The sequence below is a fragment of the Streptomyces sp. OR43 genome, assembly GCF_008042275.1.
Lineage (GTDB): Bacteria > Actinomycetota > Actinomycetes > Streptomycetales > Streptomycetaceae > Streptomyces.
Window position 1 is genome coordinate 1133701 of sequence record NZ_RDBK01000043.1, and the last position, 54634, is coordinate 1188334.

Consider the following 54634-nt stretch of genomic DNA (forward strand, 5'->3'; position numbering starts at 1 on the left):
GGCTGATCTCCCGCGCGTACCCCGTCGAGTGGTAGCCGCTCGCCTCGATCCCCCGGGCCAGGGCCTGCGCCGTCGGCAGGATCCCGTCCATCGAGCCCCGGTGGACGATCGTCGCCGCCTCGAACGGCGGCAGCTCGACCACCGTGACCCCGGTGTCACCCAGCGGCCCGTTCACGCCACGGTGCCGGGCCCCGCCCACAGCCCGTCGTCGGTCAGCCCGAGCAGGTCGATCGCGTTGCGGCGCACGATGCGGTCCACGACGTCGGCGTCCAGGTGCCCCATCTGCGCCTCGCCGACCTCGCGGGACTTGGGCCAGGTCGAGTCGGAGTGCGGGTAGTCCGTCTCGTACAGGACGTTGCCCACCCCGATCGAGTCCAGGTTCTTCAGCCCGAACGCGTCGTCGAAGAAGCAGCCGTAGACGTGCTCGGCGAACAGCTCCGACGGCGGGCGGTGGACCTTGTCGGCCACACCGCCCCAGGCGCGGTTCTCCTCCCAGACAACGTCGGCGCGTTCCAGGATGTATGGAATCCAGCCGATCTGTCCCTCCGCGTACATGATCCGCAGGTTCGGGAAGCGTTCGAACTTGCCGCTCATCAGCCAGTCGACCATCGAAAAGCAGCAGTTGGCGAAGGTGATGGTGGAGCCGACGGCCGGCGGGGCGTCGGCCGAGGTCGAGGGCATCTTCGAGGACGAGCCGATGTGCATGGCGATCACCGTCCCCGTCTCGTCGCAGGCCCGCAGGAACGGGTCCCAGTCGTCCGCGTGGATGGACGGCAGCCCGAGATGCGGCGGTATCTCGGAGAACGCCACGGCCCGCACCCCGCGCGCGGCGTTGCGCCGGACCTCGTCGGCGGCCAGTCGGGCGTCCCAGAGCGGGACCAGGGTGAGCGGGATGAGCCGGCCGTGCGCGTCCGGCCCGCACCACTCCTCGACCATCCAGTCGTTGTACGCGCGCACCCCGAGCAGCCCCAGTTCGCGGTCCCTCGCCTCGGTGAAGGTCTGGCCGCAGAAGCGGGGGAAGGTCGGGAAGCAGAGGGCGGACTGGACGTGGTTGACGTCCATGTCGGCGAGCCGCTCGGGCACCGAGAACGAACCCGGGCGCATCTGCTCGTACGTGATGACTTCGAGCTTGATCTCGTCCCGGTCGTAGCCGACGGCCGTGTCGAGCCGGGTGAGCGGGCGGTGCAGGTCCTCGTAGACCCACCAGTCGCCGATCGGCCCGTCGTCCCCCTTCTCACCCATCACGGGCGCGAACTTGCCGCCCATGAAGGTCATTTCCTTGAGCGGCGCCCGGACGATGCGCGGCCCTGAGTCCGCGTACTTGGACGGGAGCCGGTCCCGCCAGACATGAGCGGGCTCCACCGTGTGGTCGTCCACCGAGATGATCTTCGGGAAGGTCTCCATGCGTACCAAGGTAGCGCCGATCTGACGAACCGTCAGCTACTACGGAGCGCCCGGAACTCCGGACGGGCCCCGGAACGGGGCCCCGTTCCACAATCGTTGTCGAGGGCTTGTGCAGAGAGTCACCCACTGCTGACGCGCGCCCCGTTCGCAAGGCAGACTGTTGACGGCGATACCAACGGTATGGAGCAATCCGGATGGTCCAGGTGAATCCGGATATATGCCAGGTGCCGGGCAGCGCACAGAGCAGGACAAGGAGACAGCAATGGGCCGTGACGACGGGCCACGGGCACGTGTTCCGGAGCAACGTGCCCCGGAACGGGCGACGGTGGAGGAGGCCGAGCTGCACTTTTCGCTGCTCGGCCCGGTGAGGGCCCGGCGGGGCGAGGAGACGCTGCCCTCCGGCTCACCCCAGCAGCGCGCCCTGCTGACGGCCCTGCTGCTCCGGGGCGGCCGCACCGCGACGGCCGCCGAACTCATCGACGCCATCTGGGGCGAGGACCCGCCCTCGCAGGCCCTGGCCGCGGTACGCACCTACGCCTCGCGCCTCCGCAAGACCCTGGGGCCGCTGACCCTGGCGAGCGATTCCGGCGGGTACGCGATGCGGATCGGGCCCGAGGCGCTCGACCTGACCGTGGCCCAGGACCGGGCGGCCGAAGCGGAGAAGGCCCGGGCGTCGGGCGACCGCTGCCGCGCCCGGACCCTGCTGAACGAGGCGCTCGGCCTCTGGGACGGCGAGGCCCTGGCCTCCGTGCCCGGCCCGTACGCGGAGTACCAGCGCTCCCGGCTGGAGGAGTGGCGGCTCCAGCTCACCGAGACCCGCCTCGATCTGGACCTGGAGGTCGGCTGCCACGCGGAGGCGGTCTCCGAACTGACCGCGCTCACCGCCGCGCACCCGCTGCGCGAACGGCTGCGGGAACTCCTGATGGTGGCCCTGTACCGCAGCGGCCGCCAGGCGGAGGCGCTCGCCGTCTACGCCGACACCCGGCGGCTGCTCGCCGAGGAACTGGGCGTCGACCCGCGCCCCGAACTCGCCACGCTCCAGCAGCGCATCCTCCAGGCGGACGAGGACCTGGCCCGCCCGGCCGACGAACCCGTACCGGCCTCGGCACCGGTCCGCCCGGCGCAGTTGCCCGCCACGGTCCCGGACTTCACCGGCCGTACGTCCTTCGTCCGTGAACTGGGCGACCGCCTGGCCACCGCGGAGGGCTCCGTCATGGCCGTCTCCGCCCTCGCCGGCATCGGCGGCGTCGGCAAGACGACCCTCGCCGTGCACGTCGCCCACCAGGCCCGCCGGCACTTCCCGGACGGCCAGCTCTACGTCGACCTCCAGGGCGCTGGCGCCCGCGCGGCCGAGCCGGAGACGGTGCTCGGCGCGTTCCTGCGCGCCCTGGGCACGGCGGACTCCGCGATCCCCGACTCCCTGGACGAACGCGCCGCGCTCTACCGCTCCACGCTGGACGGCCGCCGCATCCTCGTCCTCCTGGACAACGCCCACGACGCGGCCCAGATCCGCCCCCTGCTCCCCGGCACGGCGGGCTGCGCGGCACTGGTCACCAGCCGGGTCCGGATGGTCGACCTGGCGGGCGCGCACCTCGTCGACCTCGACGTGATGTCGCCCGAGGAGGCGCTCCAGCTCTTCACCCGGATCGTGGGCGAGGAGCGCATCAACTCCGAACGCGAGGCGGCCCTGGACGTGGTGGCCGCCTGCGGCTTCCTCCCCCTCGCCATCCGCATCGCGGCCTCCCGCCTGGCGGCCCGCCGCACCTGGACGGTCTCCGTCCTGGCCGGGAAGCTCGCGGACGAACGCCGCCGGCTGGACGAGCTCCAGGCGGGCGACCTCGCGGTGAAGGCCACCTTCGAACTCGGCTACGGCCAGCTGGAACCCGCCCAGGCCCGCGCCTTCCGCCTCCTGGGCCTCGCGGACGGCCCGGACATCTCCCTGGCCGCCGCGGCGGCCCTGCTGAACCTGGAGATCCACGCGGCGGAGGACCTCCTGGAGGCCCTGGTCGACACGAGCCTCGTGGAGTCGGCCGCGCCGGGCCGCTACCGCTACCACGACCTGGTGCGCCTCTACGCGCGTGCGTGCGCGGAGCGGGACGAGGAGGTACCGGAGGAGCGGGAGTCGGCGTTGTCGCGGCTGCTGGACTTCTATCTGGCGACGGCTGCGGGGGTGTATGCGCTGGAGCGGCCGGGGGATCGGTTGGTGGATCACCTGGAGCGCACGCAGCATGCGGGATTGTCGTTCGGCAATCGGCATGACGCCCAGGACTGGCTCTATGCAGAGGCCAGCACATTGCTGGCGTGTGTATGCCAGTCCTCCGGCCCTGGGACGCTCCGCCGCGCTATTGACCTTCTTTGGGCCGCACTGGATCTCGCCGAGTCCGGTGCCAACTCGAAGCAGTACGAGGCAGCCGCCTCATTCATGTTGTCCGCCGCGCGTGCAGGCGACGACCGCCGGGCCGAGCGGCGGGCTTTGGTCACATTGAGCAATGCTCATCTGGTCGCGGGCCGATTCACACTGGCCGATCAAGAAGCCGTACAAGTCCTGGAGTTGTCGCGCCTCACGTGTGATCCACTTCCTGACTGCTGGGCGTTCAATCACCGCGGGGTCATCGCCATTTATCAGAGTCGCCACGAGGATGGAGAGAAGTACCTGACCCAGGCGATCGAGGACTTCCGTGCGGGCGAGAACCTCCCCGGTGAGGCTTCCTCCCTGTGCAATCTGTCCCGGGTCCACCTGGCCATGGGTCGGACAACAAGTGCTGTCGCACTGGCCCGGAAGGGGATCGACATCTACGACAGCATGGGTCATTCCCTTCGGGGTGCGAACGCCCGGTACGCACTTGGGATCGCGTTGACCCGAAGCGGCGAGCTCACCGAGGCGACCAGTAGCTTCCTGGAAGCCTTGGACGTCTTCCGCGACAGCCGTCAACGGCTCTGGGAAGGCATGACCATGTTCCGTCTCGCAGAGACGGACCTGGCCGGAGACAACCCGGCCCAGGCGGCCTCCAAGGCCGAGACGGCACTGACCGTCCTGCGCGGTATTGGCGGCGAGTGGCGCCGCGGGAATGTACTCACCGTCCTCGGTCATGCTCTCACCCGAATCGGCCAGTCCGGACGAGCCGCAGCCTGCTGGCGCGAGGCCCTTTCGATCTACGATGCTCTCGACTCCGACGAGGCGGCCGAAATCCGCACCCTCCTGATGCGTGTACCCACCGACCAGGCGTAAGGACCGGTCGGCTCGGGCGTTCATCGTTCGTTTATCGCCGGGCGGCAAGCTCATGCATGTCGATCCGTCGCGTCGGGGGGCAGACGGGGCGACGAGCGGCCGAACCACTAAGGTGAACGGCCCTGACAGGGCCCGCCCGGCAGTCCACGGGGGAACAGCCGGACGGGCCCTCCTTACGCAACATGCCAGCTACAACGGAGATGACCATCATGGGCGAACTGAAGAAGACCGACCCGATCGTCAAGCCGCAGGACACCCACGCGACCGGCGAGGAAACTGGCACGGCGACGACCCAGGACACACACGCGACGGGCGGCGACATCAAGACCCTTGACACCCACGCCACCGGCGGCGGCATAAAGCCGCTGGACACCCACGCCACGAGCGAGCCGGCCAACTAGAGCTGCAATTCGACGGGGTACGGGGGAGCGGCCGCGGCGGCGCGGAGGGGGAGCCGTCGCGGCCGCTGCATGTCCACGTACGGGACCGGTCAACGCGATCGCGTCAACGTTCGGCTGCTTCCCGCCAGAGGGGTACCGCCTTCGCCCCCCCCTGTCATTAGCGTCACTTCACGTCCGGAAGCTCGATCCCATCACAGGAGTTGGAATGACCCGTACGAAGAAGACGCTCGTCGCCGCCGCGTTCGCCGTGGCCCTCGGCATCGGCGGCGCCTCGCCGGCCCTGGCAGAGAACCACGCAGGCGACACCCCCGTCAGCACGCACGAGAACCACGCCGGCGTGGTGACCCCGCAGGAGAACCACGCCGGCTGAGCCAGAGAGCGTGCGACCAGTGGGGCCCGAGCCACCCGGCTCGGGCCCCTCCGGCGTACCCCCTACAAAGCCCGCCCCCGCTGCCGCCCCGCGATCACCGCGAGAACCGCAGCGAAGGCGTACGGGTCGCCGTGCAGTCCGGTGGACCTGAGCAGGCGAGTCGCCTCCTCGGCGACGCTCCGGCTGACGGGCTCGACCGCGACGCCCGAGATGGCTTAGTCCCAGAAGGGCTGGCTGATCTTGCTGCGGTAAGCCTCGACCAGGGGCATCGCGCTCGTCACCACGCGAATGCCCGAACGGTGGGCGTCCTTCAGGAGGGCCTTCATACCCGGGTCTCCGAGTGCGGCCCGGGCGAGGCCTTCGGCGTCCAGGACGTACGCGAGGTCGGACATCAGGCCGCCTGCCCGTGCCGCGCCGAGCCCGAGATCCGGCGCGCACTGCACGCCGCCGACGCCGGGCCCGATGTCGCCGCCGAAGCCGAGGCATGGCTCGACGAGAGCGCGCTCGTCCGAATGCCGTCGCTCCTCTTCGACCGCGCGGGACAGCTGTCGCCCGGCAACCGGCTCCACTCCCTGGACGCCCTGCACCTGGCCGCCGCACAGGGGCTCGGCAAGGCGCTCATCTCGTTCGTCGTGTACGACAAACCGCTGGTCGAGTCCGCACGGGAACTGGGCCTGCCCGTCGCCTGCCCCGGGGCGGGCTGAGCGCGTCAGCGCCCCCGCAGCTCCCCCTTCACCACCTTGCCGCTCGCATTGCGCGGGAGCTCGCTGACGAACTCCACCGCCCTCGGCACCTTGTAGTTCGCCATCTCCCGCCGCGACCACGCGATCAGGTCGTCCGCCGTCACCGTCGCGCCCGGCCGGCGCACCGCGTACGCCTTGCCGACCTCTCCCAGGCGCGGGTCGGGGACGCCGATCACCGCGACATCGGCGACGTCCGGGTGGAGGCCCAGGAGCTGTTCGATCTCCGCGGGGTAGGCGTTGAAGCCGCCGACGATGAACATGTCCTTGATCCGGTCCGTGATGCGCAGGTTGCCGGCCTCGTCCAGGATGCCGACGTCGCCCGTGTGCAGCCAGCCGTCCGAGGTGATCGTGGCGGCCGTGGTCTCCGGGTCCTCGAAGTAGCCGCTCATCACGTGGAAGCCGCGGACCAGGATCTCGCCGGGGGTGCCGGGGGCGGCCAGGACGCGGAGTTCCGTGCCGGGGATCGCCCGGCCCGAGGTCGAGGCTATGACCTCCGCCGGGTCGCCGCGGCGGCACATCGTGACGATGCCGCTCGCCTCGGAGAGACCGTAGGCGGTCAGGACCGTGTCGATGTGCAGCTCCGTGCGGAGCCGTTCGACCAGCTGGAGAGGGACCACGGCCGCTCCCGTCACCACCAGGCGCAGGGCCGAGAGGTCGTGCGAGGAACGGGCCGGGTGGTCCAGCAGGGACTGGTGGAGCGTGGGCGGGCCGGGCAGGACCGAGATGCGTTCGGCGGCGATGTTGGCGAGGACCGTGTCCACGTTGAAGACCGGCTGCGGGATCATCGTCGCGCCCCGCATCAGGCAGGCGATGATGCCCGCCTTGTAGCCGAAGGTGTGGAAGAACGGGTTCACGATCAGATAGCGGTCGCCCTCGCGCAGCCCCGCCAGCTCGCTCCAGATCGCGTAGCAGCGCAGGGTCTGGGCGTGACTGATGACCGCGCCCTTGGGGCGGCCCGTCGTGCCCGAGGTGTAGATGATGTCGGAGGGCGCGGAGGCCGGGATCGTGTCGGCCCGTGCACGTACCTGCTCGGCGGATATCCGCTCCCCCGACGCCAGGAAGTCCTTCCAGGTCAGGTAGTCGTCAGCCTCGGGGGCAGTGTCGGCCAGCACCACCACCCGCTCCAGGTGCGGGAGTTCGGTCTCGGAGCGGCGCAGGGATGCCACGTACGACGTACCGAGGAAGGTGCCCGTGACGAAGAGCAGCTTCGCGCGGCTCCGCTCCAGGACGTACGCCGCCTCCGTGCCCTTGAAGCGGGTGTTCAGCGGGACCAGGACCGCGCCTGCGGTCACCGCGCCGAGCGCGGAGACGATCCAGTCCAGCGTGTTCGGCGCCCAGACCGCGACCCGGTCGCCCGGCTCCACGCCGGAGGCCATGCACGCGGCGGCGGCCCGCTCCACGCGGTCGCCGAGTTCCGTGTACGTGATCCGGGTGCGGCCCTCGACGACCGCCTCCCGGTCGCCGTAGCGCCTCGCCGCCTCCCGTACCAGGTTCGGGACGGTGGACCATTCCTCGTCGCCGCGCATCTCGTGCCCTCCCGTCGTCGAACCGGAACGCCGTAGCCGCCCCGTAGCTGACTATCCGTCAGATTAGCTGTAGCCTCCTCCGCTGTCAGCAGTCATGACGGCCTCGGAGGTGGCGGGTGGCGACGCTCAAGGACAAGGCAGCGATAGCCGGTATCGGGCAGACGGAGTTCGCGAAACACCTGCCCGAGTCAGAGAAGACCCTGGCGTGCCGGGCGATCGTCGCGGCGCTGGACGACGCGGGCATCGCCGCGTCGGAGGTGGACGCGTTCGCCTCGTACACGATGGAGGAGACCGACGAGGTCGAGGTCGCCAAGGCGATCGGGGCCGGTGACGTCACCTTCTTCAGCAAGGTGGGGTACGGGGGCGGCGGCTCCTGCGCGACGCTCGCGCATCTGGCGGCCGGCGTCGCCACCGGGCAGGCGAGCGTCGGCGTCGCCTGGCGGTCACGCAAGCGCGGGTCGGGGCCCCGGCCCTGGAAGAACACCGCCGTGCAGCTGCCCACCCCCGCCCAGTGGACCCGGCCCTACGGACTGCTGCGGCCCGCCGACGAGATCGGGATGCTGGCCCGGCGGTACATGCACGAGTACGGGGCGACCCGCGACCACCTCTTCAACGTCGCGCTCGCCTGCCGCAACCGGGCCAACCAGAACCCGGACGCGGTGATGTACGAACGGCCGCTGACCCGCGAGATGTACATGACCTCGCGCTGGATCAGCGAACCGCTCTGCCTCTTCGACAACTGCCTGGAGACGGACGGCGCCCTGGCCTGCGTCATCGTCTCCGCCGAACGCGCCCGCGACTGCCGGCAGAAGCCCGTCTACCTCCACTCCGTCGCCCAGGGGCTGCCCGCCCAGCACCACGGGATGGTCAACTACTGGAACGACGACCCGCTCACCGGGCCCGCCTGGACGGCGGCCCGACAGCTCTGGAAGCAGGCCGACTTCGGGCCGGGCGATGTCGATGTGGCGCAGATCTACGACGCGTTCACGCCGCTCATCCCGCTCTCGCTGGAGGGGTACGGGTTCTGCGGGCGCGGCGAGGGCGCCGCGTTCACCGAGGGCGGGGCGCTGGAGAGCGGCGGGCGGCTGCCGATCAACACGGGCGGCGGAGGGCTCAGCGAGGGCTATGTGCACGGCTTCAACCTCATCAACGAGGGCGTGAAGCAGTTGCGCGGCATCTCCACCGCCCAGGTCCCGGACGCCTCGACCTGCCTGGTCACTGCCGGGGAGGGTGTCCCCACGTCCGCCGTACTGCTGAGGAATTGAGGAGCTGACCGCAATGGATGGACTGCTGCTGCCCGTCGTCGACGAGGACGGCGCTCCCTTCTGGGAGTACGCGGCCCGCGGCGAACTGCGCGTCCAGGCGTGCGCCGCCCCGGACTGCGGACGGCTCCGCTTCCCGCCCCGGCCGTGCTGCCCGCACTGCCAGTCCTTCGACAGCGAGTGGCGGGTGATGAGCGGACGCGGCCGCATCTGGTCGTACGTCCTGCCGCATCCGCCGCTGCTGCCCGCGTACGCCGCCCAGGCGCCGTACAACGCCGTGATCGTCGAGCTGGCCGACGCCCCGGAGATCCGGCTCGTCGGGAATGTGGTCACGGGGCCGGACGCACCGCTGAACTCCGTCGATCCGGCGCGGCTGCGGATCGGGGCGGCGGTGAAGGCGGTCTTCTGCCCCGTCTCCCCCGACGCGCCGCCGCTGGTCCGCTGGACGCTGGAGCGGTGACCTGAGATGGCGCTGCGCACGGAGACGGACCAGGAGACCGGGGTCGCGCTGCTGACCCTGGACCGGCCGGGCAGGCTCAACGCGATCGATCTGGCCACGGCCGCCGAACTCACCGCTGCCTGGCGGGCGTTCCGGTTCGACGACGAGGTGCGGGCCGTCGTGGTCACGGGGGCGGGAGGACGGGCGTTCTGCACCGGGATCGACCGGGGTGTGGACGTCCCGCAGCCCTCGTCCCCGTACACGATCGACGATCCGCTGCTCACGATCGGGCCGAAGGCCAACGACCTGTGGAAGCCGGTGATCGCGGCCGTGGAGGGAATGGCCTGCGGCGGGGCCTTCTACCTGCTGGGCGAGGCGGAGTTCGTCATCGCGTCCGAGGAGGCCACGTTCTTCGACCCGCACACCACGTACGGCATGGTCAGCGCGTACGAGGCCATCGCCATGGCGCAGCGGATGCCGTTCGGCGAGGTGGCCCGGATGTCCCTGATGGGGACGGCGGAACGGGTCACGGCCCGGCGTGCGTACGAGACCGGGCTGGTCAGCGAGGTGACCCCGCCCGGTGGCGCGGTGGCGGCGGCGCTGCGGGCGGCGGCCGTCATCGCCTCGTACCCGTCGGCCGGGGTGCAGGGGACGGTACGCGCGCTCTGGTCCGCGAAGGAGGCGGCCCGGGCCCAGGCCTTCGCCCACGCCCCGCACCTGATCGCGCTCGGGAACCTGGCGCCGGAGGGGCAGGAGGAGCTGTTCAGAGGACGGGGCGGGGGTGGCGATACGTTCCGGCTGCGGTGAGGGCGGAGGCCGGTCGTCAGTAGGTGAGTTCGGCGGTGACCGCGCACTTCTTCACGCGGGAGACCTTGCTCGGGCTGCTCATGCGGACGGAGACCGTCTTCGTGTCGCCGCCGTCCGCGGACACGGTGGCCTCACCGGTGTCCACGGTGTTCCCCACCGCGTCGAGGAAGGTCACGTCGACCTCGTACGAGTGGCTGCCGGCCGCGTTCGCGGTGAGCCGCACGGTGGAGGTGGTGACGGCCTTGCGCTTGCCCTTGCGGGGGGCCGCACAGCGGAAGACGTACGCCTGCGGGGCGTCCGTGGCCGTGGCGGTGGGGGTCACGCTCGTGGAACCCGAGGAGCCGCTCGACGAGCTGTAGTCGTCGTCGTAGTCCGAGTCGGAGTCGGTGTCGTGGTACGTGCCGTTGCTCTTCTTGGAGCTGGAGCACCCGCCGCCGCCGCTGCTGCTGCTCGACTTGCTCTTCCCGCTCCTGCTCTTGCTGCCGCCCTTGCCTCCGCTGCTGGAGGTGGAGAAGCCGGTGAGCGCGAGCACCACCGCGACCAGGACCACGGTGAGCTTCACGTGTTGCCGCACCATCGGTACGTCCCCCTTGTGTTGTCCTTCGTCTGTGCTGCGTGCCGGCTCCGTTGCCGGACGGCCGCGCGACACCGTAGCGCACAGCATGGAGGGCCCCGACCGGCAGTCCGGTCATGGCCCTGTCACGGTCTCGTCATCGTCTGTCTGGTGGCGTGGGTCATGCCTCCGGCGTAGCGTCGAGTCGAGAGCGGTGAGGATCGGCGTCGCCGGCCGGCGCGCGCCTCCCGCCCGCGGGAGGTACCGGACATGATCCGTAACGTCCTCGGCTCGATCGTCGCTCTCCTAGGAGCGGCGGCCGCCGTGCTGAGCCCCTTCCGTGACTGGTACGACGGCCGCCTCGGGCGGTACTACGGGGTCGACGACCTGTTCACCGGCGTCACCTCGGCCCACCCGGGCGTGATGGGCTCGATCCTGCTGCCCTTCCTCTTCGCCGCGGTCCTGGCGGTCGTGGGCGTGGTGCTCCGGTTCCGGCCGCTGGTCGCGCTCGCGGGTGTGCTGGTGCTCGGGTTCACGGTGCTGTGGATGGTGCGTCAGGGGCAGGCGACGGGCAGCCTGACGGTCGCGGGCGACGGTTCGGGACTGCAACCGGGTGTGGCGGGCGCGGCCGGCGGCGGTGTGCTGCTTCTGCTGGGGGCGGCGCTGATGTCCGGACGGGGGCGGGGGCGCCGCTCTGCCGAGCGGCCGGATCGCCGCGAGCGGCCGTACGCGGCGCCGGGGTCGGCGGACCCGGACACGTGGCCGCCTACGCGGGAGCCGGGGCCGTCGGTGCAGACGAGTCCGTGGCCGGAGCCGGAGGTGGACCCTTACGTGGGTCCGGGGCCGGGGCCGGGGCCGCGGAGCGGGCCGCCGCCGGGGCCGCCGTCCGGGCCGCCGTCGGGTTCGCCGTCCGGGGCCCCGCGTGACCCCGACACGGAGCCGACCGCGACGTACCCGGTCCAGGACCGGCCGGACGAGTCGGGCCGGCCGCCCCGTTGACCCCGGCCGGGTCCCGGCTGCGCTCTCACGGGGGTGCCCCTCCTGGCGCGACCGGGCCCCGACCAAGCCCGTCCGGCGATTGAGGACGAAGCGCCACCCCTTGAGCCCGTCCGGCGATTGAGGACGAAGCGCCACCCCTTGAGCCCGTCCGGCGATTGAGGACGAAGCGGCCACCGGGCGCCCCCGGACCTTTGTGCAACGCCCGCCACATCCCCGGTTCCGTCCTCAATCGCCGGACGGGCTGGGGTGGGCGCACGCGTCCCCAAACGCCGGACCGGCTGGGGTGGGCGGGCGCGCGTCCCAAACGCCGGACCGGCTGGGGTGAGCGGCGCGTCCCCGCACGGCGGACCGGCTGGGATGGGCGGGCGCGCGTCCCCGCACGGCGGACCGGCTGGGGTGAGCGGCGCGTCCCCGAACGCCGGACCGGCGGGGATGGGCGGGCGCGCGTCCTCAAACGCCGGACCGGCTGGGGTGGGCGCGCGTCCCCGCACGGCGGACCGGCTGGGGTGGGCGGCCAGGCTCGGGCCGCCCAGGCCTACGTGCGGGCCCTGTTGCCCGTGCCCGTGCCCTTCTGCGCGTCCAGCGCGTACACGCAGCGGTCCTTGCTGCACGCATAGACCACCCCGCCCTGCGCCACCGGCGAACCCGTGATCTCGCCGCCCGTGGCCAGCTTCCAGCGGAGCTGGCCGCCCGCCGCGTCCAGGGTGTAGAGCACGTGGTCCGCCGAGCCGAAGTGGACGCGGCCGTCGGCGACGACCGGTGCGCCCACCACCTCGCCGCCCGCGGCGAACCGCCACTTCGGGGTGCCCGTGACCGCGTCCAGCGTGTACAGCGCGCTGCCACTGCCGACGTGCACGTTGCCCGCCACCACCAGCACCGGCTCGATGGACTGGCGGGACTCCGTGGCGATGCGCCAGCGGTCCTTGCCCGTCGAGGCGTCCAGGGCGTACACCGTGCCCAGGTAGTCCGCGAGGTACACCCCGCCGCCGGTGACGGCCGGGCCGGGGGCGAAGGCGGGCGGGGAGAGGAAGACGGCCGGTGACTCGAAGTGCCAGCGCACATGGCCGGAGGCGATGTCCACGGCGAGGACCCGGGTCCCCGCCGAGACGTACACATAGCCGTCGGCCGCCGGGGTCACCCGGACCGGCACTCCGCCGCAGGAGGCCGCGTCGCCGACCGGGTAGGACCAGCGCTCGGTCCCGGTGCGGGCGTCGACGGCCCGCAGCCGGGCGTCCTGCCAGAGGTAGACCGTGCCGTCGTGCAGCGCCGGTCCGGCCTCCGCCGTCTCGAAGTCCGTCTGCGCGCCGTGGATCTCCCAGAGCCGCTCGCCCGTGGACGCCTCCCACGCCTGGACGCCGCCGCCCCGCGTACCGGTGACGACCGTGCCGCGTTCGGCCTTCAGGGAGTACACCCACGCGTCGGACTGGAGCCGCCACCGCTCGGTGCCGGTCGTCGCGTCGAGCGCGTAGAGGGACGGGCCGTCGGAGGCGAGGATGCTGCCGCCGTCCACGGCCATCGCCCAGGCCACGTCACGGGTCTTGAACTGGCGCCGCCCGTTGCCGGTGTCCAGCGCGTGCACCTCGAAGGAGGTGACGTACAGCAGGTCGCCGACGACGACCGGCGTCCCCCACACGTCGTTCGACATCCGGAACCGCCAGGGCCGCCAGCGCCCCGGGGCCGCGGGCGCGCTGTCGGGCGCCTGCGCGGGAGCGGGTACGGGGGCGGTCGGAGCGGTGACCGCCCCGTTCACCCCGGCGGGCGGGCGTACCCAGCCGGTCGCCGGACCGGCCTCGGCAGAGGCCGCCGAGCCACGTACGTCCTGGGCGAGCGGGCCCGGACCGATCGGCACATGGACGCCGGACAGCCGCACCGGACCCCCGTCGGACACGTGGGCCGGCTGCTGCGGCGGCGGCGCCACGGGGGCCGGCGGCACGGGAGCGGGCGGAACCGAAACCGGCGGCGCGGCGGCGATCGCGCGTCCGCCGCCGCGGCGCTGTTCGATCATGGCGGTCGCGGACGCCGGCAGCCAGGCCGACGCCGTGCCGCTGTCGTCGCTGCCGGAGGCGAAGAGGTGCGGGGAGAGCTGGGCCTGCAGTTCGGCGGGGGTGGGCCGCATCGAGGCGTCCATCTGCATGCACGACTCGATCAGCGACCGCAGATCATCGGGCAGACCGGTCACGTCCGGGCCCTCGCGCAGCAGCATGAAGACCGTCTCGACCGGGTTGGCGCCGTGGAACGGGGCATGGCCGGTCGCGGCGAAGACGAGGGTCGAGCCGAGCGAGAAGATGTCGCTCGCGCCCGTCACGCTGCGCGAGTCCCGCGCCTGCTCGGGCGACATGTACGCCGGCGTGCCCACGGCCACGTTCGTCATGGTGAGCCGGGTGTTGGAGACACCGGACGCGATCCCGAAGTCGATCACCCGCGGCCCGTCCTCGACGACGAGCACGTTGGACGGCTTCATGTCGCGGTGGACGAGCTTCGCCCCGTGGATGGACTGCAGGGCCTCCGCGATGCCCGCCGCCAGCCAGCGCACGGCCTGCGTCGGCATGGGGCCGCACTCATTCACTATCTCTTCGAGCGAGGGCGCGGGCACATAGGCGGTGGCGAGCCAGGGCACCGCGGCGCGCGGGTCCGCGTCGACCACGGCGGCCGTGTAGAAACCGCTGACGGCGCGGGCGGCCTCCACCTCGCGCGTGAAGCGGACCCGGAACAGCTGGTCCTCGGCCAGTTCCGTACGGACCGTCTTGATCGCCACCCGCCGGCCGGACGCCGAGCGGGCGAGATAGACCAGCCCCATGCCGCCGGCCCCGAGCCGTCCCAGCACCTCGAACGGGCCGATCCGCCTCGGGTCGTGCTGCGTCAGCTGCTCCACCACTTGCCTGCCACCTCCCCGTACGGACCTCCGTGAGGAGAGGTCCGCGAAAAACCCGCCGTGTGCAGCGTCTCATCAGTGGGCACCACCCGGCGGTGCGCACCCCGATTCTTCCTGGCCGGGGCGCCGGTTGCGAACCCGGGGGCGGATACGGGTGTCCCGCCTCACTCCATGCCGTATCAGGACACGGGCGGCTGAAGTACGGCGAACACGGCGCCCTGGTCGTCCTGGAGCACCGCCATCCGCCCGTACGGGATGTCGAAGGGCGGCTCGGTGACCCGGCCGCCGAGCCGCCCCACGGCCTCGGCCGACGCGTCGCAGTCCGCCACAGCGAAGTACGTGAGGAAGTAGCTGGGCAGCACGGCGGGGAACGCGTCCGTGATGACGCTGCGCCCGCCGACCGCCGTGTCGGGGCCGGGTTCGGTGCCGGCCGGGGACCACATGCGGAAGTCGACGCCCGATTCGGCGGTGCCCGGGTCGCCGGTGCCGGAGTCGTCGAGCTCCGCCGACCGGAAGCCGAAGACCTCCTCGTAGAAGGCGTCGACCCTCTCCTTCTGCCGGGTGTAGACCTCGGTCCAGCAGAAGGAGCCGGGCTCGTTCTGCTTCTGGAAGCCCTTGCGCTCACCCGCCTGCCAGAGGCCGAACACCGCACCGCCGGGGTCGGCGGCCTGGGCGAGGACCCCGGACCGGCCGGCCCGCACCGGGTCCGTGATCACCTGGCCGCCGTTCTCGCGGATCCGGGCGACGGAGGCGGTGATGTCGTCGGTGGCGAAGTAGACGCCCCAGGCCGTCGGCATCCGGCCGTCCTGTTTGGCGGCGAGGGCGGCCACGAGAGCGCCGCCGCTGAGGGCGTCGGCGTACGGGCCGTCGCCCGCCCGGAAGGTCCAGCCGAAGAGCTCACCGTAGAAGCGCTTGCCCGCTTCGAGGTCGGGGAGCTGCACATCCACCCAGCACGGGGCGGACTGCGCGAATGCGGCCATGGGCCCGGATCCTTCCGTCGCGACGACACTCATCCGTGGTGACGCTCGTCACACCCAACGTAGCCGCGCACCGGCCCGCCCGCGCTTCAGCCCCTCCGATACGAACATATTTTCGATACGCACGTCACGCGCGCCCCCGTCACGGAAAGTTATCCACCGAAGTTGTCCACAGGCTGTTGATAACACTAATCAGGCTGTGGGGAACGGGCGGGCCGCCCCTGGGGCACACCCTCCGAAATCCACCCACTCCCCCCACCGCGCCTGCCGCACTCCCCATTTGCAGTCGGCCGAATCGCGCTCCGATCACCCGTCGGTAAGCTGACGGCATGACAGGACAAGTACGCACCGTCGACGGCCGCGTGGCCGGTCGGCGAGGACAGGCGACGCGGCAGAAGCTGCTCGACTGCCTCAGCGAGATGCTCAGCTCCTCGCCGTACCGGGACGTCAAAGTCATCGACGTCGCCCGGAAGGCGGGGACTTCACCCGCAACCTTCTACCAGTACTTCCCCGACGTCGAGGGCGCCGTCCTCGAAATCGCCGAAGAGATGGCCAAGGAAGGTGCCGGACTGACCGAACTGGTCGCCGGACGCTCCTGGGTCGGAAAATCCGGATGGCAGGCAGCCGAAGAACTCGTGGAGGGATTCCTCGACTTCTGGCGGCGCAACGACGCCATTCTGCGCGTGGTCGATCTCGGCGCGGCCGAGGGCGACAAGCGGTTCTACAAGATCCGCATGAAGATCCTGAACTCCGTCACCAACTCCCTTACGGACTCGGTCAAGGAGCTCCAGGCCAAGGGCAAGGTCGACAAGGACGTCAGCGCCGCGGCGATGGCGGGCTCCCTGGTCGCGATGCTGGCCGCCGTCGCCTCGCACCAGAAGGGCTTCACCACCTGGGGCGTCAAGCAGGCCGAACTCAAGCCGAACCTCGCGCTGTTGGTGCATCTGGGCATCACCGGCAAGAAGCCGACGAAGTAGCGCCCGCTCCGGAACCCCGTACTGGGTGACGCGCGGTGATCCCGGGCGCCCCAGGTCCTGTCTCACCGACGGCGGACCACGCAGGTGGTCCGCCGTCGGCGTTCCCGGACCCCTCCGGACATCACACCGGACCGTCACGCCCCTCCACCGCATCCAGCCGGAACAGCCGGATCTCCCGGTCGATCCGGGCCTGGTACGCGGCATAGGGCGGCCAGAACCTCAGCGCCGCCTCCCACACCCCGGCCCGCTCCTCCCCGGCCAGCAACCGTGCCCGTACGGGAATGTCGCGGCCCTTCCAGTTGATGACGGCCGCCTCCGGATGAGCCAGCAGGTTCGCCGTCCAGGCGGGATGACCCGGACGGCCGAAGTTGCTGCCCACCAGAATCCAGTGGCCCGAACCGCCGTCACCCGGCTGCGGCATGCAGGCCAGCGGGGTCGTCCTGAGCTGCCCGCTGCGTGCCCCCGGCACCGTCAGCACCACCCCCGGCAGCATCTGCGCGCTGAGCAGCACCCGGCCGCGGGTGAGCCGGTGCACGGTGCGGTCCATGGCGGGCACGACGTGCGGGGCGATCCGCGCGAAGACGCGGGTCGAGGACACCTTCTGGACGAGCCGGACCCCGGGCGGCATCAGACCGCCACCTGACCGGCCGGCCCGCGCCCCGCCGGGCCGCCGGCCTGCTCCTGCCCGAACATCCCGGCCCGCTCGGCCGCATGGTCACGGAGCCGGTGCACGGGGCCGAGGAGCAGCTCGTCGGATGCGGCCCGGTTGAAGTACAGCTGCGCCTCGTCCTCCCAGGTGAAGCCGATGCCGCCGTGCAGCTGCACGGCCTCCGCGGTGGTGATCCGCAGCGCTTCCAGCGCCTGGGCGAGCGCAAGACCGCCGGATTCCGGGTCCCAGGCCGCGTAGTACGCGGCGGAGCGGGCCGAGCGCACGCGGACGTACAGGTCCGCCAGGCGGAGCTTCACGGCCTGGAAGGAAGCGACCGCCCTGCCGGACTTCTCCCGCTCCCCGACGTAGTCGACCGTCCGTTCCAGCGCGCTCGCCGCCGCCCCGGCCGCCTCGGCGGCGAGTGCGACGGCCGCCGTGCGCCCGGTGGCCGTGAGCGCGGCGATCGCATCCACGGCGTCGTCGGCGCCGAGGAGTTCGGCCTCGGTGTCGCGCAGTTCGATCCGGGCGAGCGGCCGGGTGACGTCGAGCGAGGTCTGCCGGGTACGGACGAGACCGGCGGGCGGCTGCGGCCCGTCGGTCCTGACCAGGAACAGCAGGGTGCGGCTGCGCGGAAAGCCGCCCGTGTGCGCCGCGACCAGGAGCAGTCCGGCGCTGTGCCCGTCCAGCACCTGGGCCGCCTCCCCGTACAGCCGCCACCCGCCGTCGCCGCCGGCCGGCCGGGCCTGCACGCCGCCCGCCCGTCCGCCGCCCGCCCAGGCGCCGCCGGTGAGATCGCCGGTGAGGCCGAGCGCGGTGGAGAGCGAGCCGCCGGGGACGGCCAGGGCCGCGGTGAGATCGCCCGACGCGAGGGACGGCAGCAGGGCGGTGCGCTGCTCGTCGGTGCCGAGGGCGAGGATCAGGGGGGCGGCGAGTACGGCGGTGGCGAGCAGCGGGGACGGCAGCAGGGCCCGGCCGGTCTCCTCCAGGGCGACGGCGAGCTCGGCCGGGCCGCGGCCCCCGCCCCCGTACTCCTTCGGGAGGGCGAGTCCGGGCAGCCCGAGCTCCCGGGAGAGCCGGTGCCACAGTGCGGTGTCGTACCCGTCCGGTGTCGGTGCGGCTCTCCCCGCGTCGCGTTCGGCGAGCAGGTCGCGCAGGGTGCGGCGGATCTCGTCCTGTTCCGCGGTGAAGGCTGCATCCATCGGCGGGCTCCTTCTCCTCGGAGGCCGGCGGCCTCCGATCTGACGGGCCGTCATGCTAGGGGTGAAGCAGCGAGATTCCCAGAGTCTCGCAGGGCGACAGGCGCCACAGGATTCGCGGACGGCAAGGTGGTTCGCCTTCCCTGGATCTGATGTACCGTCAGATTCATGCCTGCCACGCCCTCTTCCCGCCGCAAGGTCGCTGTCGTCGGCATATCCCTCGCCGACTGCGGACGCGTCGACACGGCCACTCCGTACGCCCTGCACGCCCAGGCCGCCCGCCGCGCGCTCGCCGACTCGGGCCTCGACCGGTCGGTCGTCGACGGCTTCGCCTCCGCGGGCCTCGGCACGCTCGCCCCGGTCGAGGTCGCCGAGTACCTGGGCCTGAAACCCACCTGGGTGGACTCCACCTCGGTCGGCGGCTCGACCTGGGAGGTCATGGCGGCCCATGCGGCCGACGCCATCGCGGCAGGCCGCGCCAACGCCGTCCTGCTGGTGTACGGGTCGACGGCCCGGGCCGACATCAAGGCGGGCCGCCGCACGTCCAACCTCTCCTTCGGGGCCCGCGGCCCGCTCCAGTTCGAGGTGCCGTACGGGCACTCGCTGATCGCCAAGTACGCGATGGCCGCCCGCCGCCACATGTACGAGTACGGCACCACGCTGGAGCAGCTCGCCGAGGTGGCGGTGCAGGCGCGGGCGAACGCGGCGGCCAACCCGGACGCGATGTTCCGCAGCCCGGTCACGGTCGACGAGGTGCTGTCGGGCCCGATGATCGCGGACCCGTTCACGAAGCTGCACTGCTGTATCCGCAGCGACGGCGGTTGCGCGGTCCTGCTGGCGGCCGAGGACTACGTACCGGACACGGCGAAGGCCCCCGTCTGGATCCTCGGCACCGGCGAGCACGTCTCGCACTCCACGATGTCGGAGTGGGACGACTTCACGGTCTCGCCCGCCGCCGTGTCCGGCCGCCTCGCCTTCGAGCGGGCCGGGGTGCGGCCCGCGGACATCGATCTGGCGGAGATCTACGACGCGTTCACCTATATGACGCTGGTGACGCTGGAGGACCTGGGCTTCTGCGCGAAGGGCGAGGGCGGTTCCTTCGTGGAGAAGGGCCGCACGGGCCTCACCGGCGAACTCCCGGTCAACACGGACGGCGGCGGCCTGTCCGCCTGCCACCCCGGGATGCGCGGTCTGTTCCTGCTGGTGGAGGCGGTACGCCAACTGCGCGGCGAGGCGGGTGAGCGTCAGGTGCGCAAGGCGGGGGGCCGGCTGCCGGAACTGGCGGTGGCGTCGGGGACGGGCGGATGGTTCTGCTCGTCGGGGACGGTGGTGCTGGGGCGGGGGTGAGACTGCCCCGGCGCGGGCTTCCCGGGCCGGGACCGACGTCCGGCCGGAGTCGAGAGCGAGGTGAGCGCTCTCGCCCACGTCTCCGGCCCCGGCCCGGCCGCCCGCGCCGCATCCACTTCGCTCTCCGCTCCTCCACCGGATGGAATGGGCGGATGACTGATGCATCCGACGCCGGACGGCGCGCCTTCCTCGACCTGCTCCACTCCCAGCGCGTCTGGGACATCGAGCTTCCCGCCTTCGACCCGGCCACGGCGCCCCCCGCCCCGCTCCCCCTCTTCCACGCCTGGTTCGCGGAGGCGGTCGCCGCCGGGCAGGCCGAGCCGCACACGATGACGCTGGCGACGGCCGACGCGGAGGGTCTGCCCGACGTACGGACGCTGATGCTGCACGACGCCGACGCGCGCGGCTGGCACTTCGCCACGCACGCCACCAGTGCGAAGGGCCGCGAGCTCGCCGCCCGCCCGTACGCCGCGCTCGGCTTCTACTGGCCCGCGCAGGGCCGGCAGGTACGGGTCCGGGGACCCGTCACCGCCTGCTCCCCCGCCGAGAGCAGCGCCGACCTCCACGCCCGCTCGACCGGGGCGCTCGCCTCGGCGCTGGTGGGGCGGCAGAGCGAGGTACTGGGCTCGACGGCGGAACTCGACCGGGCCTCGGACGCCGCCTGGCAGCGGGCGCGGGAGGAGCCGGACGCGGAGGTGGCGAGCTGGACGCGGTACGTGGTCGAGGCGCGCGAGGTCGAGTTCTTCCAGGGCGACGCCCGGCGCCGGCACGTACGGCTGCGCTACCGCCGGAACGGTACGGGCTGGGAGCGGGAGCTGCTCTGGCCCTGACCGGCCGCCACCATGTGCCGCCGCGCCGCGTCAGGTGACCGTGATGGCCTGGACAGGGCAGGCGCGGGCCGCCTCGGCGACCATGGGCCCGGGCTCGGCCTCCGCCAGGAGCTCGCTGAGCCCGTCGTCGTCCTGCGTGAACACCTTCGGAGCGGCGAGCGCGCACTGCCCGGCGCCGATGCACACGTCCCTGTCGATATCGATCCGCATGGCCGTCATATCCGTCATCTCCATCCGCCCTTTCGCTCGGGTGCCGGTCACCAGGTCACCGGCAGCTCGATGAGCCCTTGGACCGTGTCCCCCGGTTTGAACGGGATGTCCTCGGCCGGCACCGCGAGCCGCAGACCGGGCAGCCGGTCGAAGAGCGCGGGCAGGGCGATCTCCAGCTCGGCCCGCGCGAGGTTCTGACCCAGGCACTGGTGGATGCCGAACCCGAAGGCGACGTGGTTCCGCGCCCCGCGCCCGAGGTCCAGCTCGTCCGGTGCCGGGTAAGCGGCCTCGTCCCGGTTGATCACCGCAGTGGACAGCAGCACCCCGTCCCCCGCCCGCAGGGTCACCCCGCCCACCTCGATGTCCTCGACGGCCACCCTGGAGAGCCCGTCGGCGATGGACAGGAAGCGGAGCAGCTCCTCGACGGCAGCCGGAACGCCGTCGCTCCCGCCGCGCAGCCGGGCCAGCTGGTCCGGGTGCTGGAGCAGGGTGAGGGTGCCGAGCGAGATCATGTTCGCGGTCGTCTCGTGGCCGGCCACGAGCAGGATCTGGGCCAGCCGCACCAGCTCCTCCAGGTCCACCGCCCCGGTCTCCAGCTGCTTGGCGATGAGCTCGTCGAGCAGCCCCTCGCCGGGGTCGCGCCGCTTCCGCTCGATCAGTTCACGGAAGTACGCGCTCAGAGCGTCCCGCGCCGCCTCGACATCGGAGCCCGCGGGGCCGCGCAGCAGCTTGCGGGACTGCGCCTCGAAGAACTCGTGGTCCGCGTAGGGCACGCCCAGCAGCGCACAGATGACCATGGAGGGCACCGGCAGCGCGAAGGCGTTGACCAGCTCGGCCGGCGGGCCCTGCGCAACCAGCGCGTCGAGCAGCCGGTCGACGATCTCCCGGATGCTGGGCCGCAGCGCCGCCGCCCGCCTGACCGTGAAGCTCGGGATCAGCATCCGGCGCTGCACGTTGTGCTCCGGGTCGTCGAGGCCGAGCAGTTCGACGCGCCGCTGGGTGGTCGCCGCCAGCCTCCGGGCGAAGAAGGGGAACGCGGGGTTCTCCCGGTCGGACGAGAGCCTCGGGTCCACCAGCAGGGCGCGCGCCTCGGCGTGTCCGGTCACCAGCCACACCGTACGGCCGTCGAAGAGCCGCACGCGGGACACGGACTGCTGGCCGCGGCTCGTGCTCGGATAGCCGGTCGGCGGGTGGTAGGGACAGGTGCGGTCCTGCGGGAAGACGACGGTCTCTGTCTGTGCCTGTGTCACGGCGGACCTCGCAAGGAGAGGGGGGCGTCATACCGATCACCCACCACTAGATGCCTCAGGCACCTAAACAGCTAGGTCCTGTTCGGCCAAATGCCCGGAGCGGAGCGGACGCATCCACTTTCGGCCATCGAGGAGCACCATGGAGGCAGGTGAGGACTGGAGGTCACCCATGACCAAAACCCGTAGCCGGTACGCCCCCGACCGCGGTCTGACCACACGCATGGTCACCACCATGTTCCTGATCGGCCTGCTGTACGTGGTCCTGGTCGGCGTCCTGCTGGCCGTGATGCGCGGCGCCTGGCCGATCATCCTGATCATCACCGGGGGCATGTTCGTCGCCCAGTTCTGGTTCAGCGACCGCATCGCGGCCTTCAGCATGGGCGCCCGCGAGGTCACCCCCGAGCAGGCGCCGGAACTGCACGGCGCGATCGACCGGATCTGTGCGCTCGCCGACATGTCCAAGCCCCGGGTCGCGATCGCCGAGAGCGACGTACCGAACGCCTTCGCCACCGGCCGCAGCGAGAAGACCGCCCTCGTCTGCGCCACCACGGGCCTGCTGCGAAGACTCGAACCGGAGGAGCTGGAGGGCGTCCTCGCCCACGAGATGTCACACGTCGCCCACCGCGATGTCGCCGTCATGACGATCGCCTCGTTCCTGGGCGTCCTCGCGGGCATGATCACCCGCGTCGCGCTCTGGGGCGGCTTCGCCCGCAGCAACCGCGGCAACGACCCCGCGGGCATCATCATCATGCTGATCCCGCTGGTCAGCGCGGTCGTCTACGCCCTGAGCTTCCTCCTCACCCGGCTGCTGTCGCGCTACCGCGAACTCTCCGCCGACCGCACGGCCGCGCTGCTCACCGGCAGACCCTCGGCCCTCGCCTCCGCCCTCACCAAGGTCAGCGGGCAGATGGCCCGGATCCCGACGCAGGACCTGCGGAAGGCGGAGCCGTACAACGCCTTCTACTTCGTCCCCGCCTTCTCCTCCAAGGAGAGCCTGAGCCGGCTGCTCTCCTCGCACCCGACCCTGGAGCAGCGCCTGGACCAGCTGGCCCGCATCTCCGCCGACCTGTCCCGCCCGTGACCGAGGAGTACGCCCGTGGGTCTGCTCGACACCATCCTGGGCCGCAGCAAGCCGGTCCGCCCCGACCTCGACCAGCTCTTCACCGTCCCGTCCGCCGCGCTGACCCTCCAGGCGGCCACGGGCTTCGTCCCGACCGGCCTCGGCTCGGTGTGCTTCGCCGGCGTGGAGGGCGCCGGTTTCGCCCGTATCCAGCAGGACGTACGGGAACTGCTCGACGCGGACACCGGGCGCGGCGGCATCCCGGTGGAGTTCAGCCGGGACACGTACGGCTACACCTGGCTGCTCGCCCGGCAGCCGCCCGATGACCTCGCCGCGCTGGTCAACGACCTGCACGCGGTCAACACCCTCCTCCAGGACGGCGGCTTCGGCCCGCAGTTGCTGTGCTCGCTGATCGCCTTCCGGAACGCGGAGGGGCGCTCGCTGGCGCTGGTCTACCTGTACAAGCGCGGCACGTTCTACCCGTTCGCCCCCGTGCCGGGCGGCGGCGAGAAGCGGGACAACCAGCTGGAGTTGCAGGTCAGGGCCGCCCTCGGGGACGACCTTCGGGTGGAGAAGGACCTGGGGCGGTGGTTTCCGGTGTGGGGGGCGCCGGGGTTGTGAGGGCCGGTGCCCCGGCCTTCGCCTACGGTGTCAGCACGATCCTCCCGAAGACCTCGCCCGCGTCCATCTTCCGGTGCGCCAGCACGGCTGCGTCCAGGGGCAGCACCTCGTGCACCACGGTGGCGATCTCGCCGCGGCCCGCTGCGGCGAACTGTTCGCTCCGCACAGCACGCCGGTCGGCTCCGGTGACCGTGGCTGCGCTGAAAGCGGCGAAGGACATCGACTTCTGGAACGCCGCCATGATCTTCGTGCCGAAGTCCGCCGGCGGCTGGCCCGCGACAGCGCCCACGGCCACCATGCGGCCGTTCGGGTTGAGCCGGTCGAAGAACGACGGCATGTCCTGGCCGGCCACCACGTCGATGATGACGTCATAGCCTGCGGGGGCCTGTTCCCCGCCCTCACCGGAGCGGTCCAGCACATGGCTCGCGCCAAGACGTCGCAGCCGCTCACCGCGCTCTGCCGAGGAGGTGGTGACCGCCACCGCGGCGGCGCCACCGCGAGCGGCGAGCTGCACCGCCATGATCCCGATGCTGCCGGCCGCGCCACGGACCAGGACCGTCTCCCCGGGAGCGAAGTGGGCGTGACGGAGCCCGAAGTGGGCCACCACGCCGGAACTGCCGAGTGTCACCGCATCGACCGCGGACAGGTTCGCGGGCAGGGGAACGATCTCCTCGGCCGACGCGAGGGCCTGTTCGACGTATCCTCCGCCGGTTCCGGTGAAGCCCCACACCCGCCGGCCGATCCACGAGGCGTTGACGCCGTCACCGACCGCGGTCACGGTGCCCGCCACCTCGCCGCCCGGGATGTGGCCCTCCTTGAAGCCGTAAGCGGCCAGGGCCCCGCTCCGGATCACCACGTCGACTCCCCCGACGCCCACGGCCTCGGCCTCGATCACCACCTGTCCGGCAGCGGGTGCGGGATCCGACAGGTCGACAACGGCCAGGCCTTCAGGACCTCCGAACGACTGGATCGCGATGGCTTTCACTCTCGTCTCCCTTGGTCCCGATGCCGTGCGCCCCGATGATCTCGGTGCGCCGCTACGTCCTGGACGCTAACGGACGCCCCCGTCCGTTTAGGTAAAGTGAGAGCATGACCGACGGTTTGCCTCACACGCTGCGTTCCGACGCGCTGGACAACCGCGAGCGCATCCTCGACGCAGCCCGGGCACTGTTCTCCGCCGACGGCCTGGACGTGCCGATGCGGGAGATCGCGCGGCGCGCGGGAGTCGGACCGGCCACCTTGTACCGCCACTTCCCGACCAAACAGGTGCTGGCCACCGAAGCCTTCGCGGACCAGTTGCGCGCATGTCGCACCATCGTCGACGACGGGTGCGCCGATCCCGATCCGTGGCGTGGCCTCTGCCTGGTGATCGAGAAGATCTGTGAACTGCACGCGCGGGACCGGGGTTTCAGCGAAGCCTTCATGGCGGCCTTCCCGGGGGCGCCGGAGGTCGGGGGCCGTGAGTACACGGTGAAGGCGGTCGCCGGACTGGCCCAGCGGGCCAAGGACGCAGGGCGCCTGCGGTCCGACTTCGTCCTGGACGACCTCATTCTCGTCCTCATGGCCAACAAGGGGATCCACACCAGATCGACCGACACCCAGGTCATGGCCTCCCGACGCTTCGCAGGGCTGGCGATCCAGGCATTCGAAGCCTGCCCTCAGCACACACCGCTACCACCGGCGGCGCGACTGGTGTCCGCAGCGCCGGACAGCATCTGACCATGGGCGAGCGGATCCACGCTCGACGCCCGGAGCACTGAACGCCTTGGGACAGATCGTCTAGCCTCCACGCCATGGTCACCTCCGATGCCCTCGATGCCCTCGTCCGCCTGTGCCCTCCGCCCGTGGATCCGCCGCCGGTGCGCGACTGGACCGAGGCCGAGCACGCCCTCGGGACGCCGCTGCCCACCGACTACAAGCAGCTCGTCGAGACATACGGCGACGGCGTCTTCGACGAGACGGTCTGGCTGCTCGTCCCCGGTTCCGCCTACGCCAGGTTCGACCTGTGCGCGCAGACGACGGATCGGATCGACATCCTGGAGAGCCTGTGGGAGGACGGCGAGGAGAAGCCCGACGGCCTGCTGGAATCCGGTGCGCGCCTCGTGCCGTGGGCGTTCGACGGGGGCTCGGGGGCGTTTCTGTACTGGCTGGTGCGCCCCGGTCAGCACCCTGACGAGTGGACCGTCCTCTACAACGAGGGCCGGGGCCCGCTGTGGGAGGCCCACGACATGGGATGCCTCGCCTTCCTGCTCGCCGTACTCACGGGAACGGCGGAGACGGCGTACTTCGGATACCTCTACGAAGTTCTGAAGCCCGCCGAGCACCACTTCGCGACGGCCGGCCAGGTCCTCGGACCGCCCTCAGGGTGACCCCGGGCCACCTCAGCCCTTCGGAGCCGGCTTCCAGTCCTGGGCAAGCAGCCCGAGCACCACCTCGTCGAGGAACTCACCCATCACCCACGCCGCGGAGCGCAGCACACCCTCGCGGACGAAGCCGTTGCGTTCGGCTGAGGCCAGCATCGCGGCGTTGTCAGGCAGCGTCTCGATCTGTAGCCGGTGCAGGCCGCGTACAACGAATCCGTACTGGCACAGGACCGCCACCGCGTCGGTGCCGTAGCCCTTGCCGCGAGCAGAGGGCCGCAGGCTGAGGCCGATGTGCGCGGACCGGTTGTGGTGGTCGATGCCCCACAGTGTCGCGGCGCCTACCAGGGTGCCCTCTCCCAACTCCACGACGGAGAACGGGACGCACGCCTGATCCTCGTCGTCGCCCACGAGCCGCGGATCCTTCGAGTCGGGCGCCAACGGCCGCCACGGCCCGCCATCGGCCCGCGAGGCGTTGACCACGTCGTTGTAGAGCTCAGCCCGCAGAATGGGGATGTCGTCCTCGTGCCGGGCCCTGAGCCCGACCTTGTTGCCGCTTAGCATGCAAGCTTCCTAACCGACCGGGTCGGCGGGCGGCAAGCGGATAATCCCTAGGCGTTCGCGGCGTGGCCCAGGAACGCGGTCCAGGCGGCGGGGGCGACGGCGAAGGTGGGGCCGTCGGTGAGCTTGGAGTCGCGGACGTGGACGGTGTGGGGGCAGGTGGCTACCTCTACGCAGAAGCTGTCCTCGTTGAGGCTGTAGCTGGACTTGTGCCAGTCGTAGGCGACTTCGATGCAGGCTTCACCCTCATTGCCGCTGTAGCTGGACTTGAACCAGGTCAGTCCGGATCCGTGGCTCACAGTTGCCCCACCTTCGTCTCGATGATCTCCGCGGACTTCCAGGGGTTGAGCGCCTGGGCTCGCAGGATGCCGAAGAGGTCGAGCTGATCGCTCACTTGCTCCGGCTTCGAGATCAACCTACCGCCGCCCTGAGCCTCCACATACATCAGATTGCGGCCTTCTGCCGTGGACATCAACTGCATGGGTCCCATCAGCCCCGCGTGCGTGTGCTGAGCCGACGGCATCACCTGCACCGTCAGGTGGTTGAACCGCTCCATGCAATCGAGTACGTGGCGCAGTTGCTCCTTCAATACCTCGGGACCACCCAGCGTCCGGTCCAGGACCGACTCCTCGATCACGTAGCCGATGCGCGGCGGCGGCGTGCGCGACAGCACCGTCTGCCGTTCCAGCCTCGCTCCGACGTGCCGGGCAATCTCATCCTCCGTGTACGCCGGTACACGCGACCGGTACAGCGCGTGCACGTACCCCTCCGCCTGGAGCAGGCCCGGGATCAGCATCGTCTCGTAGGCGCTGATGACCCGCGCGTTCCGCTCCAGCTTCGCCCAGTCCAGGAACTTCGGCGGGTACTTCTCCTCGTCCACCAGCTCGCAGCACGCCTTCAGCGCCCCGGACGCCCCGCACACCCGATCCGCGTCGATCAGCAGGTCGCGCGACGGAATGCGCTCCGCCCGCTCGACCGCGCCCATCAGCGACTCCGAGATCAGCAGCTGCTCCGCCGCCTCCTTCTGCGTGAGCCCGGCCCGCACCCGGTGGATGCGGATCAACTCCCCCACCAGCCGCCGCCCGCGTGTCGTCTCGCTACTCGTCCCCACAGCCCACACCACCCTCCCCACATCGCCCCGATGTGGATCGTGTCCTCCTGGTCACGCTACGCAGTCACCGGAATGCTCGTGGCCATGACGCAGAAGAAGCACCCCGAATGGGTACCCGCCTCGGGGCTCCAACTCCACCTGACCGGAATCCACTTCGACGCGATCCGGTTGCGCGGCGTACGGGGTGAGGCGGTGCTGCACCACCTGGCCACCCTCACGGACGGCGATCCGGGGCCCGTCGTACGGGAGGTCGCGGGCGGGCGGTGGACGTACTTCCTGCTCGAGCCCGGCGCGAGCCAGGACTTCGACTGGCCGCCCGGCGCGAAGTGCTTCGGGCCCGCTGCCCGGGACCAGTACGTGGGGATCCCGGCCGCGCACGGCAACACGTACCCGCTCAGCTGGCGGTGCGGACCGCCCGAGGTCGGGGACTTCGTGGACGCGGAGTTGCTGCACGGCGTGGTGACGGCTCAACTCGTGCCCGAGGACATCCGGTTCCTCTCCTGATCATCTCTGCGGACTACGCTGCCCACCGGGTACGACCGAGGGGGCGGGGGAAGCGATGACGGAGGCCGATGCCGAGACGACGGAGGCCCTGTGCCTCGCCGTCGCCACGTTCGACGGGCGCAGGGCGGGGGCCCTGCTGGACGCCGGCGCCGATCCGCTCCGGCCGCTGCCCGACGGGAGCACACCGCTGCTGCGGGCCGTGGCCTCCGGCAACGCCGGCGTGACCGTCGCCCTGCTCAGGCATGCGGGGGACCGGCTCACGCAGGAGCAGCGGGCGGGCCTTCTCGCCTGCGCTCGGCACTGGTACGAGACCGGGGCCGAAGCCGGGCTTCGCCTCGCGACCGGCGCGTCGGGCCCGGTCGAAAGCCGCAGGTTCGTCGACGATTTCGACGTCACCGAGTACCACGTGATCACGCTCGGCGGGATGCGTGTGTGCGACGGCCATTCCGCCGTCCTCACCTGCCTGGAAGCGGAGTTGGGGTTCCGCCGGTCGTTCGACGAACTGTTCGCCCGGGCACTCGCCCGCGCCGACGCGGAACACGCCGACTGGTGGGAAGCAACCGTCGCGCTCGCGAAGCGGTCCGACGTGGAGGCATGGGAAGCGGCCCTGGCGCTGCGCTCCGACCCTGATCCCCTGCGTCGGCAGTTCGCTGCGTACCTCATATGGTGCTTCCTCATCGTCGAGCATCCCGTCACCTCGGAAAAATGGCCTTGGGAGCGGCGGGCCGTGGACGTTCTCCTGCCTTGGGCCACCGAGGAGACGGACCCGGCGGTGCTCGTGCCGGTACTGAGGGGGCTCAACTCCGTCGACGACGACGAACCGGAGATCGAAGAGCTGGGGCTGGCCCTCCGCACGCACCCGGACCCCAGGGTGCGCGTCCAGGTGCCGAGCATGCTGGGCAGAACGCGATACGCCTACACCCACCCCGAGGCGCTGGACGTGCTCGCCACGATGGCTCGCGACCCGGACGCACACGTCCGCGCCCACGTGTGCGAGGTCCTCTACGAGTTCGAGGGCCGCAGCCCCGCAGTCGCCGACATCCTGGCCGGATTCCTCGACGAGGACGACCAGTTGGTCCGCATCAAAGCCGTCTGCGGCCTCGCCGAAGCCGACGACCCGCGCTGCGTGGAGGGCGCCCGCCTGATCGGCCTGGTCGACCGAGCGGGGTGGCAGGACACCTGGCTACTGGATGCGCCGTGGCGCTACAAGCAGCGCCACGGCGGCTGAACCGGCTGCTCGGGGCCAGAGGGCGGTGGGGGCTGTCAGGGCGAAACCCCACGGATCGGCCACGGCCCGATACGCACCTCAGGCGGGCTGCGGGGCGGGCGTCGCCGGGGCGGCCGCGACGTTGCGGGTCTCGCGCATGATCAGCAGGCCGTTGACCACCATCAGTGTCGCGGTCAGGCCGTGGACGCCGAGCGCGGTGGCCACGGAGCCGTGGTGGGCCAGCACGTTGGTCATGTCGCCGTACGCGGCGAGGGCCTCCACCAGCAGCACCAAGCCAAGTGCCCTGCGGTGGCCCGTCACCAGCAGGACGGCCAGGACCAGGGCCATGACGACGTCGCGGACTCCCTTGACGACCAGGAAGCCACCGCCGTCACCGCGCGGCCAGCTCGGCAGGCCGAAGCCGGGCGCCGTGGTCTCCGGGCTCAGGATGAACTCCGTCCCGAACCAGAGGATGAAGAGGATGAAGGCGGCGGCCAGAACAGTGTTGATCTTCTTCAGTGACATGGTTCTTCTCCCTGCGGTTCTTCGTCGGTTCGGTAGGCGTCGTGGGCATCGGCGGTATCAGACGAGGGCGACGACCAGCAGGGTGAACGCGGCGACGATGACGGCGACGCGGAAGTAGTGGTACCGGTTCCAGCGGTGCAGCTGCTCCTTCCAGTCGGCCGGCCGGTTCTCGGGCGTCCAGGTCTTGCCCAGGTTGTTGATCGGAACGAGCAGCAGCATCGACATGATCACGCTGACGATCAGCAGTCCGGCGGCGGCGACGACCAGGCCCGCGCCGTCGTGATGCCAGCCGGCGACGGCCCAGATCGCGCTGAGGACGACCGAGCCTATGTACCAGAACGGCATCAGGGCCCCCAGCATCCGGCCGCCGTGGGCATGGCCGAGCTGGCGGCTGTCCTCGGGAAGCGCGTCCAGGATGCGGCTCATGATGAAGGCGACGGAGAACTCCACCCCCACCATCAGGCCGACGACGACAGTGGTGACGACCTCGAGTGTGCTGAGCATGACGATCCCCTCCGTGAACTAGCGTTGCTAGATGACGGTGCAACGCTAGCGCTAAGAACGCTCGATTGTCTAGCGGTGCTAGAATCGAGTCATGTCGGTAAAGGAACGCAAGGAGCGCGAACGGGCGGAGCGTGAGCGCCTCATCGTGGTGACAGCCCGCGAACTCGCCGAGCAGCAGGGCTGGGACGCCGTCACCACCCGCCGGCTCGCCGAGCGCATCGAATACAGCCAGCCCGTCCTCTACAGCCATTTCCGGGGCAAGCGCGAGATCATCGGCGCCGTCGCCCTGGAAGGCGCCACTGAATTGGCCGCGGCGGTACGGGCCGCGACCTCCGCAGCGAACAGCCCGCGCGAGCGGGTCACCGCCCTCGCCCGCACCTACCTCGACTTCGCCGAGCACAACCCGGCCGTCTACGACGCCTTGTTCCAGCTCGACGGCGGCCTGGCGTACGCGCGGGAGGACACCCCCGAGCCGCTGAAGGACGCCTTCGCGGCCCTGCTCGAATGCCTCGCCGAGGCCGCCGGCGACGGCGTGCACCCGGCGCTGTTCACCGAGGTGTTCTGGGCGGCGCTGCACGGCCTGGCGACGCTGACCCGAGCGGGCCGCCTGCTGCCCGAGGACGCCGGGGCGAGGGTGGAACTGGTGGTGGGCCGGCTCGCCATGGTCTGACACACCGCGCCGCGGGCACGTAGCCGAGGACCGAGGGCCCCGGCTACGTGCCCGCGGCGCGGGTCAACACGCACTAGGTGCGCTTGAAGTACTCGATCTCCCCGAGCGCGATCGGCCGCCCGCTCTCCTGACCTGCCGCTTCGCGCACGATGAACTCGATGGAGACGACGTCGCTGATGCCCGTCCGTACCGTCTGCTCACCCGGCTTGTCCGTGAGTGTCCAGGCCTTCTCGTGGATCTTGCCGTCCTTCGTCCTGATGCGGAGATCCGCCTGCGTCGGCCTGGCGCCCTGCCGGAACGCCTCGGCCTTCGTCGACACGCCGGTGTGGACCGTGACGCCGACCAGCCGGAACGGCTTCTCGAACGCGGCCGTCAGCGCGGCGCCCGTCTTCGGGGCGCCCCAGTAGGTGTTCGTCACGCCGTCCACGGCCAGCTCCGCCGCGTGGCCGGGGGCGGCCGCGCTCGCCGAGACGTCGGTGGGGCTGATCTCCCCCGTTCCGCCGAGCTTGTCGCGCACGTCCTCGACGACGTAGCGCCCAGCCGGTACGAGCAGGAAGCCCGCGACCAGCAGGCCGGCGATCAGCAGAGCGATCAGGCTTCCCCGCAGCAGCCTCCCCGAACCGGCCCGGACCCTGCGGTCGAACGGCCACCTGGTGCGCCACCAGGGCAGCGGTTCCTCCCGCTCGCCCGGGTTCAGCGGCGTCGCGCAGCGGCGGCAGAACTTCCGCCCCGGGCGGTTGGACGCCCCGCACGACGGGCACGGCGTGCCGTCCGGCTCCTCGTTCGCCACGACCGGTCGGACGACGGGGCGCTGGGCGATCGGGATGCCGGGCTGCACGGCCACCACGGGGTCGTCCGCCACCGGCTCGGCCGGCCGTCCGGGCCGTACCGGGGCCGGAACCGGTGGTGCCGGTCGTACGGGGACGGGTGCGGGCGCGGGCGTGACCTCGGGTGCCGAAGGACGGGGCCCGCTGGGTGCCCTGCGAGACCGGGACGGACAGCACCGGCGGGCTCAACAGGCCCGGCGAGATCACGGTGTTCGTCCCCGCCGGGCACACCGCCTCGGTGACGGCCGGGATCGGGTCCTGACCGACAACGGCGCCTGCTACAAGTCCTACCTCTGGCGCGAGACCCTGACGGCGGCCGGGATCACCCACAAGCGAACCCGGCCCTACCGGCCACAGACCAACGGCAAGGTCGAACGCCTCAACCGCACCCTGCTCGACGAATGGGCCTACGCAAAGCCCTACCGATCAGAACAGGAACGACGCGACGCCTTCCCCTACTGGCTCCACTCCTACAATCACCACCGCGGCCACACCGCGCTCGCCGGCAAACCACCCGCCAGCCGCGTCCCCAACCTCACAGGGCAATACAGCTAGCGCTTCGGGAGGGGTCAGCCGGCCGGCCTCGCCGCCGGCGACGGCGCCGGTGTCGACGGCGGCGAGGCACCAGGCCCTGGCGCGTACGACGGGACGGTCGCCGATGAGGGCGACGGCCTCGACCAGTTCGATGGTGCGGCCGGGGCGGATCGTCTCGACCCGGATCTCGCACGTGTCGAGCGCGAGCCGGCCCAGGATGTCGAAGCTGATCCGGGACAGCAGGAGCGGCTCGCCCGGCCGGTCGGCCAGGTGCCGGTCGATGGCGTGCGTGATGAGACCACCGAGTGGGCTGAAGTGCACTTCGTCCGTGCTCCACGCGCCGCTCGCGTGGGCGGTGGGCTTGAAGCAGTGCTCGTCGATGCGCTCGTAGTAGCTGCCGGTGCTCATGCGGTGTGTCCCTCGCGGCTGTGCGGATCAAGGACACCAGCGTGCCACCGCACGGCTGCGGACCGCCGCCCGGGGCCCTGCCCGCGAAGGCAGGTCCGGCGCCTGCCCGCGAAGGCAGGTCACGGCAGGTCCGGGGCCCACGCGACTCCGTTGATGTGTGACCCGCCGTCGACGAAGAGCGTATTGCCGGTCATGTAGCGCGCACCCTCGCCCGCGAGGAACGCCGCCACCGGGGCGATGTCCTGGTCGGGGTCACCGATCCGCCCCATGGGGTTCGTGGCGTCGGCCTGCCTCTCCAGTTCGGGGTGCTCGCTCATCATCCGCCGGAAGGCCGCGCTCTTCGCGCCCGGGCAGATCGCGTTGACGACGACGCCCGTGGGGGCCCACTCACGGGCGGCGGTCCGGGTCAGGGTGCGCAGGGCCTCCTTGGCGGCGTTGTACTCCAAGGTCCCCATGTGGGCGTTCACGCCGTTGAGACTGCACATGTTGATGACCCGGCCCCAGCCCCGCGCCCTCATGTGCACGAACGCCGCCTGCATCGCCCAGAGCGGCCCGTAGAAGCCGACGCCCAGGCCGCGGGCCAGCATCGCGTCGGTCTTGTTCTCGACCCGGCCGACATCGCCCGCTCCCCAGGCGTTGTTGACCAGGATGTCGGCGCTGCCCCACTCCCGTACGGCGGTGTCGACCATCGCCAGGACCTGCGCCTTGTCGCTGACGTCGGTGCGCACGAAGTGGCCGCCGATGTCCTCGGCCGTGGCACGGCCGGTCTCCTCGTTCAGCTCCGCGACCACGACCCGGGCACCCTCGGCGGCGAACCGCCGGGCCACGGCGGCGCCGATTCCGTCTCCGGCGCCGGTGACGATCGCGACGCGTCCTTCGAGTGACATGCGTGTACTCCCAGCAGTCGGGGCAACCGGACCGGTGCCACGCATCCAAACCGGTCCGGCCCGGCCGGGCGGCGTTCCGTCCCGGTGGACGGGACGCCGTCCCCGTACGCCCCGCTCAGGGCCGGAAGACCGCCACCGCCTCGGTCCCCGGCTCCCGCCGGAACGTCACCCTCAGCGCCATCCCGATGGTGAGCGCGCTCTCCTCGCACTCCACGACCTCCGTCATCATCCGGGGCCCCTCCGCGAGATCGACGACCGCGGCGACGTACGGGACGCGGGTGCCGAACGGCGGCAGGTCGTTGCGGTGGACGACGGACCACGTGTAGAGCGTGGCCCGGCCGCTCGCCCGCACCCACTCCGCCTCCTCGCTCCAGCAGTGCGGGCAGAACTCGCGCGGGTAGTGGTGCATCCGGTCGCAGGCGCGGCAGTGCCGCAGCAGCAGATGCCCTTCGGCGGCGGCGTCCCAGTAGGAGCGGGTGAACGCGTCGGGTTCCGGGAGGTCGTAGCGGGGGGCCTGCCTCGCGCCCGTCACAGGAAGAGCCCGAACGCCCGGTCCAGGGACCAGGTCTGCCAGGACATCGCGAACAGGGCGACGAGCGAGATCAGCGCCATCATCGCGTTCTGTCCCTGTTCGGCCCAGTCGTGGATCATCAGCACCAGGTACAGCAGATTGAGCAGGAGCCCGGCGACGAGCGCGACCGGGGTCAGCAGGCCGGTCACCAGGCCGAGGCCCAGGGCCAGTTCCGCGTAGACGACCAGGTACGCCATGGCCTTCGGCCGGGGCGCGACGATCTTCTCGAAGCCGGTCCGGACCACCGGCCAGCGGTGCTTGCCCGCGACGTCCGACGCCCAGGCGATGCCGGTGCCGCGTTCGAACCAGCCCTTCTTGTCCTTGTGCCGCCAGCTCTCCAGCCACCACAGGCCGAGGCCTATTCGGAGCACGGCGAGCCACTGGGCGCCGTCGAGCCAGATCGTCCGCATGGGGCCTCCCGTTCGCTGGATCTGACGGTACGTCAGTTCACCTGATCGCGGGCGCCCGCGCAAGAGGCGCGCACCCGTGATCAATTCGCAATCGATTCCGGTCTTGACCGAGACCCATCAAGGAGTCGCGCGATTACGCTCCGAAGCATGTCCGACAGCACACCTACCGCCGGTAGCACCACCCCGGCCGCACCCACCGACATCACCGAGGACCGTCCGGTCTACGTCATCGGCGGCGGCCCGGGCGGCCTCGCCGCCGCCGCGGCCCTGCGCGAGCGGGGGGTCCGGGCGGTGGTCCTGGAGAAGTCCGCGGACGTCGGGGCGTCCTGGCGGCGCCACTACGACCGGCTGCACCTGCACACCACCCGGCGCTGGTCGGCCCTGCCCGGACTGCCCATGCCGCGCAGGTTCGGCCGCTGGGTCTCCCGGGACGACGTGGTGCGCTACCTGGAGAAGTACGTCGAGCACCACGCGCTGGAAGTCGTGACGGGCGTCGAGGTCTCCCGCGTCGACCGGGCGGCCGACGGATCCGGATGGCGGCTGACCGCCACCGGCGGGCGCGAACTGACCGGCCGGGCCGTGGTCGTGGCCACCGGCTACAACCACACCCCGCGGATCCCCGACTGGCCCGGGCGCGACACCTTCACGGGCGAGCTGCTGCACGCCTCGGCGTACCGCAACCCGGCCCCGTACGCGGGCCGGGACGTCCTCGTCGTGGGCATCGGCAACACGGGGGCGGAGATCGCCGTCGACCTGGTGGAGGGCGGCGCGTCCCGCGTACGGATCGCGGTGCGCACCCTTCCGCACCTCGTGCGCCGTTCCACGGCGGGCTGGCCCGCCCAGGCGACGGGCATCCTGGTGCGCCGGCTGCCCGTCGCGCTCGTCGACCGGGCGGGCGGCCTGATGGCCCGCGTCGCGGTGCCCGACCTGGCGGAACAGGGGCTGCCCCGCCCGGACACGGGCCTGTACTCCCGGGTCAAGGACGGGGCGATCCCGGTCCAGGACGTGGGGCTGATCGACGCGGTGAAGGGCGGCCGGGTGGTGCCGGTGGCGGCCGTCGAGTCGTTCGACGAGGACGCGGTGGTGCTGGCGGACGGGACCCGGATCACCCCGGACACGGTGATCGCCGCGACCGGCTATCTGCGGGCCCTGGAACCGCTGGTCGGCCACCTCGGGGTGCTGGACGCGCGGGGCCGCCCGGTGGCGCACGGCGGCCGTACGCCGAAGCAGGCGCCCGGCCTGTACTTCACCGGGTTCACCAACCCGATCAGCGGCATGTTCCGCGAAATGGCCCTGGACGCGGAGAAGATCGCCAAGCGCCTGGCGCGCACCGGCTGAGGTCCCCCGTCCCGTCCCCCGTCCCATCGGTCAGGGACACGCCGCCGTTCGCTCAGCACAGCCCCCGCCGGCCACTCCCGGCGGGGCATCCCACCCTGATACGGAGGATGCACGTGGCACGTCAACGAACAGGACAGACCTCGCAGCCGGCCCGCGGACCGGTGACCCGGCGCGCGATGCTGGGAGGTGCGGCGGCCGCCGGGGTCTCGGCGATCGCCGCGGCCGGTCCGGCACAGGCGGCCGTTCCCGGCTCCACGGGCGCCGCCCCGCGCGAGGTGGACGTCGCCGTGGTCGGCGGCGGGCTGGCAGGCCTGACCGCCGCCCGCGATCTGGCCGCCGCCGGGAAGTCCGTCCTGGTCCTGGAGGCACGCGACCGGGTCGGCGGCCGGGTACTCAACCTGGCGCTCCCGAACGGCGGGACCAGCGAGGGCGGCGGCGAGTTCATCGGCCCGACGCAGGACCGGATGAAGGCGCTCGCCGACTCGCTGGGGGTGGCGACCTTCCCCACGTACAACACCGGCAAGAACGTCCTGTTCAAGGACGGCAAGCGCACCCCCTACGCCACCGACGGGCTGCTCGGCGCCGTCCCGCCGATCGATGTGGCGGGGCTCGCCAACGCGGCGGCGGTGCAGGCGATGCTGAACGACCTGGCGAAGCAGGTACCGGTCGACGCCCCGTGGACGGCGGCGAAGGCGGACGAGTGGGACAGCCAGACCTTCGAGACATGGCTGAAGCACAACGCCGTGATCCCGTCCGCGAAGTTCCTCTTCGACGTGGCGTGCACCTCGGTGTTCTCCGCCGAGCCGAGTGAGCTCTCGCTGCTGTTCGTGCTGTTCTACATCCGGGCGGCCGGCAACGAGACGACGCCCGGCACCTTCGAGCGCCTCACCGAGACGGGCACGGGTGCCCAGGCGACCCGGTTCGTCGGCGGTTCCGCCCAGGTGCCGCTGCGCCTCGCCCAGTCCCTCGGGGACCGCGTCGCCCTGAACGCACCCGTCACCCGGATCGCCCAGGGCGCGGGCCGGCTGACCGTGGAGGCGAACGGGCTCACCGTCTCCGCCCGCCGCGTGGTGATCGCCGTGCCGCCCTCGCTCACCAACCGCATCACGTTCTCTCCGGGCCTGCCCGCCACCCGCGACCAGCTCGGCCAGCGGCTGCCGATGGGGTCGGTCGGCAAGGCCATCGCGGTGTACGACACGCCGTTCTGGCGGGCCGCCGGTCTCAACGGCCAGGTGGTCAGCGACTCCGGCGCCGTCCGCTCCACGTTCGACAACTCCCCGCCGGACGGCTCGTACGGGGCCCTGATGGGCTTCATCGAGTCCGACGAGATGCGCGGGCTCAACGGGGCGACGGAGGCCGAGGTCCGGGCGGTGGTCCTGAAGGACTTCGCCACGTACTTCGGCGACCGTGCCAAGACCCCGACCGGCTTCGTGCTCCAGCGCTGGGACAACGAGACCTACTCCCGCGGCGGCCCGGTCGCCTACGCCCCGCCCGGCGTCCTGACCCGCTACGGCGCAGCCCTGCGCGCTCCCGTCGGGGCGATCCACTGGGCGGGCACGGAGACGTCGACGTACTGGAACGGCTACATGGACGGCGCGGTCCGCTCGGGCGAGCGCGTCGCCAAGGAGGTCGTCGCCGCACTCTGACGCCCATGGGGCGTCCCTCAGTCCGAGAGCGGTGGTCCGGTGGCAAGATCCCGGACCACCGCTCTCAAGCTTTCCCTGCACGACCATTCCTGACGGGCCGTCAGTTCAGTAACCTGACAGAGCGTCAGTTTTGTGCCCGGGCACCACACGTGCCGACGGACTTTCGAGCAGGAGTGGGCGGAACGATGCTTGGATCGACTCACGGCACCCTCACCACCGACTTCCGCGCCAGGGTGGTGGCCTGCGGCGAGGAACCGCACGCCGCCGTCCACAGCATGGCGGCCGCCGCCGCGGAGGGCGACCTCGACGTCAGCGGCCGCCCGCTGCACGCGCCCGTACCGGATCTGGACCGGTTCTTCCGGCCGGAGTCCGTCGCCGTCATCGGCGCGTCCGACACGGAGGGGCGCCCCAACACCGGGATCACCCGTCAACTGATCGCCTGGTCCGAGCGGGTCGGCGCACGGCTGTATCCGGTGCACCCCACGCGCGAGACCGTGTTCGACCGTCCCTGCGCCCCCTCCGTCGCCGACCTGCCGGAACAGGTCGACCTGGCGGTGCTGCTGGTCGGCGACCCGCTCCCCGTGATCGAGGAGCTCGGGCAGGCCAAGGTGAAGTTCGCCGTCGCCTTCGCCTCCGGTTTCGCCGAGACCGGTGCGGAGGGCGCCGCCGCGCAGGCCCGGCTGGCCGCGGCCGTGGAACGGTCGGGGCTGCGCCTGCTCGGCCCGAACACCAACCTCAACGCCTTCGAGGAGTTCCGCGACGACCTGGACGGGCCGGCGATCGCGCTGATCACCCAGTCCGGCCACCAGGGCCGCCCCGTCTACACGCTCCAGGAGCTGGGCGTGCGGCTCTCGCACTGGGCCCCCACGGGCAACGAGGCGGATCTGGAGACCTCCGACTTCATCGCGTACTTCTCGCAGCGCCCCGAGGTCGGGGCCATCGCCTGCTACGTCGAAGGGCTCAAGGACGGGCGCTCCTTCCTGCTCGCCGCGGACCGGGCCGCACGGGCCGGGGTGCCGGTGGTGGCGGTCAAGGTGGGACGCACGGAGACGGGGGCCAGGATGGCCGCGTCACACACCGGCAAGCTGACCGGCGCCGACCAGGTCGTCGACGCGGCGATGCGGCAGTTCGGCGTGATCCGGGTGGACGGTCTCGACGAACTCCAGGACACCGCGGCCCTCCTGGCCCGCGCTCGCAAGCCGCTCGCCGACGGCGTCGTGGTGTATTCGATCTCGGGCGGCACGGGCGCGCACTTCTCGGACCTGGCGACGGAGGCCGGTCTGTCGCTCCCGGTCCTGTCCGAGGCGAAGCAGGCCGAACTCCACACCTGGATCCCCTCCTACCTGAACGTGGCGAACCCGGTCGACAACGGCGGCCACCCGGTCGGCGACTGGCGCGGCCGCAAGATCATCGACGCGATCCTCGCCGACCCCGGGGTGGGGGTGCTGATCTGTCCGATCACCGGCCCCTTCCCGCCGATGAGCGACAGACTCGCGCAGGACCTGGTGGACGCGGCGGAGGCGACGGACAAGCTGGTGTGCGTGATCTGGGGCTCGCCGGTCGGCACCGAGGACGCCTACCGCACGACGCTGCTCGGCTCGTCCCGCGTCGCCACCTTCCGTACGTTCGGCAACTGCATCACCGCGGTCAAGGCGTATCTGGACCACCACCGGTTCACCGTCTCCTACCGCTCCCCGTTCGACGAGGCGCCGCGCACCCCGTCGCCCTCCTTCCGCAAGGCGCAGGCACTGATGCGCCCGGGCCACCAGCTGAGCGAGCACGCGGCGAAGCAGCTGCTGCGCGCCTACGGAATCCGGGTTCCCCGGGAGCAGTTGGTGACCAGCGCCGCGGCGGCCGTCCGGGCGGCGGGTCTCGTCGGCTACCCCGTCGTCATGAAGGCGTCCGGCGCGCGGCTGGCGCACAAGACGGAACTGGGCCTGGTCAAGGTCGGTCTCACCTCCGCCAGCCAGGTGCGGGACGCCTATCGCGAACTCACCGACATCGCGCGCTACGAGGACATCGAGCTGGACGGCATCCTGGTCTGCCAGATGGTCGAGCGGGGCGTCGAGATGATGGTCGGCGTCACACAGGACGCCCTGTTCGGACCGACGGTGACGGTCGGCCTCGGAGGTGTACTCGTCGAGGTGCTGCACGACGCGGCGGTGCGCGTGCCGCCGTTCGGCGAGGACCAGGCGCGGGCGATGCTCGGCGAACTGCGCGGCAGGGCGCTGCTGGAAGGTGTGCGGGGCGGTCCGCCGGTGGATGTGGACGCCCTCGTCGAAGTCGTCCTGCGGGTGCAGCGCATGGCCCTGGAACTCGGCGACGACCTCAGCGAACTCGATATCAACCCGCTGATGGTGCTGGGCCGCGGACAGGGCGCCGTCGCCCTGGACGCGCTGGCGGTCTGCCGCTGACCCGCCCCGCCACCACGCCGAACGCCCGCCCCGCCACCGGGCCCACCACCCGCTCAGGAGCTGCCTCATGCCGTCCTCCCCCGAAGACACCACTGACCACACCGACCGCGCCGACCCGTCCGGATCGCCTGAGTCATTGATACTCCACGCCACTGACAACGGCGTCTCCTGGATCACGCTCAACCGCCCGGAGGCGATGAACGCCGTCACCTGGGACCAGCGCGAACGCGTCATCGCCCTGCTCGCCGAGGCCTCCGCCGACCCCGGCATCCGGGCCGTCGTCCTCACCGCCACCGGCCGCGGCTTCTGCGCCGGCGCCGACCTGCGCGGCGCCCCCGCCAGCGGTTCCCCCGCCACCGGCTCCCCGGCCACAGGTTCTCCCGCCACCGGCGACCGGGTCCCGGGCGACGTGGCCCGTACGATCCGGCTCGGCGCCCAGCGCCTGATCGCCGCGGTCCTGGACTGCGAGAAGCCCGTCCTCGCCGCGGTCAACGGCACGGCGGCGGGCATCGGCGCGCACCTCGCGTTCGCCTGCGACCTCGTGTTGGCCGCCGAGTCGGCGAAGTTCATCGAGGTCTTCGTGCGCCGCGGCCTCGTACCGGACGGCGGCGGGGCGTACCTGCTGCCGCGCCTGATCGGTCCGCAGCGCGCCAAGGAACTGATGTTCTTCGGCGACTCGCTGCCGGCGGCGGAGGCGGAGCGCCTGGGACTGGTCAATCGGACGGTCCCGGACGAGGAGCTGACGGCGACGGCACGGGCCTGGGCCCAGCGGCTGGCCGACGGGCCGACCCGCGCGATCGCCCTCACGAAGCAGCTGGTCAACGCGTCCCTGGACGCGGACCGGGCCACGGCGTTCGCCGCCGAGGCGATGGCTCAGGAGATCAACATGACGACGCAGGACGCCAACGAGGGCGTGGCGAGCTTCGTGGAGCGGCGGGTGCCGAAGTACCGGGGGGTGTGAGAGGGCCGTTCTACGCGGGGGACAGCCCGCTGGTGTCCAGGTCCAGATCGAACGGGTCCGGCAGCCGTAGCACCGTACCGAACGGGTGCGGGCCGTCCACCCGGGTGTAGCCGAGATCGCCCGGCTCGGAGAACAGCTTCACGCTGCCCTCGATCCGGTCGACCAAGAGGTAAAGAGGGGCCCGGTACTCGGCGTACCTGCGCCGCTTCACGACCCGGTCGGTGTCCGCGTTCAACTCGGACGTGACTTCCACGACGAGGAGCGTCTGGTCGGGGAGCAGTGCCCCGCCCCCCTTGGCGAGCGCCTCGGGTACGACGGCGATGTCGGGCACGTACCAGTTCGACGACCCGGGCAGGTCCAGATTTCCCGAGCCCTCGACGCACCCGAGTTCGTCGACACGGTCCTCGATCTGCCGACGGACCACTCGGGCGGCTCGTTCGTGGTCCCAGGTCGGTGACACGGGCTCGATGATCCCCTCGATGATCTGGACACGATCTCCGCGGATGTGCTGTACGGCGAATTTCAGGGCGCGTTCGGAGTCGATGCCCTGCCCGTAATCGGGCGCGCTGGTCATCTCACGTCTCCTCTCGCCCCACCACCTCTGACCACTCAGAGTATCTGTTGCGCCACCAGCTGTCGCAGATGCCTACGAAGGGTTGCCGCTCACCTCGTGGATACCCCTGACTTTCGGCAGTGCCGCCCCGGCCTCCGGATGCGTACGGTCGACGGGGTGGAGAGAACGAAGATCAGCGGCGCGCTCCGGCGGGCCGCAGCCCCGGGGCATCTGTGGACCGTCGCCGCTGCGGCCTGCGTCGCGCTGAGCACGGTCAGTCTGTGGTGGGCGCTGCCCGCCGCGGTGACGGCGTTCCTGGCCGGGCGCGAGCCGGGCAGGACCGGGCCGACCGTTCTGGTGCTCGTCACGGTGGTGGCCGGTGGAGTGGTGGCGGTGGCTCTGGTGCCGTCCTGGCTGCTGATGGCGGGCCGGTTCGTCGCCGTGGTCGTGGTGGCCGCGATGCTGCCGTGGTTCGCGGGACGCTTCTGGCGTCAGTACCAGGAGCTCGTACGGGCCGGCTGGGAGCGGGCCGGACGGCTGGAGCGCGAGCAACGGCTCGTCGCGGAGCAGGCGCGGTCCCGTGAACGGGCCCGCATCGCGCAGGACATGCACGACGTCCTCGGACACGAGCTGAGCCTCATCGCCCTGTCGGCGGGCGCCCTCAAACTCGCTCCCGGGCTGGACGAGGTCCACCGGGCAGCGGCCGGCGACATCCGGGCCCGGGCGGCTGCCTCGGTGGAGCGGCTCGGCGAGGTGATCGGCCTCCTGCGTGAGGAGGCCGACGACGGGCCGCCCGGACCTCCGGGCACCGGCATCCCCCGGCTCGTCGCGGAAGCCGCCGCCGCCGGTCTCCCGGTCGCCCTCCATACCGAGGGCGACGCCGCAACGATGCCCCCGCCGGCCGCCCGGGCCGCCCACCGCGTCGTCCAGGAGTCCCTGACGAACGCGGCCAAGCACGCGCCGCGGGCCCGGGTGGACGTGCGGCTGGTTCACGGAGGCGGGGTGACGACGGTGCGGGTCGAGAACGGCCCGGCGACCGGACCGACTGGCCGAACGGATGCCCCCGGCACCGGACTGGGGCTGATCGGGCTGGCCGAACGCGTACGGCTGGCGGGCGGCACCTTCACCCACGGCCCGTACGACGACGGCTTCGTAGTCATCGCACGCCTCCCGCACGCCCCGCCCGTCCATCTCCCCGCCGCCGTCCCCGCAGTCCCCGAGGCCGTCCCCGAGGCCGTCCAGCAGGACCTGCCCCCMGAGCACCGGCGCGCCCGCGGCCGCGTCCGCCGGGCCCTGGCCCTCGCCGTCGTACTGCCGCTGGCGGCGTGGGCGGTCCTGAGCGCCGCGCTCATGGGATGGGACATCCACTCGGCCCGGCAGTCCGTCCTGGACCCGGGCGACTACGCCCGGCTGCGGGTGGGCCAGGAACGGGCCTCGGTCGTGCGCCTGCTGCCCGAACGCGAGACCAGACAGCGGCCGGTGGCCGGGGAACCGAAGGGACCGGGCGTCAGATGTGCGTACTACGCGATGACCGCCGACCGCTTCGACGACCGGTCCGGGGACGCGTACCGGCTCTGCTTCCGGGACGGCAGACTGCTGTCCAAGGAGGCACTCGCCCCGTGAACGCCCCACGCCCCCTCCCGCACCACCGAGGAATCACCACGAAGGAAGACAGATGATCCGCGTCCTCATCGCCGACGACGAGCCGATGATCCGCGCCGGGGTGCGTGCCGTGCTCTCCACCGATCCGGGCATCGAGGTCGTCGCCGAGGCGTCGGACGGCCACGAGGCCGTGGAACAGGCGCACCGCCACCACCCGCACGTGGCCGTGCTCGACATCCGGATGCCGGGGACCAACGGCATCGAGGCGGCCGCCGAGATCCGGCGCACCGTCCCGGCGACGGGCGTCGTGATGCTGACGACCTTCGGTGAGGACGACTACATCCTCCAGGCCCTCGGAGGCGGCGCCGCCGGATTCCTGATCAAGTCGGGCGAACCCGAGGAGCTGATCGCCGGAGTCCGCGCGGTGGCCGACGGCGCCGCCTATCTGTCACCGAAGGTCGCGGCCCGGGTCGTCGCCCATCTCTCGGCGACGGGCGCGGGCGCCCTGGCCGGCCGCCGTACCGCCGCCCGGGACCGGGTCCGTACGCTCACCGCCCGGGAACGCGACGTACTGGCCTTCCTCGGCGGCGGGCTGTCCAACGGGCAGATCGCGCGGCGGCTCCACCTGGTCGAGGGGACGGTCAAGGCCCACGTGAGTTCCATCCTGGCCCGGCTGGGCGTGGACAACCGGGCGGCCGCCGCGGTCGTCGCCCACGAGGCCGGGGTCGTCGCCCCTGCGCAGCCGCCCGCCGAGTACTGACGCCGCCGCCCGGGCGATCGGGAGAAACGCGAGCAGCACGCCGGCGACCACCGCCCCACCGAGTACCGCACCGGCCAGCACATCGTGCGGGTAGTGCGCCCCCACCAGGACCCGCAGCAGCGCTGCCGCCACCGCCAACGGCAGGGTGACGGCGGCCAGTCGCGGCCGCAGCAGGGCCAGGCCCACGCCGAGTCCGGCCGCCAGGGTGGCGTGGTTGCTCGGGAAGGACCAGTCGCCGGGTGGCGGGCACTCGGCGACCGCCGCCGCGCCACGGAGCAGAACCCGGCAGGGGCGCTCCTCGTCGACGACGAGCTTCACGGCCTCGCTGGTCGCGTAGGCGAGTACGGTGCCGGTCCCGGTGAGCACCGCACCGGCGGAGCCCCGGGTGTCGCCCCGTCGCACGGCAGACCACCAGACCCACACCAGCAGAAGCCCGAGGGCCACGAGCGTCCCGTCGCAGGCCGCTTCAAGCGGCGGTCCCACCCAGGAGGGCGCATCGGCCACCGCATCGGTCACCGACCGGTACACGGACGCCGAGGCGCCGTCCGTCACCTCCACGGCCCGCTCGCTCCCCAGGCCTCCCGGGGCGAGGCCCACGACCGCGGCCGCCCCCGCACCCAGGACCACGCAGGCGAGCAGGGGCCGTGCGCTCGGGGTCCTGCTTCCGGATTCTCTTCTCATGACGCCCGAACCTAGGAGCGACGGAGGCGGAACTCCCGGGCCGAACGGCAGGGGCCACCCCTGACGAAGGTCGGGGGTGCCCCCGCCCCTTCCCATCTGACGCATCGTCAGCTCTAATCGAAGGGTGATGGGACACGCAGGCATGGCCGCAACCGCAGTCCGCTACCTCAGGTCCGTCGGCGCTCCGACCGCCGCCGGCCCGGAGCGGGTCGATCCGCTGCCGCGCCCCTCGCTGCGGGCCGTCGCCGAGGACGAGCGGATGCCGCTCGACCGGGGCGAGTTCCGGCGCGTGCTGGGGCACTTCGCGAGCGGGGTCACCGTCGTCACGGCCCACGATCCGGGCGACACCGACCGGCCGGCCGGGCCGACGGGCTTCGCCTGCCAGTCGTTCTCCTCGCTCTCGCTCGACCCGCCGCTGGTCACGTTCATGGTCGCCCGCACGTCGACGACCTGGCCGTGCATCGCCCGCGCCGGCGCCTTCTGCGTCAACATCCTGGGCGCGGACCAGGGCGCGCTGTGCCGGGGCTTCGCGGTCAGCGGGGCCGACAAGTTCGCCGGGGTGGCGCACTCCCCCGCCCCCGCGACCGGCTCGCCGCTGCTGGAGGGCGTGCCCGCCTGGGTCGACTGCCGCATCCAGGCCGTCCACACCGGCGGCGACCACCTGATCGTGGTCGGCCGCGTGGAGGCACTGGGGGCGACGGCGGACGGGGACGGGGAAGGGCCGCTGCTGTTCCACCGTGGAGCGTTCGGGCGCTTCAGCGGCTGAGCGGTCACCCCGCGCAGCGGCTGAGCGGTCAACCCGCGACGGCCGCGGGCAGCCCCTTCGCCCGGCGGATCATCAGCGCCATCAGCGCCGCCATCGCGCACAGCGCCCCCGCCGCGTACCAGACCACGTCGTACGAGCCGAAGTGGTCGCGCGCCACCCCGCCGAGGAACGCCACCAGCGCCGCGCCCACCTGGTGCGAGGCGAGGACCCAGCCGAAGACGATCGCGCTGTCCTCGCCGTACTGCTCCCGGCACAGGGCCAGGGTCGGCGGGACCGTGGCGACCCAGTCGAGGCCGTAGAAGACGATGAAGAAGACCATCGGCGGTTCCACGGTGTCCTGCATCAGGACCGGCAGGAAGAGGAGCGAGACCCCGCGCAGGGCGTAGTAGACGGCCAGCAGCCGGCGGGCGTCGAAGCGGTCGGTCAGCCAGCCGGAGAAGACCGTGCCGATGATGTCGAAGATCCCGATGACGGCGAGCAGCGAGGCCGCGGCGGTGATCGGCATGTGGTGGTCGTGGGCCGAGGGCACGAAGTGGGTGCGGATCAGGCCGTTGGTCGAGGCGCCGCAGATCGCGAAGGACCCGGCCAGCAGCCAGAACGGGCCGGTGCGGGCCGCGTCGAGCAGGACGCGTACGGTCCGGCGCGCCGCCCCGCGCGCGGGCGCGGGCTTGGCGACGTACTCGCCGCCGTACGGGGCGAGGCCCACATCGGCCGGGTGGTCCCGCATCAGGAGCATGACGAACGGGACGACGGCCAGGGCGGCCAGAGCGACGGTCACCGAGGCGGGCTGCCAGCCGTGCCGGTCGACGATCCAGGCGCACAGGGGCAGGAAGACGAGCTGCCCCGAGGCGCCGGCCGCGGTGAGGATGCCGGTGACCAGGCCGCGGCGGGCGACGAACCAGCGGTTGGTGACCGTCGCGGAGAAGGACATCGCCATCGCGCCCGTACCGAGGCCGACCAGCAGCCCCCAGTAGATCATCAGCTGCCACGCCGCGGTCATCCACACGCTGGCCAGCGCACCGGCCGCCACGGCACTGAGGGCGACGACCACGACCCGGCGGATCCCGAACCGGTCCATCAGCGCCGCGGCGAACGGTGCGGTGAGTCCGTACAGCGCCATGTCGATGGAGACGGCGAGGCCGATCTCCCCGCGCGACCAGCCGAACTCCTGGTGGAGCGGGTCGATCAGCAGCCCGGGCAGGGCGTTGAAGGCGGCGCCGCCGATGATCGTCACGAAGGCGACGGCGGCGACGATCCAGGCGCGGTGGACGCGGTGGACGCGGCGGGGCCGGAGTGCCTCGTGGCCGGTCCGCAGGCTGTCGTCGCGGGCGGCGGGTTCGGTTGTCTGGGTCACGCCGCCCAGCATCCGGCCCAGGCGCCTCCTCCGGTAAGTGGCCCGAGGGACATGGTTCGCAAGGATCGGGCCAGGCGGCGCCGCCCGACCCGGGACCGCGGAACCGTATGCGCGTACGATCTGCGTCGATCGGCGGCCGGACGCACGGAGCAGGGCGAGTGGATACGCGTCCGCGCCGCTCCGTCCACGTCCCGGGGGTATCTCATGCAGTGGGTCGAACGTCAGCACTTCCACCGCAGTTCGGCGCTGATGCAGGGGTGGGGGGCCGTTCTGCTGCTCGTGGCGTGCGGATTGTGGGTGCGGCTGGGCTTCCTGATGTGGGATCAGGACGACTCGTTGTACTGCTTCCGCGCGTCGTCGATCTGCGAGCTGGACAGCACCATGCCCACGCAGTTGGTCCTCCTGGCCGTCTCCGCGCCCCTCTCGGTGGCCGGCGCGGGGCTCCTCGTCGCGGGCAGTGTGCGCCGGCAGACCAGCGCACACGTCCTGCGCGTCATCGAGATGCAGCAGTCCGAGGAGCGGTCGCGCCGGAAGTAGCCGCCGCGCACCCGGCCCAGGCGGCAGCCGCCCCCACCGCGTACCCGAGCAGGTCGGGCGCATTGAACGTCGAGCCGAGCACCAGCCGCGCCGCCGCGCTGTGCGCGGACAGTTCGGCGGGTACGCCAGTGAGCTGGAGGAACTCCACCGCCCAGCTGACCCCCAGCCCGGCCCCGGCCACGGCGAGCGGCCGGGCGCGGGGTGCGCACAGGGCGACGAGGGCGCAGACGAGGACGGTGTAGAGCGCGTCACCCGCGTACTTGGCGACCGGGCCGTCCGCCACGGCACGCACCCCGAGCCCGGCCGCGACGGTCAGCACGGCCGCCCCGGCCGCGACGGCGCGGACCCGGCGGACACGTCGTCCGCGCGCCCTCACCCGATCCGCTCCAGCCGCCGGATCGGCCGGGCCGCCAGCAGCACGCCCACCGCCAGCATGTTGATCACCGCACCGGCGAGCAGCACCTCCGGGGCGCCCAGCCGGTCCGCCACCGGACCGGCCAGCGCGCGGCCCGCCGCCAGCATCAGCAGCGAGCCGGCCACGTCGTACGCGTGCAGCCGGTTCAGCGCCTGAGGCGGTACGTGCGTCTGCACGGTCGTCGACCACATCACCAGCCAGAACGCGAACGCCGCACCCGCCACGAACTGTCCGGCCCCCAGCGCGAGCACCGGCAGTCCGAGCCCCAGCACCACCAGGTTCACGCACACACCGGTCAGCGCGAAGGCCCCGGCGGTCAGCGGGCGGCGCGGGCGCAGCCGCAGGGCCAGCAGGCCGCCGAGGACGCTGCCCGCGCCGTTCACCGCCATCATCGCGCCGTACGTCCCCGAACCGTGGGCCTCGGTGACCTCGACGGCGGTCAGCGGGAGCATCGGCCCGAGCACGGCGAAGCCGTACACCGTCCAGATCGCGATCACGCCCCAGAGCCAGCTGCGCGCCCTGAACTCGCGCCAGCCGTCCACCAGTTCCGCGACGAACGTCCCGCGCGGCGCCTCGTCCGAGGGTGCGGGCGCGAGCCTCAGCAGGAAGAGGCAGACGCCCGAGACCAGGAACGTCGCCGCGTTGGCCGCGTAGACCGCACCGGCGCTCGCCAGCCCGACGAGCATGCCCGCGAACGCCGGGCCGGCCATGGTCATCAGCGCCTCGGACACCCGCAGCACCGCGTTGCCGCGCTGCACGTCCGTCGCCACCCGCGGGGTCGTCGACGCGACGCCCGGCTGGAAGAGCGCCGCCCCCACGCCGGCCACCGCGCTCAGCGCGTACACCGCCCACAGCGGCGGGTTGCCGGTGGCGAAGGAGACGGCGAGCACCGACGCGCCGATCAGCCGCAGCGCGTCGGCGATGATCATCATCCGGCGCGGGGTGAAACGATCCGCCAGGACGCCGCCGAAGAGGACGAACAGGGCCAGCGGGCCCATCCAGGCCGCCAGCGCGAACCCCACCGAGGAGTGCGGCCGCCCGGCTCCCAGCAGCCCCGCGGTGAGCGCCACCGGAATCATCCCGTCGCCGAAGAGGGCGGCGGTCCGGGCTACGAAGAAGAGCCGGAAGTTACGGTTCCAGAGCCGGTCCGGTCCGAGCGGCGAGCACGGCAGCGGAGGCAGGGGCGGCGCATCACGCAGAGCGCCTTCGTGATCCGCGGCGGGAATGCCCGCGAGGTCTGCTGACTTTTCCTTCACACCGAGGACATGTATCAGCTTATGGTCTAAACCAGCTAGTGCGAAGGGAGTCCGTACCGTGCCGCACCGGGTCGTCGTTCTCGCCCTCGATGGGCTGCTTCCCTTCGAACTGGGCATCCCTCAAAGGATCTTCGGTCGTTCGCTCGGTTCCGAGCCGCTGAACCGGGGCCGGAAACTGTACGAAGTCGTGACCTGCTCGATCCGGCCGCCCGGCCCGGTCAGCACCGACGCCGACTTCACGATCGCCGTCGAGAACGGCCCGGAGACGCTCGCCACGGCCGACACCGTGGTGATCCCCGCCAGCTACGAACTCGGCCCGGTCTACACCGAGGGCCGGCTGACCGACGAACTCGCCGCCGCGTTCGCGCACATCAGGCCCGGCACCCGGATGGTCTCCATCTGCACCGGCAGCTACGTGCTCGCCGCGGCCGGATACCTCGACGGCCGCCCGGCCACCACGCACTGGTCCTCAGCCGACCACTTCCAGAAGCTGTTCCCCGCCGTGCGGGTCGACCCCGACGTCCTGTTCATCGACGACGGCGACGTCCTCACGTCCGCCGGCGTCGCCGCCGGTATCGACCTCTGCCTGCACATGGTGCGCCGCGACCACGGCACCGCCGTCGCCAACGACGTCGCCCGGCGCACGGTCGTACCTCCGCACCGCGACGGCGGCCAGGCCCAGTACATCCAGCGCCCGCTCCCCGACCCGGGCGTCTCGGCCACGACCACCGCCCGCGCCTGGGCGCTCGGCCGGCTGGAGTCGCCGATCCTGCTGCGCGACATGGCGCAGCAGGAGTCAATGAGCGTACGGACGTTCACCCGGCGGTTCCGCGAGGAGGTCGGGATCAGCCCGGTCCAGTGGCTGACCCAGCAGCGGGTGGAGCTGGCCCGCCGGCTGCTGGAGTCCACGGACCTCTCGGTCGACCGGATCGCGCGGGACGCCGGCTTCGGCACCCCCACCTCGCTCCGGCAGCATCTGCAGGCGGCGCTGGGGGTGTCGCCGACCATGTACCGGCGAACGTTCCGGTCGACGGCCGCCGGGGCCCGGCAGCGCTGAGCCGGCACGCCCTAGAAGACCAGCACGCCCCGGGCCACCCGCCCGTGGTGCGCGTCGTCCGCCGCCTTGGCGAAGTCCTCCACCGGGTAGGTCTCGGTGACGAGTTCGTCCAGCAGCAGCCGGCCCTCGCGGTACAGCTCCGCGTACAGCGCGATGTCGCGTTGCGGGCGCGAGGAGCCGTAGCGGCAGCCCAGGATCGACTTGTCCAGGTACATCGACGAGACCAGGAACGACGCCTCGGCCGTCGCCGCCGGCACGCCGAGCAGGATCGCCTGGCCGTGCCGGTCCAGCAGGTCGATCGCGGTACGGATCAGCTCGGTGCGGCCCACGCACTCGAAGGCGTGGTCGGCGCCGTGCGGAAGGATCTCCTTGACCCCGTCGGCCGACGTGAGGAAGTGCGTGGCGCCGAACTGACGGGCCACGGCCTCCTTGTCGGGGTTGGAGTCGACCGCGACGATGGTCAGCGCACCGGCGATCCGCGCGCCCTGGATCACGTTGAGCCCGATGCCGCCGGTGCCGATGACGACGACGCTCTCGCCCCGGTCGACCCTGGCCCGGTTCAGTACGGCCCCGACGCCCGTCAGCACCCCGCAGCCGATCAGGGCGGCCGAGGTCAGGGGCAGATCGGCGGGGATCTTCACCGCCTGCACGGCCTTGACCAGGGTCCGTTCGGCGAACGCCGAGTTGGACGCGAACTGGTACAGCGGTTTCCCGCCCCGCGAGAAGGGCTGCCCCGGCATCCCGATCGCCTTGCGGCACATCGTGGGCCTTCCCCGGTCGCACTGGGCGCAGGCGCCGCAGCTGGCGAGCGTGGACAGCGCCACGTGGTCGCCGGGCGCGACATGGCTCACGCCCGGGCCGACCGCCTCGACGACGCCGGCGCCCTCGTGGCCGAGCACGGCCGGCAGCGGGAACGGGATCGTTCCGTCGATCACCGACAGATCGCTGTGGCAGAGCCCTGCCGCGGCGATTCCGACCAGCACCTCGCCGGGGCCGGGGTCGCGTATCTCCAGGTCGTCGACGACCTCGGTCCGTTTGCCGTCGAAGACGACGCCTCTCATCTCGGCTCCCTCGGTTGGCCGAGCGCACGTTGCACTCGGCGGTGGTGTTCCGCTGGGCCCATGTCAAGCCCCTCCGGCGATTGAGGAGCGGGGTCCGGGGCCCTCTCGCGCCGATCCCTCGCGGGGGCGACGCCCCTTTCCCTGCCCGGCCTCGGGGGCCCATTTCAAGCCCCTCCGGCGATTGAGGAGCGGGGGTGCGGGGGCGGAGCCCCCGGTCGGGGCCGCGCCCCGGCTGCTCGGCGCGGGCACGTGGCCGGGGCGCTGCCCCGGACCCCGCTCCTCAATCGCCGGAGGGGCTGAATATGCGCACCGCGAGCTACGCGTTCGGCCGTGCCCCCTCCGCCGCGGCCTTCGCCGCCGCTGCCATCTCCTCCAGCTGCGCCAGCATCGGCATCGGGTCCGTCCCGACCGTTCCGGGCAGGAAGTCCGCGATGCGTTCCGGAGTCCACGCCGCCCCTTCCGCGTACCCCGCGCGCAGTTCCCTCGGCTGGGCCCAGACCGCGATCTTCGGGCCGGCGATCGTGTACACCTGGCCGGTGATCCTCTCCGCGCGGGCGCGCTCGCTGAGCAGGTAGACGACGAGTGCCGCCACGTCCTCCGGTTCGCCGATCTCCTTCAGCTCCATGGGGACGTTCGCGGACATCCGGGTACGCGCCACCGGCGCGACCGCGTTCGCCGTGACGCCGTACTTGTGGAGGCCGAGCGCCGCGCTGCGGACGAGCGAGATGATGCCGCCCTTGGCCGCGCTGTAGTTCGCCTGGGCCACGCTGCCCTGGTGGTTGCCGCTCGTGAAGCCGATGAGCGTGCCGGCGCCCTCCTGCTTGCGCATGACCGCGGAGGCCGCCCGGAAGACGGTGAACGTGCCCTTGAGATGGGTGGCGACCACGGGGTCCCACTCCGCCTCGGACATGTTGAAGAGCATGCGTTCGCGCAGGATCCCGGCCACGCAGACGACGCCGTCGATCCGGCCGAACCGCGCCAGCGCGGTGTCCACGACCCGCTGCCCACCCGCCATGGTGGAGATGTCGTCCGCCACCGCGACCGCTTCGCCGCCCGCCGCCACGATCTCCTTGACGACGGACTCGGCTATCTCGCTGGCGGGCTCACCACCCTCGATGGAGACGCCGTAGTCGTTGACCACGACCCGCGCACCCTCCGCCGCCGCGGCGAGCGCGACGGCCCGCCCGATGCCGCGCCCGGCACCCGTCACTGCCACGACCTTGCCTGCCAAGAAGTTCCCCATGCCCGGCCCCTTCCCGCGGTTTCTGACGGACCGTTAGATTCTATGGGTCATCAGGTCCACCGGCACAAGCCCCAGGAGGCGCCATGTCTTTGCCGGACGAGTTCCACGACCTCGCCAAGCGCGTGAACAACTGGGGTCGCTGGGGAGCCGACGACGAGATCGGAACCCTCAACCTCATCACCGACGAGGTCGTACGGGAGGCGGCGGCCACCGTCCGCAGCGGCCGGCGCGTCCCACTGGCCCTCCCGCTCCAGCAGGACGGCGTCCAGAACGGGCTCATCCAGGGGCGGGTCAATCCGCTGCACACCATGGTCCAGATCAACCAGGAGCTCTTCGGCCCCGGCACCGTCGCCACCAGCGACGACAGCGTGGTCATGAGCCTCCAGACCGCCACCCACTGGGACGCCCTCACCCACGCCTCGCACTCGGGGAAGATCTACAACGGCCGCCCCGCCGCGACCATCACCGCCCACGGCGGAGCACAGTTCAGCGGCATCGACAAGGCGCCGCACATCGTCTCGCGCGGGGTCCTCCTGGACGTCGCCCGCGCCCACGGCGTGGACCGCCTGCCGGGCGGCCACGCGGTCACTCCGGAGGACCTGGACGCGGCCGAGGAACTGGCCGGGGTCCGCGTGCGGTCCGGGGACATCGTCCTCGTACGGACGGGACAGGTGCGGGTGTACCTCTCCGGGGACAAGAACGCCTACGGGTATCCGTCACCGGGTCTGTCGATCCGTACGCCGGAGTGGTTCCGGGCCCGGGATGTGGCCGCGGTCGCCAATGACACGCTGACCTTCGAGATCTTCCCACCGGAGATCGAGGACCTGTGGCTGGGCGTGCACGCGCTCGACCTGGTCGAGATGGGCATGCTCCAGGGCCAGAACTGGAACCTGGAGGACTTGTCCACAGCCTGTGCGGACGCGGGGCACTACGCCTTCCTGCTCTCCGCCATGCCGGAGCCCTTCACCGGCGCCACCGGCACGCCGGTCGCCCCGGTCGCGATCCTCTGAGCCGCCGCCGCGCGCACGGCAACCCCCCACCGCCCGGCCCGTGCGCGGTCGGGCGGCGTCGCTACGCGCGGTGGCTGCCCGCGTGCGCCTCGTGTGCCTCGTACGCGGTGCCCGCGCCGCAGCCGTCGGCGCCTTCGCGTTCGGGCGGGCCGGGCTGCAGCTGCACCTGGATCAGCGGGATGCCGCGGTCGACCTCGCACCAGATGCGCTTGCCCGCGCCCTCCGGCTGCCAGCCCCAGCGGTCGGCCAGGCCGTCGACCAGTTCAAGGCCGCGCCCGCCGGTGTCCTCGCCCTCCGCGTGCCGCTGCTGCGGCGGGCGGCAGCTGGCGTCGGCCACCTCGACCCGCACGGTCCCGGCGTTGCCCGGGGCGCCCGTCGAGCCGAACAGCATGCGCAGCACGGCCGGACAGCCCGTGTGCACGACCGCGTTCGTGACCAGCTCCGAGATGAGCAGGATGAGCGTCTCGGCCAGCGGCTCGTCGTCTCCTATCCCGGACCCGACAAGCCTCGAACGCGCCCATCTGCGAGCCCGTCCGACCTCCGCGGGGTCGGGCCCGACCTCCAACTGAACCTGAAGCACCTGCACCGCTCACACCATCCGAACCGGCGGACACATCGCCTCGCGCCTCCTCAGGGTCACGGAACGTGATTCCCTTACGAGACAGCATGGTTGACGTACAGTCACCGCAACAAGCGCTTCGGGCATATTCCAACGCGAAGGAGTACGCGTGGTGCATACTGTGCGACGCGCGCCGCGGAGAGTCGAACAGAGGCGCGCGGTCGCCCCGGGAATCGCTTCCCCGGCAGGCCCGGCGCTTCCGTGTGGATCACGAGCAGGGCACCTCTCGCGGACCGGAGCAGCCGCACAGGCCACATCCGGATCGCCAGGTTCCAGAACCACTCGCATCCAACGGAGCGTACCCGAGCCCGGCGCCGACTCCGGCCCGTGACGAATTACGCAAAGGACACAAGCCGGTATCGGGACGTGCCGACTGCGCTGCGTCACTCCGCAGCGTGAACCTCAGGGGTCCGTCGCGTCACGTGCGTGCACCGGGCACCCATGCACCCCGCTCAGCCCAGACCGGCCGCCAGCACCTCCTCCGCGTCCGCCGCCGTCAGCCACTGCCCGGACCGCAGCCAGGCCCGCTTGAGACGCAGATGGACATCCGCCTCCCAGGT

The 54634-nt window shown here is 71.9% G+C and carries 55 protein-coding genes and 3 pseudogenes (1 of these 58 cut by a window edge); 29 read left to right on the forward strand and 29 right to left on the reverse strand.

Going from position 1 to position 54634, the window contains the following annotated elements:
* Positions 1-171: 171 nt before the first annotated feature.
* Positions 172-1404: an amidohydrolase family protein gene (locus EAO72_RS23490; RefSeq protein WP_148019251.1), complete on the reverse strand. Its 1233-nt coding sequence runs from the start codon at positions 1402-1404 to the stop codon at positions 172-174.
* Positions 1405-1666: 262 nt separating this feature from the next.
* Here EAO72_RS23490 and EAO72_RS23495 point away from each other — a divergent pair, with 262 nt between their 5' ends.
* From EAO72_RS23495 to EAO72_RS23505, 4 genes are all read left to right on the forward strand, one after another.
* Positions 1667-4633: an AfsR/SARP family transcriptional regulator gene (locus EAO72_RS23495; protein ID WP_148019252.1), complete on the forward strand. Its 2967-nt coding sequence runs from the start codon at positions 1667-1669 to the stop codon at positions 4631-4633.
* A 182-nt stretch (positions 4634-4815) separates the two neighbouring features.
* The gene (locus tag EAO72_RS23500; RefSeq protein WP_410090491.1) at positions 4816-5034 is read left to right on the forward strand and encodes a hypothetical protein; all 219 of its coding nucleotides are present in this window, start codon (positions 4816-4818) and stop codon (positions 5032-5034) included.
* 205 nt (positions 5035-5239) lie between these two features.
* Positions 5240-5404: a hypothetical protein gene (locus EAO72_RS42140; protein ID WP_187285186.1), complete on the forward strand. Its 165-nt coding sequence runs from the start codon at positions 5240-5242 to the stop codon at positions 5402-5404.
* A gap of 299 nt (positions 5405-5703) precedes the next feature.
* Positions 5704-6108, forward strand: a complete 405-nt coding sequence (locus EAO72_RS23505; RefSeq protein ID WP_148019253.1) for a PIN domain-containing protein — start codon at positions 5704-5706, stop codon at positions 6106-6108.
* 5 nt (positions 6109-6113) lie between these two features.
* On the opposite strand, the gene EAO72_RS23510 is transcribed toward EAO72_RS23505, so the two are convergent.
* A complete protein-coding gene (locus tag EAO72_RS23510; protein WP_148019254.1) occupies positions 6114-7673 on the reverse strand; it encodes a FadD3 family acyl-CoA ligase in 1560 nt (519 codons plus the stop codon).
* A 116-nt stretch (positions 7674-7789) separates the two neighbouring features.
* Between EAO72_RS23510 and EAO72_RS23515 the strand changes: the two genes are divergently transcribed.
* Genes EAO72_RS23515 through EAO72_RS23525 form a run of 3 tightly spaced genes read left to right on the forward strand, consistent with a single transcriptional unit; the run spans position 7790 to position 10181 of the window.
* Positions 7790-8938 carry a lipid-transfer protein gene (locus EAO72_RS23515; RefSeq protein ID WP_148019255.1) on the forward strand — a complete coding sequence of 383 codons (1149 nt, stop codon included), beginning with the start codon at positions 7790-7792 and terminating at the stop codon, positions 8936-8938.
* 13 nt (positions 8939-8951) lie between these two features.
* Complete coding sequence (locus tag EAO72_RS23520; RefSeq protein WP_148019256.1) at positions 8952-9395, forward strand: Zn-ribbon domain-containing OB-fold protein; 444 nt, start codon at positions 8952-8954, stop codon at positions 9393-9395.
* Positions 9396-9401: 6 nt separating this feature from the next.
* Positions 9402-10181 (forward strand): enoyl-CoA hydratase/isomerase family protein, encoded by a 780-nt coding sequence (locus EAO72_RS23525; protein ID WP_148019257.1) that lies wholly within the window; start codon positions 9402-9404, stop codon positions 10179-10181.
* A gap of 16 nt (positions 10182-10197) precedes the next feature.
* Here the strand turns inward: EAO72_RS23525 and EAO72_RS23530 are convergent, their stop codons facing one another.
* Positions 10198-10758, reverse strand: a complete 561-nt coding sequence (locus EAO72_RS23530; RefSeq protein ID WP_148019258.1) for a hypothetical protein — start codon at positions 10756-10758, stop codon at positions 10198-10200.
* A gap of 246 nt (positions 10759-11004) precedes the next feature.
* Between EAO72_RS23530 and EAO72_RS23535 the strand changes: the two genes are divergently transcribed.
* Entirely contained in the window at positions 11005-11733 is a 729-nt protein-coding gene (locus EAO72_RS23535; RefSeq protein WP_261991611.1) for a hypothetical protein, read from the forward strand.
* Between the two features lie 535 nt (positions 11734-12268).
* Here the strand turns inward: EAO72_RS23535 and EAO72_RS23540 are convergent.
* Both EAO72_RS23540 and EAO72_RS23545 read right to left on the reverse strand, forming a co-directional pair.
* On the reverse strand, positions 12269-14605 hold the full coding sequence (locus EAO72_RS23540; RefSeq protein ID WP_148021990.1) for a serine/threonine-protein kinase: 2337 nt from the start codon (positions 14603-14605) through the stop codon (positions 12269-12271).
* Between the two features lie 179 nt (positions 14606-14784).
* Positions 14785-15585, reverse strand: a complete 801-nt coding sequence (locus EAO72_RS23545) for a VOC family protein (RefSeq protein ID WP_148019259.1) — start codon at positions 15583-15585, stop codon at positions 14785-14787.
* A gap of 326 nt (positions 15586-15911) precedes the next feature.
* Here EAO72_RS23545 and EAO72_RS23550 point away from each other — a divergent pair, with 326 nt between their 5' ends.
* Positions 15912-16559, forward strand: coding sequence for a TetR family transcriptional regulator (locus EAO72_RS23550; protein WP_148019260.1), 648 nt, complete (start codon positions 15912-15914; stop codon positions 16557-16559).
* Between the two features lie 121 nt (positions 16560-16680).
* On the opposite strand, the gene EAO72_RS23555 is transcribed toward EAO72_RS23550, so the two are convergent.
* Together EAO72_RS23555 and EAO72_RS23560 are read right to left on the reverse strand one after the other, a co-directional pair.
* Positions 16681-17187 carry a nitroreductase family deazaflavin-dependent oxidoreductase gene (locus EAO72_RS23555; RefSeq protein WP_148019261.1) on the reverse strand — a complete coding sequence of 169 codons (507 nt, stop codon included), beginning with the start codon at positions 17185-17187 and terminating at the stop codon, positions 16681-16683.
* On the reverse strand, positions 17187-18407 hold the full coding sequence (locus EAO72_RS23560; protein WP_148019262.1) for an acyl-CoA dehydrogenase family protein: 1221 nt from the start codon (positions 18405-18407) through the stop codon (positions 17187-17189). The genes EAO72_RS23555 and EAO72_RS23560 overlap by 1 nt, the downstream gene beginning before the upstream one ends.
* 165 nt (positions 18408-18572) lie before the next feature.
* Here EAO72_RS23560 and EAO72_RS23565 point away from each other — a divergent pair, with 165 nt between their 5' ends.
* Positions 18573-19751 (forward strand): thiolase C-terminal domain-containing protein, encoded by a 1179-nt coding sequence (locus EAO72_RS23565; RefSeq protein ID WP_148019263.1) that lies wholly within the window; start codon positions 18573-18575, stop codon positions 19749-19751.
* A 152-nt stretch (positions 19752-19903) separates the two neighbouring features.
* Positions 19904-20581 carry a pyridoxine/pyridoxamine 5'-phosphate oxidase gene (locus EAO72_RS23570; protein WP_148019264.1) on the forward strand — a complete coding sequence of 226 codons (678 nt, stop codon included), beginning with the start codon at positions 19904-19906 and terminating at the stop codon, positions 20579-20581.
* Between the two features lie 30 nt (positions 20582-20611).
* Here the strand turns inward: EAO72_RS23570 and EAO72_RS23575 are convergent, their stop codons facing one another.
* Positions 20612-20791, reverse strand: coding sequence for a ferredoxin (locus EAO72_RS23575; protein ID WP_148021991.1), 180 nt, complete (start codon positions 20789-20791; stop codon positions 20612-20614).
* A gap of 47 nt (positions 20792-20838) precedes the next feature.
* A complete protein-coding gene (locus EAO72_RS23580) occupies positions 20839-22041 on the reverse strand; it encodes a cytochrome P450 (RefSeq protein WP_148019265.1) in 1203 nt (400 codons plus the stop codon).
* A 169-nt stretch (positions 22042-22210) separates the two neighbouring features.
* On the opposite strand from EAO72_RS23580, the gene htpX reads away from it, so the two are divergent.
* On the forward strand, positions 22211-23122 hold the full coding sequence (gene htpX / locus EAO72_RS23585) for a zinc metalloprotease HtpX (RefSeq protein ID WP_148019266.1): 912 nt from the start codon (positions 22211-22213) through the stop codon (positions 23120-23122).
* A 15-nt stretch (positions 23123-23137) separates the two neighbouring features.
* On the forward strand, positions 23138-23722 hold the full coding sequence (gene pspAB, locus EAO72_RS23590) for a PspA-associated protein PspAB (protein ID WP_148019267.1): 585 nt from the start codon (positions 23138-23140) through the stop codon (positions 23720-23722).
* A 22-nt stretch (positions 23723-23744) separates the two neighbouring features.
* Here pspAB and EAO72_RS23595 read toward each other — a convergent pair whose 3' ends face one another.
* Positions 23745-24707, reverse strand: a complete 963-nt coding sequence (locus EAO72_RS23595; protein WP_187285187.1) for a zinc-binding dehydrogenase — start codon at positions 24705-24707, stop codon at positions 23745-23747.
* A 104-nt stretch (positions 24708-24811) separates the two neighbouring features.
* Here EAO72_RS23595 and EAO72_RS23600 point away from each other — a divergent pair, with 104 nt between their 5' ends.
* Together EAO72_RS23600 and EAO72_RS23605 are read left to right on the forward strand one after the other, a co-directional pair.
* Complete coding sequence (locus EAO72_RS23600; RefSeq protein ID WP_148019268.1) at positions 24812-25441, forward strand: TetR/AcrR family transcriptional regulator; 630 nt, start codon at positions 24812-24814, stop codon at positions 25439-25441.
* A 74-nt stretch (positions 25442-25515) separates the two neighbouring features.
* Positions 25516-26091, forward strand: coding sequence for an SMI1/KNR4 family protein (locus tag EAO72_RS23605; protein ID WP_261991612.1), 576 nt, complete (start codon positions 25516-25518; stop codon positions 26089-26091).
* A gap of 12 nt (positions 26092-26103) precedes the next feature.
* Here EAO72_RS23605 and EAO72_RS23610 read toward each other — a convergent pair whose 3' ends face one another.
* Genes EAO72_RS23610 through EAO72_RS23620 form a run of 3 tightly spaced genes read right to left on the reverse strand, consistent with a single transcriptional unit; the run spans position 26104 to position 27754 of the window.
* Positions 26104-26646, reverse strand: a complete 543-nt coding sequence (locus tag EAO72_RS23610; RefSeq protein ID WP_148019269.1) for a GNAT family N-acetyltransferase — start codon at positions 26644-26646, stop codon at positions 26104-26106.
* Between the two features lie 47 nt (positions 26647-26693).
* On the reverse strand, positions 26694-26942 hold the full coding sequence (locus EAO72_RS23615) for a DUF397 domain-containing protein (RefSeq protein ID WP_148019270.1): 249 nt from the start codon (positions 26940-26942) through the stop codon (positions 26694-26696).
* Complete coding sequence (locus tag EAO72_RS23620; RefSeq protein WP_261991613.1) at positions 26939-27754, reverse strand: helix-turn-helix domain-containing protein; 816 nt, start codon at positions 27752-27754, stop codon at positions 26939-26941. The genes EAO72_RS23615 and EAO72_RS23620 overlap by 4 nt, the downstream gene beginning before the upstream one ends.
* A gap of 84 nt (positions 27755-27838) precedes the next feature.
* Between EAO72_RS23620 and EAO72_RS23625 the strand changes: the two genes are divergently transcribed.
* Together EAO72_RS23625 and EAO72_RS23630 are read left to right on the forward strand one after the other, a co-directional pair.
* Complete coding sequence (locus EAO72_RS23625) at positions 27839-28258, forward strand: hypothetical protein (RefSeq protein ID WP_148019271.1); 420 nt, start codon at positions 27839-27841, stop codon at positions 28256-28258.
* 55 nt (positions 28259-28313) lie between these two features.
* On the forward strand, positions 28314-29486 hold the full coding sequence (locus tag EAO72_RS23630; protein ID WP_148019272.1) for a HEAT repeat domain-containing protein: 1173 nt from the start codon (positions 28314-28316) through the stop codon (positions 29484-29486).
* Positions 29487-29564: 78 nt separating this feature from the next.
* Here EAO72_RS23630 and EAO72_RS23635 read toward each other — a convergent pair whose 3' ends face one another.
* Positions 29565-29990 carry a DUF4267 domain-containing protein gene (locus EAO72_RS23635; RefSeq protein ID WP_148019273.1) on the reverse strand — a complete coding sequence of 142 codons (426 nt, stop codon included), beginning with the start codon at positions 29988-29990 and terminating at the stop codon, positions 29565-29567.
* Between the two features lie 57 nt (positions 29991-30047).
* Positions 30048-30494 (reverse strand): DUF1772 domain-containing protein, encoded by a 447-nt coding sequence (locus tag EAO72_RS23640; RefSeq protein ID WP_148019274.1) that lies wholly within the window; start codon positions 30492-30494, stop codon positions 30048-30050.
* A 91-nt stretch (positions 30495-30585) separates the two neighbouring features.
* Here EAO72_RS23640 and EAO72_RS23645 point away from each other — a divergent pair, with 91 nt between their 5' ends.
* Positions 30586-31164 carry a TetR/AcrR family transcriptional regulator gene (locus tag EAO72_RS23645; protein WP_148019275.1) on the forward strand — a complete coding sequence of 193 codons (579 nt, stop codon included), beginning with the start codon at positions 30586-30588 and terminating at the stop codon, positions 31162-31164.
* A gap of 73 nt (positions 31165-31237) precedes the next feature.
* Here the strand turns inward: EAO72_RS23645 and EAO72_RS23650 are convergent, their stop codons facing one another.
* Positions 31238-32026 carry a zinc ribbon domain-containing protein gene (locus EAO72_RS23650; RefSeq protein ID WP_222724121.1) on the reverse strand — a complete coding sequence of 263 codons (789 nt, stop codon included), beginning with the start codon at positions 32024-32026 and terminating at the stop codon, positions 31238-31240.
* A gap of 217 nt (positions 32027-32243) precedes the next feature.
* Between EAO72_RS23650 and EAO72_RS23655 the strand changes: the two are divergent.
* Positions 32244-32546, forward strand: a pseudogene (locus EAO72_RS23655) (integrase core domain-containing protein); the annotation flags it as partial.
* Here the strand turns inward: EAO72_RS23655 and EAO72_RS23660 are convergent.
* The 4 genes and pseudogenes from EAO72_RS23660 to EAO72_RS23675 all read right to left on the reverse strand — a co-directional run.
* A pseudogene (locus EAO72_RS23660) lies at positions 32532-32933 on the reverse strand (acyl-CoA thioesterase domain-containing protein); the annotation flags it as partial. The pseudogenes EAO72_RS23655 and EAO72_RS23660 sit on opposite strands and share 15 nt — an antisense overlap.
* 119 nt (positions 32934-33052) lie before the next feature.
* Complete coding sequence (locus EAO72_RS23665; protein WP_148019276.1) at positions 33053-33820, reverse strand: SDR family NAD(P)-dependent oxidoreductase; 768 nt, start codon at positions 33818-33820, stop codon at positions 33053-33055.
* A 115-nt stretch (positions 33821-33935) separates the two neighbouring features.
* Positions 33936-34352 carry a Zn-ribbon domain-containing OB-fold protein gene (locus EAO72_RS23670; RefSeq protein ID WP_148019277.1) on the reverse strand — a complete coding sequence of 139 codons (417 nt, stop codon included), beginning with the start codon at positions 34350-34352 and terminating at the stop codon, positions 33936-33938.
* Positions 34349-34801, reverse strand: coding sequence for a DoxX family protein (locus EAO72_RS23675; RefSeq protein WP_148019278.1), 453 nt, complete (start codon positions 34799-34801; stop codon positions 34349-34351). Before EAO72_RS23675 ends, EAO72_RS23670 begins: the two co-directional genes overlap by 4 nt.
* A gap of 147 nt (positions 34802-34948) precedes the next feature.
* Here EAO72_RS23675 and EAO72_RS23680 point away from each other — a divergent pair, with 147 nt between their 5' ends.
* From EAO72_RS23680 to EAO72_RS23695, 4 genes are all read left to right on the forward strand, one after another.
* The gene (locus EAO72_RS23680; protein WP_148019279.1) at positions 34949-36139 is read left to right on the forward strand and encodes a flavin-containing monooxygenase; all 1191 of its coding nucleotides are present in this window, start codon (positions 34949-34951) and stop codon (positions 36137-36139) included.
* A 176-nt stretch (positions 36140-36315) separates the two neighbouring features.
* Positions 36316-37785, forward strand: coding sequence for a flavin monoamine oxidase family protein (locus EAO72_RS23685; RefSeq protein ID WP_148021996.1), 1470 nt, complete (start codon positions 36316-36318; stop codon positions 37783-37785).
* Positions 37786-37970: 185 nt separating this feature from the next.
* Positions 37971-40199: an acetate--CoA ligase family protein gene (locus EAO72_RS23690; protein WP_148019280.1), complete on the forward strand. Its 2229-nt coding sequence runs from the start codon at positions 37971-37973 to the stop codon at positions 40197-40199.
* Between the two features lie 67 nt (positions 40200-40266).
* Positions 40267-41160, forward strand: coding sequence for an enoyl-CoA hydratase/isomerase family protein (locus EAO72_RS23695; RefSeq protein ID WP_148019281.1), 894 nt, complete (start codon positions 40267-40269; stop codon positions 41158-41160).
* A gap of 10 nt (positions 41161-41170) precedes the next feature.
* On the opposite strand, the gene EAO72_RS23700 is transcribed toward EAO72_RS23695, so the two are convergent.
* Entirely contained in the window at positions 41171-41734 is a 564-nt protein-coding gene (locus EAO72_RS23700) for a Uma2 family endonuclease (protein ID WP_148019282.1), read from the reverse strand.
* A 156-nt stretch (positions 41735-41890) separates the two neighbouring features.
* On the opposite strand from EAO72_RS23700, the gene EAO72_RS23705 reads away from it, so the two are divergent.
* Together EAO72_RS23705 and EAO72_RS23710 are read left to right on the forward strand one after the other, a co-directional pair.
* Positions 41891-43336 (forward strand): sensor histidine kinase, encoded by a 1446-nt coding sequence (locus tag EAO72_RS23705; protein ID WP_410090492.1) that lies wholly within the window; start codon positions 41891-41893, stop codon positions 43334-43336.
* A gap of 52 nt (positions 43337-43388) precedes the next feature.
* Positions 43389-44075 carry a response regulator gene (locus EAO72_RS23710; protein WP_148019284.1) on the forward strand — a complete coding sequence of 229 codons (687 nt, stop codon included), beginning with the start codon at positions 43389-43391 and terminating at the stop codon, positions 44073-44075.
* On the opposite strand, the pseudogene EAO72_RS23715 reads toward EAO72_RS23710, so the two are convergent.
* A pseudogene (locus EAO72_RS23715) lies at positions 44037-44756 on the reverse strand (phosphatase PAP2 family protein); the annotation flags it as partial. The gene EAO72_RS23710 and the pseudogene EAO72_RS23715 overlap by 39 nt on opposite strands.
* Positions 44757-44898: 142 nt before the next feature.
* On the opposite strand from EAO72_RS23715, the gene EAO72_RS23720 reads away from it, so the two are divergent.
* The gene (locus EAO72_RS23720) at positions 44899-45522 is read left to right on the forward strand and encodes a flavin reductase family protein (protein ID WP_148019285.1); all 624 of its coding nucleotides are present in this window, start codon (positions 44899-44901) and stop codon (positions 45520-45522) included.
* A gap of 28 nt (positions 45523-45550) precedes the next feature.
* On the opposite strand, the gene EAO72_RS23725 is transcribed toward EAO72_RS23720, so the two are convergent.
* Positions 45551-46876, reverse strand: coding sequence for an MFS transporter (locus EAO72_RS23725; RefSeq protein WP_410090493.1), 1326 nt, complete (start codon positions 46874-46876; stop codon positions 45551-45553).
* A 204-nt stretch (positions 46877-47080) separates the two neighbouring features.
* Here EAO72_RS23725 and EAO72_RS23730 point away from each other — a divergent pair, with 204 nt between their 5' ends.
* The gene (locus EAO72_RS23730) at positions 47081-47413 is read left to right on the forward strand and encodes a hypothetical protein (protein WP_148019286.1); all 333 of its coding nucleotides are present in this window, start codon (positions 47081-47083) and stop codon (positions 47411-47413) included.
* Here the strand turns inward: EAO72_RS23730 and EAO72_RS23735 are convergent.
* Both EAO72_RS23735 and EAO72_RS23740 read right to left on the reverse strand, forming a co-directional pair.
* Positions 47370-47789 carry a ribosomal maturation YjgA family protein gene (locus EAO72_RS23735; protein WP_148019287.1) on the reverse strand — a complete coding sequence of 140 codons (420 nt, stop codon included), beginning with the start codon at positions 47787-47789 and terminating at the stop codon, positions 47370-47372. The genes EAO72_RS23730 and EAO72_RS23735 overlap by 44 nt on opposite strands.
* Positions 47786-49027, reverse strand: coding sequence for an MFS transporter (locus EAO72_RS23740; RefSeq protein ID WP_261991797.1), 1242 nt, complete (start codon positions 49025-49027; stop codon positions 47786-47788). Before EAO72_RS23740 ends, EAO72_RS23735 begins: the two co-directional genes overlap by 4 nt.
* Positions 49028-49142: 115 nt before the next feature.
* Here EAO72_RS23740 and EAO72_RS23745 point away from each other — a divergent pair, with 115 nt between their 5' ends.
* Positions 49143-50141, forward strand: a complete 999-nt coding sequence (locus EAO72_RS23745; protein WP_148019288.1) for a GlxA family transcriptional regulator — start codon at positions 49143-49145, stop codon at positions 50139-50141.
* 11 nt (positions 50142-50152) lie between these two features.
* On the opposite strand, the gene EAO72_RS23750 is transcribed toward EAO72_RS23745, so the two are convergent.
* Both EAO72_RS23750 and EAO72_RS23755 read right to left on the reverse strand, forming a co-directional pair.
* Positions 50153-51202: a Zn-dependent alcohol dehydrogenase gene (locus tag EAO72_RS23750; protein ID WP_148019289.1), complete on the reverse strand. Its 1050-nt coding sequence runs from the start codon at positions 51200-51202 to the stop codon at positions 50153-50155.
* A gap of 316 nt (positions 51203-51518) precedes the next feature.
* On the reverse strand, positions 51519-52445 hold the full coding sequence (locus EAO72_RS23755) for an SDR family oxidoreductase (RefSeq protein ID WP_148019290.1): 927 nt from the start codon (positions 52443-52445) through the stop codon (positions 51519-51521).
* Between the two features lie 83 nt (positions 52446-52528).
* Here EAO72_RS23755 and EAO72_RS23760 point away from each other — a divergent pair, with 83 nt between their 5' ends.
* Positions 52529-53455 carry a cyclase family protein gene (locus tag EAO72_RS23760; protein WP_148019291.1) on the forward strand — a complete coding sequence of 309 codons (927 nt, stop codon included), beginning with the start codon at positions 52529-52531 and terminating at the stop codon, positions 53453-53455.
* A gap of 61 nt (positions 53456-53516) precedes the next feature.
* Here the strand turns inward: EAO72_RS23760 and EAO72_RS23765 are convergent, their stop codons facing one another.
* Positions 53517-54041, reverse strand: a complete 525-nt coding sequence (locus EAO72_RS23765) for an ATP-binding protein (protein ID WP_261991614.1) — start codon at positions 54039-54041, stop codon at positions 53517-53519.
* A 485-nt stretch (positions 54042-54526) separates the two neighbouring features.
* Positions 54527-54634, reverse strand: partial view of an acyl-CoA dehydrogenase family protein gene (locus tag EAO72_RS23770; RefSeq protein WP_148019292.1) — the end only. The gene runs 840 nt beyond the window's last position; only the last 108 of its 948 coding nucleotides appear in the window; its start codon lies off the right edge, out of view; its stop codon occupies positions 54527-54529.

What these genes read in the sequence shown, in the direction of transcription:
- EAO72_RS23690 (WP_148019280.1), top strand. Translation starts at nt 37,971, where the DNA reads ATGCTTGGATCGACTCACGGCACCCTCACCACCGACTTCCGCGCCAGG.
- EAO72_RS23575 (WP_148021991.1), bottom strand. Translation starts at nt 20,791, where the DNA reads ATGCGGATCGATATCGACAGGGACGTGTGCATCGGCGCCGGGCAGTGC.
- EAO72_RS23550 (WP_148019260.1), top strand. Translation starts at nt 15,912, where the DNA reads ATGACAGGACAAGTACGCACCGTCGACGGCCGCGTGGCCGGTCGGCGA.
- EAO72_RS23570 (WP_148019264.1), top strand. Translation starts at nt 19,904, where the DNA reads ATGACTGATGCATCCGACGCCGGACGGCGCGCCTTCCTCGACCTGCTC.
- EAO72_RS23545 (WP_148019259.1), bottom strand. Translation starts at nt 15,585, where the DNA reads ATGGCCGCATTCGCGCAGTCCGCCCCGTGCTGGGTGGATGTGCAGCTC.
- EAO72_RS23500 (WP_410090491.1), top strand. Translation starts at nt 4,816, where the DNA reads ATGCCAGCTACAACGGAGATGACCATCATGGGCGAACTGAAGAAGACC.
- EAO72_RS23755 (WP_148019290.1), bottom strand. Translation starts at nt 52,445, where the DNA reads ATGGGGAACTTCTTGGCAGGCAAGGTCGTGGCAGTGACGGGTGCCGGG.
- EAO72_RS23685 (WP_148021996.1), top strand. Translation starts at nt 36,316, where the DNA reads ATGCTGGGAGGTGCGGCGGCCGCCGGGGTCTCGGCGATCGCCGCGGCC.
- EAO72_RS23605 (WP_261991612.1), top strand. Translation starts at nt 25,516, where the DNA reads ATGGTCACCTCCGATGCCCTCGATGCCCTCGTCCGCCTGTGCCCTCCG.
- EAO72_RS23760 (WP_148019291.1), top strand. Translation starts at nt 52,529, where the DNA reads ATGTCTTTGCCGGACGAGTTCCACGACCTCGCCAAGCGCGTGAACAAC.
- EAO72_RS23610 (WP_148019269.1), bottom strand. Translation starts at nt 26,646, where the DNA reads ATGCTAAGCGGCAACAAGGTCGGGCTCAGGGCCCGGCACGAGGACGAC.
- EAO72_RS23555 (WP_148019261.1), bottom strand. Translation starts at nt 17,187, where the DNA reads ATGCCGCCCGGGGTCCGGCTCGTCCAGAAGGTGTCCTCGACCCGCGTC.
- EAO72_RS42140 (WP_187285186.1), top strand. Translation starts at nt 5,240, where the DNA reads ATGACCCGTACGAAGAAGACGCTCGTCGCCGCCGCGTTCGCCGTGGCC.
- EAO72_RS23560 (WP_148019262.1), bottom strand. Translation starts at nt 18,407, where the DNA reads ATGGATGCAGCCTTCACCGCGGAACAGGACGAGATCCGCCGCACCCTG.
- EAO72_RS23490 (WP_148019251.1), bottom strand. Translation starts at nt 1,404, where the DNA reads ATGGAGACCTTCCCGAAGATCATCTCGGTGGACGACCACACGGTGGAG.
- EAO72_RS23630 (WP_148019272.1), top strand. Translation starts at nt 28,314, where the DNA reads ATGACGGAGGCCGATGCCGAGACGACGGAGGCCCTGTGCCTCGCCGTC.
- EAO72_RS23565 (WP_148019263.1), top strand. Translation starts at nt 18,573, where the DNA reads ATGCCTGCCACGCCCTCTTCCCGCCGCAAGGTCGCTGTCGTCGGCATA.
- EAO72_RS23730 (WP_148019286.1), top strand. Translation starts at nt 47,081, where the DNA reads ATGCAGTGGGTCGAACGTCAGCACTTCCACCGCAGTTCGGCGCTGATG.
- EAO72_RS23535 (WP_261991611.1), top strand. Translation starts at nt 11,005, where the DNA reads ATGATCCGTAACGTCCTCGGCTCGATCGTCGCTCTCCTAGGAGCGGCG.
- EAO72_RS23600 (WP_148019268.1), top strand. Translation starts at nt 24,812, where the DNA reads ATGACCGACGGTTTGCCTCACACGCTGCGTTCCGACGCGCTGGACAAC.
- EAO72_RS23635 (WP_148019273.1), bottom strand. Translation starts at nt 29,990, where the DNA reads ATGTCACTGAAGAAGATCAACACTGTTCTGGCCGCCGCCTTCATCCTC.
- EAO72_RS23665 (WP_148019276.1), bottom strand. Translation starts at nt 33,820, where the DNA reads ATGTCACTCGAAGGACGCGTCGCGATCGTCACCGGCGCCGGAGACGGA.
- EAO72_RS23520 (WP_148019256.1), top strand. Translation starts at nt 8,952, where the DNA reads ATGGATGGACTGCTGCTGCCCGTCGTCGACGAGGACGGCGCTCCCTTC.
- EAO72_RS23710 (WP_148019284.1), top strand. Translation starts at nt 43,389, where the DNA reads ATGATCCGCGTCCTCATCGCCGACGACGAGCCGATGATCCGCGCCGGG.
- EAO72_RS23495 (WP_148019252.1), top strand. Translation starts at nt 1,667, where the DNA reads ATGGGCCGTGACGACGGGCCACGGGCACGTGTTCCGGAGCAACGTGCC.
- EAO72_RS23680 (WP_148019279.1), top strand. Translation starts at nt 34,949, where the DNA reads ATGTCCGACAGCACACCTACCGCCGGTAGCACCACCCCGGCCGCACCC.
- htpX (WP_148019266.1), top strand. Translation starts at nt 22,211, where the DNA reads ATGACCAAAACCCGTAGCCGGTACGCCCCCGACCGCGGTCTGACCACA.
- EAO72_RS23675 (WP_148019278.1), bottom strand. Translation starts at nt 34,801, where the DNA reads ATGCGGACGATCTGGCTCGACGGCGCCCAGTGGCTCGCCGTGCTCCGA.
- EAO72_RS23695 (WP_148019281.1), top strand. Translation starts at nt 40,267, where the DNA reads ATGCCGTCCTCCCCCGAAGACACCACTGACCACACCGACCGCGCCGAC.
- EAO72_RS23640 (WP_148019274.1), bottom strand. Translation starts at nt 30,494, where the DNA reads ATGCTCAGCACACTCGAGGTCGTCACCACTGTCGTCGTCGGCCTGATG.
- EAO72_RS23720 (WP_148019285.1), top strand. Translation starts at nt 44,899, where the DNA reads ATGGCCGCAACCGCAGTCCGCTACCTCAGGTCCGTCGGCGCTCCGACC.
- EAO72_RS23750 (WP_148019289.1), bottom strand. Translation starts at nt 51,202, where the DNA reads ATGAGAGGCGTCGTCTTCGACGGCAAACGGACCGAGGTCGTCGACGAC.
- EAO72_RS23625 (WP_148019271.1), top strand. Translation starts at nt 27,839, where the DNA reads ATGACGCAGAAGAAGCACCCCGAATGGGTACCCGCCTCGGGGCTCCAA.
- EAO72_RS23530 (WP_148019258.1), bottom strand. Translation starts at nt 10,758, where the DNA reads ATGGTGCGGCAACACGTGAAGCTCACCGTGGTCCTGGTCGCGGTGGTG.
- EAO72_RS23700 (WP_148019282.1), bottom strand. Translation starts at nt 41,734, where the DNA reads ATGACCAGCGCGCCCGATTACGGGCAGGGCATCGACTCCGAACGCGCC.
- EAO72_RS23525 (WP_148019257.1), top strand. Translation starts at nt 9,402, where the DNA reads ATGGCGCTGCGCACGGAGACGGACCAGGAGACCGGGGTCGCGCTGCTG.
- EAO72_RS23510 (WP_148019254.1), bottom strand. Translation starts at nt 7,673, where the DNA reads ATGCGCGGCGACGAGGAATGGTCCACCGTCCCGAACCTGGTACGGGAG.
- EAO72_RS23645 (WP_148019275.1), top strand. Translation starts at nt 30,586, where the DNA reads ATGTCGGTAAAGGAACGCAAGGAGCGCGAACGGGCGGAGCGTGAGCGC.